This is a genomic window from Paraclostridium dentum (genome assembly GCF_048568265.1).
In the GTDB taxonomy this organism is placed as follows: Bacteria; Bacillota; Clostridia; order Peptostreptococcales; family Peptostreptococcaceae; genus Paraclostridium; species Paraclostridium dentum.
The window spans coordinates 2,768,227-2,825,897 of record NZ_CP183813.1; the positions used below are offsets into that span (position 1 = coordinate 2,768,227).

Here is a 57,671-nt window from a genome sequence, read left to right on the forward strand (position 1 = left end):
AGTTTATTCTTATTAATTTTTTTGTGTTTTTGTAGCAAATTTTTCCCTCCTTTTGATATAATATAAGCTACGATTAAAGTTTTTAATTTTGTTAACTTAAGAAAAATTAATCCATAAATTTTTTTAAATATGAAAGGAGATTTAAAATGACTTTATTAGTTTTCGGTCATAAAAACCCAGATACAGATTCTATCTGTTCATCAATATCATTAACATACTTAAAAAATCAATTAGGAAATACAGCTAAAGCTTACGCTTTAGGTGAAGTAAGAAAAGAAGCTCAGTACGTTTTAGACTACTTCAAAGTTGAGGCTCCAACTGTATTATCTTCTATATCAAATATATGCAAGGATGATGCTAACTTAGTACTAGAAGGTAAGCCTCAAGTTGTACTAGTAGACCATAATGAGTACGGACAAAGTATAGATGGTTTAGAAGATGCTGAATTAGTTGAAGTAGTTGATCATCATAAATTAGGAGGAATGCAAACTTCTACTCCTTTATCAATGAGATTAATGCCTGTTGGATGTACTTGTACAATAATAACTCAAATGTTTAAGGAAAATAATATAGAAATACCTTATGAGATAGCTGGATTATTAATGTCTGCTATACTATCAGATACTTTATTATTCAAATCTCCAACAACTACAGATATGGACAAAAAAGCTGTTGAAGAATTAAATAAAATAGTTAAAGTAGATGTTGAAAAATATGCTATGGATATGTTTAAAGCTGGTTCTTCATTAGATGGATTTACAGTTGAAGAAATAGTAAATATGGATTTCAAACCTTTTGATATGGAAGGTAAAAAAGTTGGAATAGGACAAGTATTTACTTTAGACATAGATGCTGTTCTTAATAAGCAAGATGAATTCTTAAACTATATAAACAGTACTGATTTCGATATGTTAGTATTAGCTATTACAGATATAATAAAAGAAGGATCTTATCTAATATACAAAGCTGAAGATAAAATAATATCTGATGCATTTGGTGTTAATGCTTCTCAAGGAGTGTTTGTTGAAGGAGCTGTTTCTAGAAAGAAACAATTAGTTCCAAATTTAACAGAAGCTGTTAAGAAAAATATATAGTAGTTAATACACTTGCGGGAGTATATAGTTGATTCCTTCAGACAAAGTGCTCAAAGTTCTCACTTTAAGTCTTTCGTCATCAACCATATACTCCCCCTGTTTGTTAACTACTATTTTTGTATAAAGAATAAGATAATAAATAAGAGAGAGATTTAAATCTCTCTCTTATTTATTATCTTATTCTTTCCAATCAGCACACTCTCCCATTTTTATTCCCCTACTATATTTCTTAGTAGCTTCTGTTACGGCTTTTATATTTTCAATTGGCGCTCCTGCAGGTATATCACAGCCAGAAGCTACTATATACCCATTAGGACTATCACTAGCTTTTACTATGCATTCCTTAACACTTGAATATACATCATCTATAGATCCATTTCTTACTATTGATACAGGATCTATATTTCCTATTATACACATTTTATCTCCAATTACATTTTTAAGAAGCTCTATATCTTCACAGTTATCTACACTGAATGCAGATAAATTCATATCTGCAATATCTTCCCATATACCTTTTGTTTTTCCACAAATATGTAATGTTGTTTTCTGTCCAGTAATTTTATAAATTCCATTTATAGTTTTTTCAAGATATGGCTTTGCAAATTCTCTAAACTGTTTCGGACTTATTAAATCCGCTGAAGATATTGGATCTCCAATTCCACAAACTAGTCCATAACGTTCATATACTTCTTTTGCATAAGCCAAATTACACTCTGTCATTAAATCTAATAATTTATGTAAGTTTTCTTTATCCTTAATCATATCTCTAACTAAATTTGTAGTACCTCTAACAGCTGAAGCTGCACTAATCGGACCTGATACCCCACTTCCGATACTTACTTCTTTTCCTAATTCTTTTTTTATTTTTCCTAAAGAATCCAGTATTATTGGCAATCTTCCATCCTTTAATGGATTTACTATATCCATGTGCTGTAACATTTTGTAATCCTTTAATGCTGGTTCGATTAAATGCGATGCCCTATCTGAATTATATCCCATTTTACTTCCAAACGCTTCACCCATACCTCTTAGCGTAACATTTATTCCAGCACTCTCTACTCCAAGTTCCCTTACTATATATTTTTCAGCTTCTAACATTTTGTCAGAATCAAAATAATATTCTTCTACATCTATACCTGCATAAACCGCTGCAGTTTCCTCAAACATTAAACTACACGGTAATCTATCTACCCTTTCCCCTCTAAAGTACGCAGCTTTTCTTTCAATTGCATTCATTTCATCTTTATAATCGCTCATAATCAGTTCCCCTTTATCTGAATTTAATTGAAAACAATGTATTATAAATCATTCTTTTACAATTTATGTCGCTTTAATTCTACTACACTTATTTTTCATTTTCTATAAATATAGAAAATACAAATAATAAGCTATCTAATTATGTTTTTTAACTATAAAATAATCAATAAATTAAAAAAGAGATTCTTAAAATTTAAGAATCTCTCTTCCTTTATATTCTTCACTCTTCTCATCCAAAAAGCGAAGTAGGATTGTATATTGATTGACGAAACACTTACAAACGCAGTTTGTCGTGTGAAGGAAATCAATATACAACCCTACAAGCTATCTACTACATTTTTTCTACGTCTGAATAGTCTTTTCCAAATGTCTCAACAGTAACTTTTTTCATTACTTGTGGAGTTTGAGGCTTGTCCATTCTATCTGTTCTTACAGAAGCTATTTCATCTACAACTTCTATACCTTCAATTATTCTACCAAATGATGCATATTGTCCATCTAAGTGTGGAGAATTAGCATGCATTAAGAAAAATTGTGATCCAGCTGAGTTTGGAGCCATTGTTCTAGCCATTGATATAACTCCTCTATCATGCTTTAAGTTGTTAGTGTGTCCATTTTGAGTGAATTCTCCTCTTATTGAGTATCCTGGTCCACCCATTCCATTTCCATCAGGGCATCCACCTTGTATCATAAATCCAGGTATAACTCTGTGGAATGTAACTCCATCATAGTATCCTGATTCTACTAAAGATACAAAGTTTTTAACAGTATTAGGAGCTATATGTGGATATAACTCAACTTTTATTTGCTTTCCATTTTCCATTTCTATAGTTACTATAGGGTTCTTATTTTCCATTTTATGTACTTCCTTTCTTATGAGTTTTTTTATTCTCATTTTATATTATATACCAATAATAATAAAAAATCACAAAAATAAGCTACTTATTTAAGCAGCCTATTTTTCATCAGTTGAATCTAACAATTCAGTTTCTTCGTATTTAATATCTAATAAATCTAAAATTTGTTTTGCTCTATCTTTAGTAGATCCTGATACTTCTACATAATTTATATTTTCAGACTTTAAGAAACTTAATATAGCTTCATCTATTTGTATAGCAATACTTTCATCTTGCCATCTAACTCCATCTTTAACATATCCAAATTGTCTTGGAACATAAACTATCATATCATAGTTTTGTATATCTTCTATAGCTAGACAATATAAGTCTTTTAAAATTTGAATTTCTTTATTAGTTCTTTTTCTATCACCTAACATAAATCTTCCATATACATATGGTACAAATGTAGCATAATCAGTTAGTGCATATTCAAATCCTGATAAATCATCTTCTATTTTCTTTTGACCTAAGTATATACCATATTGTTCAGATATAGTTTCTATCATGCCTTTGTCTCTTAAATATTCTGTTGAGTACTCTAACGCATAACCTACATCTAAGCCTGCTATTTTCATTTCAACGTATAAATGTTGTATTAATGTTGTCTTTCCACATCTAGGTCCACCTAGTACAGCAATTCTTTTAGTTGCCATAGTTTATATCAACTCCATTTTTATATTTCAAATTCAGAACCTTTTTATTATACTAGCATACGCAGATTTATTCAACATTTTGAGCCTAATTCCCATTTATTAGACTAGAATATTTAAAGATTTAGATATTTCATATCCTTCATTAAAAATTTGTTTACAAAATTCTCCTTCAAAATTTAAAGTAGCATTTTTACTAAATTCTATATTAGGTTTTACTATAATTATATTTTCTTCCTTATACGACTGCTTTACATAATCTGGTACTCCAAAATCTTTTTTCATAGTTATTAATACAATTTTATCAACTTTTTCATCTATCAATGGTTTTAATAACGTATTATTTATCATTCCTCCATCTAATTTATATCCATTATATATTCCATCCATTAAATCTTTTTTAAATTGCTCCGATGGACTTAAATCTTTTGAAGGTCTAAAAGGAAGCAGTGAACTATATTTTATACTGTCTAGGCCTTGGTCATAACTTTCTTTTGATATATCTACTACAACTTCATTCATTCTTGAATTATCAATTTGCACATAATTTACATAAAAGTTTTTCTTAATTTTAGAGTTATCCTCAAGTTTGCTTAATAAATCAATTGCTAAAGAGTTATCCACAGTATTATCAACTATTTTGACACCGTTTTCACCAATTGTCTGAATATTTATCCACATTTCTTTCAACTTGTTAACATTTTTTGTGTATATGTAATAACCATTTATTGCTCCTATTGAAGTTCCTGATATTACATCAAAGTCTAAACCTCTTTCATATAACCCATATATTACACCTGCTTGAAAGGCTCCTTTAGCTCCACCACCAGCTAAACATAATCCTATTTTCATACTAATTCACTCCTAACCTAAGTTTTTATTTATATAATAAATTTAGGGGGTGTATAAAGGTAAAATCCTTTTATACATCCCCCCTTTTTAATTTATCTATTTAAATCTTATAATTCATAAAACTTTTTAAAAGTTTTGTATATATCCATATGATCTTCTACGCATCCTAATTCTCTTATAGAGTGCATAGCTAATATTGGACTTCCAACATCAACAGATGGTATATCTATATGCGTAGATGATATAGGTCCAATTGTACTTCCACCTCTTACATCAGATCTATTAACAAATTCTTGGCAGTTTACTCCTGCTTCTTTACATATAGTTTTATACACAGCTATAGATTGACTATCACTAGTATAAGCTTGGTTTGCATTTATTTTTATAACAGGCCCTTTCCCCATAACAGGTCTATTTGTTGGGTCATGCTTCTCTCCTACATTAGGATGAACTGCATGTGCAAGGTCTGCAGATATTATAAATGAAGAATATAAACTTCTAAAAAATTCTTCTCTATTTTGACCTAAGCATAAAGATATTCTTTCTAATACATTTAATAACATATTAGAATCAGCACCTTGCTTAGTTGAACTTCCAACTTCTTCATTATCAAATACAGCAACTACATTTACTCCATTTAATGATTTAGCATCTATAAGTGCATGTAAGCTAGCATGCGCCATTGAAAGATTATCTAATCTTCCACAAGATATCATCTCTTCATTAGGCCCTATTAACATTCCTTTTTCATATTCGTATAAAAATAAATCAAAATCAATAATTTCTTCTATTTTTCTTCCTAATTCTTTAGCTATAGTTTTTAAAAGGAAGTTATCTTTTTCTAGAGAATCATTTAATAATCCCACTAATGGTAACATGTCTTTTTGCTTATTAAGAGCTACCCCTTCATTAACTTCTCTATTCATGTGTATTGCTAAATTAGGAATTATACATATAGGTTTATTTATATTTACTAAAGTTTCCTCAGGTCTTAATATACTTTTTCCTTTAAGTACAACTCTTCCTGCTATTGCTAACGGTCTATCTAACCATGTATTTAGTATAGGACCTCCATAGCATTCTGTATTTAATTTCAAGTAAGTTTTTTCAGCTTCCATTTCTGGATTTGGCTTAACTCTAAAAGATGGAGAATCTGAATGTGATCCTATTATTCTAAATCCATCTTCTTTTAAATTATTAGTGTTTATTGTAAATGCAACTATTGCTGATGAGTTTTTAGTCGTATAGTATTTTCCATCTTGCTCTAGTTTCCATTCTTCTCTTGAGTCAAGTTTTTTAAACCCATTTAATTTTAATAACTCTTCAGATGTCTCTACTGAGTGAAAAGCTGTAGGGCTTTTCTCTATAAACCCTATTAAGTTTCTTGCAAATTCTTTTGAATTCATTACAAATCCCCCTTAAAACTTTTATTTTATAATAAATCAAGTGTCGTATATTCTTTATTTATCTTCTTTATACCTTGATTATTAAAAGCTATTGTTAAGTCAGATCCAACAGCTGCTACTACAGTTCCTACCCCAAATTTAGGATGATAAACCTTTGAACCTAATTTTATATCATCAGATGTAGGTTCTGGTTTATTTTCTTTTATAGTGGCATTTACCTTATTTGCTACACTAGCCTTGTTCATAGATTTCATATATTTTTGCTTATATTTATCTAATATATTGTAATTAGCTTTAGAATAACTTAATTCATGTTCTTCTTTATTTAATTTTTCTATACACTCCTCTGGAAGTTCTTCCATAAATCTAGATTGTATAGATGGATTAGTTTTTCCATAAAGAGTTCTTTTCTTTGTAAGTGTCATGAAAAGTTCTTTTTTAGCTCTTGTTATTCCAACATAACAAAGTCTTCTTTCTTCCTCTATATCAGATTCACTCATAGATCTTACTGCTCTAGATATAGGGAATAATCCTTCTTCCATACCAACTAAATGGACAACTGGAAACTCAAGTCCCTTAGATGTATGGATTGTCATAAGTGATACTCTGTCATTTTCTTCATCATCACTTTCTGTTGAAGTAAGAGCTACATTAGTTAAAAATGTTTCTAAATCTTTTTCTTCACTACTATTTTCAAATTCAATAGCAATTGATATAAACTCTTTTAAGTTATCTATTCTGTCTTGAGCGTCTTCATTTTTATCTTTTTCAAGTTCATCTAAATATCCAGTAACATCTAAAACTTTTTCTATAAGTTTACTTACTGAGTAAGCATCCTTTATTACTCTAAGAGTTCCTACTAAATCTACAAATCCATTTATGTTTGCTCTAGCCTTTGTAGATATATCAGAGTTAGTATCTACATCTAAAAGAACCGAGAATATACTTTCTTGCTTTAAGCTAGCTCTATCTTCTATTTTTTCTATTGTTCTAAGTCCAATTCCTCTTTTAGGAACATTTATTATTCTCTTTAAAGATATATCATCTTGAACATTTTGAAGAACTCTTAAGTATGCAACCAAATCTTTTATTTCTTTTCTTTCATAGAATTTAGTTCCTCCATATATATTATATGGTATTTGATTTCTATTTAAAGCATCCTCTATAGCACGGGCTTGTGCATTTGCTCTGTATAATACAGCAAAGTCTTTAAAAGGTTTATTTTGTTTTCTATGAATTCTCCATATATTATCAGCAACAAAATCCGCTTCTTCTATCTCGTCTGATGTTACCTGTATTTTAATCTTTTCGCCTTCTTTTTGCTCACTCCAAAGTTTTTTTCTCTTTCTTTCTATATTATTAGAGATAACTGTATTGGCTGCATCTAATATAACTTGAGTTGATCTATAATTTTGTTCTAATTTTACTACATGAACATCATCATAGTCTCTTTCAAATTCAAGTATATTTCTTATATCTGCACCTCTCCATCCATATATACTTTGGTCATCATCTCCAACAACACATATGTTTTGATGCTCTTTGGCTAGTAACTTTATAAATTCATATTGAGCTTTACTTGTATCTTGGTACTCATCTACCATTATATATCTGAATTTATTTATATAGTAGGCTAGTACACTTTCTTCCTTTTTTAATAACTCAACAGTTTTTATTATTAAATCATCAAAATCTAACGCACTATTTCTTTTTAAACGGTCTTGGTATAAAGTATATACATCTGCAATTTTATTCATTCTCGCATCATTTCTATGCATATCTTTATATTCTTTAGGACTTAATAATTTATCTTTTGCTCCAGAAATGTAACTTATAACTACTTTAGGTTCAAAAGATTTATCACTTAAGTTTAATTCCTTTAAACAATCTTTAACCAAAGTAACTTGGTCTGAACTATCATATATAACGAAAGATCTATTATATCCGATTCTATTTATATCTTTTCTAAGAATTCTAACACAGCATGAATGGAAAGTTGTTATCCACATATCTTTAACATCCGAATCTATAGTTTCTTCAACTCTTTCCTTCATTTCATTTGCAGCTTTATTTGTAAATGTTATTGCTAATATATTACTAGGATGCACTCCTTTATTTTTCATAAGATGAGCTATTCTTGTTGTTAAAACTCTCGTTTTTCCTGAACCAGCTCCTGCTAATATAAGCACTGGACCTTCTGTTTTTAATACCGCTTCTTTTTGGGCGGGGTTTAGTGAATCTATATCCATCATTACCTCCTGATTGTATATGTTATATGTATATTTTAATCTATTATCTATATTTATTCAAATTTATTAAAAGCCCATATTAATCATATCCATTTTTTTAATTTTTCCTACAAAGAAAAAATCCTCAGATATATATCCAAGGATTAAATTTAGACTAAAGGTATTTATTTATTATATATATATTAATCTTAACTTAATAAGATTAGGGGCTAATTATTAACAGAATTTATACATATTTTATTAAAATAATCGTATAAATCCTCTTCTTTTCTAAATAAAGGTAAATTCATATTTTTGTGTATTTTTACAAGCCATGGACTATTTAATCCTGCTTCTTTAATTTTTAAATCATCTTTAAAAACTTCATTAGAATTTCCTTCAATTGTTATCTTGCCTTTATTTAAAACATATATGTAGTCACAAAGGTCATATATTAAATCCATATCATGACTCGATATAACTACCTTTATACCCTTTTCACATAATTCTTTTAATATTTTTATAATAGCTTTTGTACTTATTGGGTCTAATCCAGCTGTTGGCTCATCTAATAAAACAACTTTGTTTTCCATGGCTATAACAGATGCTATAGCTACTCTTTTTTTCTGACCATAACTTAAAAAATGTACTGGTTTATCTATTAAATCTATAGCATTAACCAATTCTAATGCTCTATAAACTTTTTTATTTATTTCACTTTCTTCTAACCCTATATTTCTTAAAGAAAATGCAACATCATCATATACTCTTGAATAAAATATCTGCTTATCTGGATCTTGAAATACTATACCTACATCTCTTCTTAAATTATATAGATCTTTCTTTTTATAACTTAACTCTTTACTATTATAAATAATTTTTCCTGCTGAAGGTTTCAATATGCCCATTAAGTTCATAAATAAAGTTGACTTTCCTGACCCATTTGAACCTATTATTCCAATCATATTCCCATTTGAAAAATCTAAACTTATATTGTCTAATGCTTTATTATTTTTTTCATATTTATATGTTAAGTTTTCTACTTTAAACATTTTAGTCTCCTATACGTGAAATTTACCATCATACAACTTTATATCTAAAGATATACTCATATCTTCATATCTTCTCATCATTCTAAAGAATAATGTTTTTATAAGTAATGACATTGAATTATATGATGTTCTTAAATTCGTATACCCAAATTTTAGTTGTTGTGATTTATATATTTCTTCTGCTTCTTCTATAAATATAAATATAAATCTATAAATTAAAATCATCAATTCTATAAGTGTATGTGGAATATGTAGTTTTTTTAATACTATTATTAATTGATTAAATGGAGTCGTAAGTATTAAGAAATAAATTGATATAATACAACTCATAGCTCTAAGTAATATGTTTACTGAGCTTTTTACAGCAAATTCAGTAGTACCTATGTATAATCCTAATATATTTACATTGAATATATAATCTTTATTTTCAAATGATATATTAATCAAATTTAACCCAATACCTATAATTAAAAAAATTATAGGTATTTTTAAACATTTAATGTATAGTTTCATATCTACTCTTGCTATAAATAGTATTAAAGCTGTCATAAATAGCATTATAAGTATATGTATATTTGCATTTTGGGTAATCATAGAAGCTATAACTCCTATAAATGTAATTCCTAATTTTATCAATGGATTTACATTTTTTATATTATTTAAATATGCACAGTTGTCAATTTCTAACATTTATCTTTTTTTCCTTTTTTATATCCTAAAAAATATCCAATTATTCCTGCCCCTATAGCTGCTTGAGTAGAGAAAAGTAAACTTTCAATCTCACCACTAGGTGGTTCATATAAGCTATTAAACCAAGGCTTATAATTAGGATTTATTTCACTAATTAAAGATTCTGCTTCTCCATCAGCACCTCCGTATTCAGCAGTTGAGTTTAATATTAACGGAGTTATTATTAAGATTACTGTTAAAATTAATAATAGTATATTTTTATTTCTAGTTTTGACTTTCGAATTTGTACTCATCTTCTACAACTCCTTCTTCATTTTGTGTTATTAAATTGTATACTAATGTAGTTAATAATCCTTCTGCAATTGCTATAGGTATTTGAGTTATAAAGAATACACCTAAAAATTTTACTAATGATCCTAATATACCTCCTGCTGGATCAGGGAATGCTAATGCTAATTGAGTTGCAGTTACAGTATATGTAGCTAAATCTCCTAATGCTGCAGAAAAAAATACACTTTTCCCTGTACTAATGTTTCTTTTTTTACAGAATTTAAATATTAAAAATGATACTATAGGACCTACTATCGCCATAGAAAAAGCATTTGCTCCTAAAGTTGTAAGTCCTCCATGTGCAAGAAGTATAGCTTGAAATAGCAAAGCTATAGTTCCAACTACTGCCATTACAGATGGCCCAAACAATATTGCTCCTAGACCTACACCAGTAGGATGTGAACAACTACCTGTTAAAGATGGTATTTTTAAAGCTGATAGTACGAATACAAATGCACCTGCTAGAGCTAATAGTACTTTCTTTTTAGGATCAGCTTTTACTATTTTATTTATTGATTTTAACCCGTATATGAAAAATGGTATAAATACGACAGTCCATAATATAGACCATTGCATAGGTAAGAATCCTTCCATGATGTGCATTGCATGTGAAGTCACAGGATTTAAGATTACAAGTAGTAACCCTGCTATAACTGATAATTTTAAATAATTCATTTTAAATCCCTCTCTTTTTTTATTTAGTACATTATTGTTTCATGTGATAAAATGACTAAATCAACTCTAAGTTTTAAAGGGCATACATAAAAAAATCCCAATCTTTGGATTAGGATTTAATAACATGACAAAGCGAACATAGTAGTTTTAAACTATGATACTTTCAATTATTTTCCTTCACCCCGAAGAACTTAATTTTTCAATTATAGGCAGGTCTCCTGGCTTAGCTTCTCTTTACTCCTTTTCCTTCCCGTAAAATTCACAGTGGTTTTAAAAGTTTCATCAGCTTTACAGTAGCGGGGGCTGCAGAGGATTTTAACCTCTTTCCCTATTAATTTTAAAAAACCTATAATCTCTAATATTTAATTATAATTTATCACATACTCTATCTATTATATATAATTCTATAAAAATTTCTATATTCCTCTAAAATTTTTATTTTTATTTTTTATACTTAAGTATATTTAACCAACTATATAGTTATTACTAAAATAAGTTATATACTTTAATAATTCTAACAATAAAAGTAACCTCCTTTAAATATATTTATATCTAAAGAAGGTTATTTTTATTGTCCATTAATTTTTTATTATATACAATCTCTTAATTCATGATCACTATTTTTATCACTTGTATTCATACTTTCCATACTCTTAGAACTTACAATATCAACACCTGTTCCTAATATGTCTTTAACTATAATATCTCCCACATTAACAGGTGCACATACGCATACTTTATCTAAAACTTTCATAATATCAAACATTAACTCTTTAGGCACAGAGTCATTAGTTTTAACTGGAAGTAAGTTTAAATAAGAACCGCTAAGTTTAACTGTAGTAGTTATAACTCTTCTTGGATTTGTAACTTCCTCTACTCCATATTTTGCTCCTCTTTTACATGTGTTTCCTTCAACTTTATACTCTCCATCAACTTTACTTACAACTAATGAACATCCCATTGGACATACTGTACAAGTAACATTTTTCATAATTATGCCTCCTCTACACTTACAATTATATTTCCTTTAATATCTTTAAATAAATCTTTACTAATTTTTATATTCTCCATCTCTGAAGGTATCATATGAGGTCTCTTTTTCTCTAAAATAATTTCATCGTTACTTCTAACAACTAACTTTTTATTTTTACAAATTTCTCTTACTCTCATAAATAAATTTACATCTTCATCGCTACTAACATCTATATTTTGAGGAACTATATATATAATTCCATTATCTGCAACTGTATTTACTTCTTTATTTTTATTTAACTTGTTTAAGCAATATAAAGCTGCGTTCTTTCCAGCTATCTTACTTTCTTTTGTAACAAAATCAACTAAGTCATGAACATGGACAACATTCCCACATGCAAACACACCATCTACATTTGTAGCCATAGAATTATTTACAATAGGTCCACTAGTTTTATTGTCTAATACAACTCCAGCTTCAACACTCAATTCATTCTCAGGTATAAGTCCAACAGATAAAAGAAGAGTATCACAGCTTATATATTCTTCTGTTCCTTTTATAGGTCTTCTGTTTTCATCTAATTTACTAATTGTAACCCCTTTTACTCTTTCTTTTCCATCTATATGTGTTATTCCTGTACTTAACATTAAAGGTATATCAAAGTCATCTAAACATTGAACAATATTTCTAGTTAATCCACTTGAATGTGGGTTTATTTCAACTACTGCCTTTACTTTAGCTCCTTCTAATGTCATACGTCTTGCCATTATAAGCCCTATATCACCAGACCCATATATAACAATTTCTTTTCCTACCATATATCCTTCCATATTAGAAAGTCTTTGAGCAGCTCCAGCATTATAAACTCCTGCTGGTCTATATCCAGGTATATCTATCGCTCCTCTTGTTCTTTCTCTACATCCCATTGCTAAAACTATAGCATCTGCTTTTATATTTATTATTCCATCTTCACCTAAAGCTTCTATAGTCTTATCTTCACTTATATTTAAAACCATTGTATCTAGCATATATTCAATATTTTCTTGTTTAACCATTTCTATGAATTTATGAGCGTACTCTGGTCCTGTTAATTCTTCTTTAAACTCGTGTAATCCAAAACCATTGTGTATACATTGATTAAGTATTCCACCTAATTCTCTGTCTCTTTCTATTATAAGTACATCTTTTGCACCATTTCTTTTAGCTTCAACTGCTGCACCTAAACCTGCAGGTCCTCCTCCAACAACTACAACATTATATTTCAACTAACTCACCCCTTAATTCTTTTGATTTTCCTAATACAGTATTAGAGTTTTCGTAGTCTTTTAAAACATCTTCCACATCTATTTTAAGTTCTCTTGCTAATATTTCTATAACTTTAGGTCCGCAAAATCCTCCTTGGCATCTTCCCATACCTGGTCTTACTCTTCTTTTGACTCCATCTAATGTTCTAGCTCCACATAGTGAATTTATTGCATCTATAATTTCGCCCTCTGTTATACTTTCGCATCTACAAACTATTTTTTTATATCTTGGATCTTTCTTCATAATTTCTTCTTTTTCTTCTTGAGTCATTTTTATGAAAGGTTTATTCTTATGTCTCTTAGACTCAAACTTTTTATTTTCACTTAACATTAATCCTTCTTCTTTAAGAATTTCTACAACATATTTTGCAACTGCTGGTGCTGATGCAAGACCTGGTGATTCTATTCCTCCAACATTTATAAAGTTTTTACATTTCTTTGATGCAAATATCATAAAGTCTCCTGTATTTGGAGTTGCTCTAAGTCCTGCAAAACTAGTGATTGTTTTTCTGAAATCAATATTTTCTATAGTCTTTTTAGAGCTATTTACGATTTCACTAATTCCTTCTTTTGATGTAGATACATCTTCTTTTTCATCTACAGCAGTAGCATTTGGACCTACTAATAAATTTCCATGTACCGTTTGTGTAACCAATACACCTTTTCCTTTTTCAGTTGGACATTGGAATAAAACATGATTAGCAATTTTACCTTCACTTTTATCTAATATTTTATATTCTCCTTTTCTAGGTATTATAAAATATTCATCTCCACCTATCATGTTATTTATCTTATCAGCAAAAACTCCAGCTGCATTTACAACATATTTAGCTTTTATATTGTTTTTGTTTTTTATTTTTATATTGAAACAATCTCCTTCTTTAACTATGTCTGAAACTTCAGATTCTAGTTTTAAATCTACCCCATTAAACATAGCATTTTCCATAAGTGCTATATTTAAGTTAAATGGACAAACAATTCCTGCACTCTCACAAAGTAATGCTCCAACTACATTGTCATTAACATTTGGTTCTAGTTCTAATACTTCTTCTTTATTTAATACTTTTAATCCAGTAGCTTTATTTTCTAATCCTCTTTCGTATAAACCTCTAACGTGTTTCATTTCTTCTTCATCAAATGCTAAAACTAACGATCCTATTTGTTTAAAGTCTACGTTTAAATCTTTACATAAATCTTTATATAATTTATTACCTTCTATATTTAACTTAGCTTTTAAGCTTCCAACCTTTGCATCATATCCACCATGCACTATAGCACTATTTGACTTAGTAGTTCCTTGGCAAACTTCTATTCCTTTTTCTATAACTACTGTTTTTAAATTATACTTTGATAATTCTCTAGCTATGGCACTTCCACTTATCCCTGCTCCTATTATTGCTATATCATACATAATTTTGCCTCCTTGAAAAAAAAATAGAGAGCCCCCCTATACAATGTATAGAAGGCTCTCTTATCTCTTCGCCATAATATTTCATTTTTTAAAATCGTTTTCCTTTTATAATTCTATATTATCATAGATTATTTTAACTGTCACTACCCTAAATTATTTTGGTTATATATTTGCTTCACAAACTATATCCTCTTTATACTTATATGATTTAGGGAATCTATCCGCTATATCTGTAAATATACCTGTAACCCCCCAATTAAATAGTTGATTAGCTCTTGCTAGGTCATTTACAGTCCAAACATTAATTTTATATCCATAACTTCTAAATTTTTCTACCATTTCTTTAGTTAAGCCTTCATTTTGTGGATGTATATAATCAGCTCTGCACATTTCCATAATAGAAGACCAATCATCTTGTAAAGTGTGTGTTTCAAATAAACATCCTACAGAAGTATTTGGACTTAAATCTTTAAATTTAGATAGCATTAATGGGTTAAAACTCGATACAATAACTCCTATATCACCATCTAATTTATTTAAAGCTTCTACAAATCTCTCTATAAGTTCTTGAGTTAATTCTTTACCTCCGCAACATGATTTTAATTCAAAATTGACGTTTAATTTATATTTATTTATCAATTCAATCAACTCATCTAAAGTAGGTATTTTTTCTCCAATATAATCGTCACCAAACCAACTTCCTGCATCTATATGCTTTAAATCTTCTTTACAAATATCATATAAAGACCCTGTTTTGTTAGTGCATCTGTCTAGTGTATCATCATGGTTTATTACTAGAGTTTTGTCTTTTAAAATATCAATGTCACATTCAAACCATTTTATTCCTTTATCCTTGCATAATGAAAATGCTGATAAAGTATTTTCTGGTGCTAATGTAGACATTCCTCTATGAGCAAATAGTATTTTTTCCATTTTATCTCCTTTATTGCTTAATACCAATATCTATAAATCTTTAATTTTTTTACTATTTACTTTAATTATATAACTTTTACTTGTAATCTATCATTAATTTTTTGCACTAGCTAACTCTTTTTCAAATTCTTCGTCTTCTTTTGCCCATAAAAGAGATCTATTTACTGCTCTTTTCCATCCTTTGTATAGTAAGTTTCTTTTTTCTTCACTCATGTTTGGCTCAAATTCTTTTTCTAATGACACAGACTTTTTAATATCCTCTTTATTTTCATAGAATCCTACTGCTAACCCAGCAAGATATGCTGCTCCTAACGCCGTAGTTTCAAGTACTTTAGGTCTGTTTATGCTTACATTTAATATATCTGATTGGAACTGCATTAAGAAATTGTTAGCACTAGCTCCACCATCAACTTTAAGGTTTTTAAGCTCTAAGCCTGAGTCCTCTTGCATAGCATTTAATACATCTTTTACTTGATATGCTATTGATTCAAGTGTAGCACGAACTAAGTGAGCTCTGTTGGCTCCGCGAGTAAGACCCATAACAGATCCTCTTGCATACATATCCCAATACGGTGCTCCAAGTCCTGCAAAAGCTGGAACTACATATACACCATTAGTATCTTTTACACTCTCAGCATAGAATTCACTTTGCTTAGCATCATATAGTATTCTTAATTCATCCCTTAACCATTGTATAGATGCTCCACCTATAAATATACTTCCTTCTAGCGCATATTCTACTTTACCATCAACACCCCAAGCTATAGTTGTAAGTAATCCATTTTTTGACTCAACCATCTTCTCTCCAGTGTTCATAAGCATAAAACAACCTGTTCCATAAGTGTTTTTAGCGCATCCTTCTTCAAAACAAGTCTGACCAAATAATGCTGCTTGTTGATCTCCTGCACATCCAGCTATAGGAATTTCCGCTCCACCTAACATATACTCATCAGTGTGTCCATATACATAACTAGATGGTTTAACATCTGGTAACATACTTTTTGGTATATCTAGTATTTCTAATATTTCATCATCCCATTTTAAATCTTTTATATTATATAACATTGTTCTTGCTGCATTTGAGTAATCTGTAACATGCACCTTACCTCTAGTTAAGTTCCATATTAACCATGTATCTACTGTTCCGAATAATAATTCTCCATTTTCAGCTTTCTCTCTAGCACCCTCAACATTATCAAGTATCCATTTTATCTTAGTTGCTGAAAAATATGCATCAAGAATCAATCCTGTTTTATCTTTTATTTTATCTTTATATCCTTTAGCTTCTAATTCATCACATATCTGAGATGTTCTTCTACATTGCCATACAATTGCGTTATATACCGGCTTACCTGTATTCTTATCCCAAACTATAGTAGTTTCTCTTTGATTTGTTATACCAATACCACAAACTTGTTCTGGTTTAATGCCATTAGTTTCTAACACTTCTCTCATTACACCACTTTGACTTCCCCATATTTCCATAGGATTGTGTTCTACCCATCCTGGCTTTGGATAAAATTGAGTAAATTCTTTTTGTGACGTAGCTACTAAATTTCCTTCTTTATCAAATAATATAGCTCTTGAACTTGTAGTTCCTTGATCTAATGCCATCATATATTTTTTCATATCGCTTTGCCTCCAATAATTATTTATTTTAAATCCTTGATGTATTTTAATTCATGTATTTTTTAACGCCTTTATCGAATACAAATCCTGCAAGGATGGCTCCTATTATAGGTCCCACTATAGGTACCCAAAAATACATGTCAGGTCCTAGTGCTCCGCTTCCCCAACCTGCTAAAACAGCAAACATCTTAGGCCCAAAATCTCTTGCTGGATTCATTGCAAAGCCTGTTAATACTCCAAAACTAGCTCCTATTATAGCTATTGTTATTCCTATAAAAACTGGTGCTAAATTTGACATAGGTTTGTTTGAATTTTTTTCTTCGCCTACTGCTAATATCACTATGACTAACAACATAGTTATGAAAGTTTCTACAAGTAATGCATCAAATGAATTTAATGCAGCATTTGGATAAGTAGAAAATATACCTGCTGTAGTAAGTCCGTTTGAACCAGCTCTTACTATATTATTTGCATTCTCAAATGATAAGAATAGCTTATTAAATAACAAGTAAACTGTTGCTGCTCCTGCAAAACATCCTAGTATTTGAGCTATAATATATGGCAATACTTTTTTCTTTGGAAAATCTCTGTGTACCATTAATGCAATTGTTACAGCTGGATTTATATGAGTACCTGATACTGCTCCAGTTACATATATTGCAATTGTTACAGCTAACCCCCATATTATTCCTATTTCCCATTGAGAAACATCTGCTCCACTTAATACCATAGATGCTACAGCTCCACACCCTATAAAAATCAATATCCATGATCCAATAAATTCAGATATGCACTCTCCTAATAAAGTCTTTTTCAACTCAATACCTCCCTTGATATTTTATGTAATTAGTCAAATAAGGCAAAAAAACAGAGAGCTCCTATCATTTTTATAGGGGGCTCTCTCATCTCCAGCCAGTTATTAATTTAATTAAATGCTATCACGAAAACATTTTCCAGTCAATAAAATACTTTGTTAGATATTTAATAAACTAAACTGCTATATCAATTGAAAAAGCTACTTTTTCTGAATTACCACATATCGATATCCGTAGTAGATATAGCCATAGCTCCAGCTGATAATCCACCAATTATTTCTTCTTTTCTATCTATTAATCCTCCACATATAATAGGTACGTTGGGATAAGTTTTGTTCATTTTTTTTATTACCTTTTGAATTACACCTGGCATAATTTCTATCGCATCTGGTTTTACTCTCTTTAAACTTTCAATTGCATTCTCAAGAGACATAGAATCTATAAAGAAAAATCTTTGAACAACTTTTAAGTCTAATTCTATAGCTCTTTTAACTATATTAGTTTTAGTTGTTATTATCCCATCCAAATTGAATTCTTTTTTCATATAATCTACAGCTATAGGACTAGATGAAAGCCCTGTTATCATATCAATATGAACAAATACCTTCTTATTATGTTCATGTAAAATTTGTATTTTTTCTTTTAAAGTAAGGATATCTTCATTTAGTAAAAAAACAATATCTCCATCTGAATTTGCAGCATCTTCTAAATGTGCATCACCCTTTATCGCACAAATTATTGGGTTTAATTCTAATAATTCTTTCATATATGCCTCCTCGCTTTTGCTCCAATCTATTATTTATTTAAATTTAAAACAATAAATTATGTCTAGCAAAACCTTTGCCTTTTATAAAATTTATTATATCACTTTTTTTAAAATAAGATATTATTGTTTTTTAATTTTAAATTTTATTATAAAACATTTCTTTATAAAATATTTTATAAAGTATGTGTTTTTTGTTAGCATTTTATCATTCAGTGTAAAACTTCCAAAAACTTTTTATAAATAGTACATACTATATATTTATTTTTCATATAAATTTTATTTTGAATCACAAAATAAGCCCTCATATTAGTATTTTAATTTACTAACATGAGGGCTTATTTATATATCTAATTATTATTTTCCAAAATGTCTATTTAATAATCCCAAGAATGCTTTTCCATGTCTAGCTTCATCTTTACACATTTCATGAACTGTATCATGTATAGCATCTAATCCTAATTCTTTAGCTTTTTTAGCTAATTTCAATTTTCCATCAGTTGCTCCGTATTCAGCTTCTACTCTTGCTTTTAAGTTAGCTTGTGTATCTGCTACTACTACTTCTCCTAATAACTCTGCAAATTTAGCTGCATGTTCTGCTTCTTCAAATGCTATTCTTTTATATGCTTCTGCTACTTCTGGGTATCCTTCTCTGTCTGCTTGACGACTCATTGCTAAGTACATTCCTACTTCTGTACATTCACCTGTAAAGTTAGCTCTTAATCCTTCTATTACTTCTGGATCTATTCCTTGAGCTACTCCTATTCTATGCTCGTCTGCCCAAACCATTTCACCTTTCATTTCTTCGAACTTATCAGCTCCAACTTTACATACTGGACAAATCTCTGGTGCTGTTTCTCCTTCATGTATATATCCGCATACTGTACAAACAAATTTTTTCATGTTTAAAATCCTCCCTGTATTTAATGTAATTTTTAATTTTCCACGTTAATTATCATTAATTTGTTAACGTTTTTCCTAGTGCCTAAATATATACCCAAAATATGTTACTTTAAACATATTTTCAGATATATATTTAAGTTATTTATCAAATCTCTATATATTATTTCCCAAAATGTCTATTTAATAATCCTAAGAATGCTTTTCCATGTCTAGCTTCATCTTTACACATTTCATGAACTGTATCATGTATAGCATCTAATCCTAATTCTTTAGCTCTTTTAGCTAATTTTAATTTTCCATCAGTTGCTCCATATTCAGCTTCTACTCTTGCTTTTAAGTTAGCTTGTGTATCTGCTACTACTACTTCTCCTAATAACTCTGCAAATTTAGCTGCATGTTCTGCTTCTTCAAATGCTATTCTCTTATATGCTTCTGCTACTTCTGGGAATCCTTCTCTGTCTGCTTGACGACTCATCGCTAAGTACATTCCTACTTCTGTACATTCACCTGTGAAGTTAGCTCTTAACCCTTCTACTATCTCTGGATCTACTCCTTGAGCTACTCCTATTCTATGCTCGTCTGCCCAAACCATTTCACCTTTCATTTCTTCAAACTTATCTGCTCCAACTTTACATACTGGACAGATTTCTGGTGCTGTTTCTCCTTCATGTATATATCCACATACTGTACAAACAAATTTTTTCATATTAAAATCCTCCCTTTAACCTTATATATATATTAATTTAATTAGTTTCTAAATTTTTATTAACTTGTTATAGTATATATATACCCGCCGTCTTTCTTACTAAACATAAATTTAAAAATAAATCTTATAAAATTTAAAATTATCATAATTATTCTAAAATTTTAACTAAAATAGATAATCCTGTTAAATTTTATTTTTGATTTATATCTTACTATACTTATTTTCCCAAATTTTTCATTTTAATTCAAGTAATAATTACAACTTTTTATAATAATAATTTTTCTATATAAAAAATGGTTCCTATTAAATATAGGAACCATCTGCTTAACACTACTTTAATTTTCAAAACATGTTTTCTCTATATACTGCAATAATCTTACCTAAGATTTTTTAAAGAATCTCTTTTGCTTAAAAATAACATTATAAATATTAAAACCAAAATTACAAAACTACATACCATTCCAGCTTCAGGTCCAAATGGTCCCCCTGTAATAAACTCATTTCCTACTAAATTTAAGTCAACTATACTTCCTACTCCGACATCATTTCCACTAACTTGGAATCCAAATATATTGCCTTGAGCAAAATTCCATGCACTGTGAATTCCACAAGCAACCCATAAGCTACCAGTATTTATAACTATTAATCCAAGTAAAATTCCAACTAATACAATATTTAGCATCGCTACATAATTTATACCAGGATTCTCAGAATGTATCAATCCAAAGAACACAGATGATAGTATTAGCCCAACTGTAATATTGTATCTAGCACCTAATACATTCATTAGCCACCCTCTAGTTACTATTTCTTCTGTTGCACCTTGTATCAACCATCCTATTAAGATTATTGAAATATTTAATAATGCTGCTGTTCCTACTGGCTGCAGTGAGTTTGTTTCAATTGTTATAAATCCAAATATATATAATATAAATACTACGGTACTCATCATAAGAAGTCCTATAAGTAATCCTGATGCATATTTTACAAGCCAACTCTCTTTATAAAATCCTAAAGTTGATATTTCTCTTCCTTCTATGGCTAGTACCCAAATAAATACTATTGATGATATCAACCCAAATGCAAGCAACTGAACAAATTGTATTATTAAATTCTGATTCTGCATAAAGAAATCACTCTTTGATATCGATGTCAATATAGGTCCAAATATTAATTGTCCAGTATTTATACCTCCTTTTATAAATAAGTATGCTAACAACATAGATAGGAAGAAATTAAGAAGTACTCTACTTTTTTTAGCATCTTCTGTCATCCTAGTTTTTTCTATCATTATAATGTTCCTCCTTATAAAAAATAAGATTATTTTCAATTTAACTAGTATATATATCTTTTCTAGATTAAATCTACTTTATACATAGTTTAATTATTTCTTACATTTAAACTATGTTAATTTAATGTTTGTTTAGCTTCTACAATTTTTTAAATCATTATAATTTCCTTATAATTAAAAAAGTTACCTATATATAATATAGGTAACTTTAAAATTTATTTTTCTAACAATTCTTTATACGGCCAACCTTTTTGACCCTTTTCTAATATAAACATTCTATCTGATTTTATTCCTTTAGATTCTAAATAGTTTATTGTGTTCTTAGCTCCACTTCCACCACCTGGGCATACAACTATTATAGGATTATCATTTTCTTCTAACTTAGGTAAAACTGTATCTATCTTAGCCTTTTCTTCATCCTTTTCTGCAGGATAAGCATAAGTAGGAATAGTTCCCTCTATATGATGTTTATCATAGTCTTCTTTAACTTGTATATCAACAAGTGTAATATCTTTTTTACTTTCTATTGCTTCTTTTAATTGGTCTGCTGTATAGTAATTATACTTCTTTTCACCTTCAGCAGATTCTTTATCTTTGCTACCACATCCAACTAGAGATAACGTTATCACTAGAAGCATACTACATAATAATAAAATTTTCTTCATAATTCCCCTCCTGATTTGTTATACTATTAAATTTTAACATTATTAGACAATTCACTTCCAATAGTTTTTATCTATTTTAAACTTAAAATCGATAGTTTTTACCTATATTACCCCTTTATACTTGTTTGTCTTTTATTATCTCTTTATTTCATATCATAGCTACGCGATTCTCTTTTTATTTAATCTCATCTCCTACACTCGTAATCATTCTTTATTTTACACAACAAAAGTGGTTAAGATTTAGTTTGCAACTCAATGGTCATTCAAAGCATCTTCCCTTATTTCTTCATATCATACTTTACAAGCGTGATCTTTTTTATTTTATACATCAAAAAATGGTTAGTATTAAGTTACAATGCAGAAGTCATTTTAAAGCATCTTCTCTTATCCTTTAACGCATACCGTACAAGCGTAATTCTTATTTATTTTACACAACAAAAAGTGGTTAAGGTTTAATTTGCAACGCAGTGGTCATTTTAAAGCATCTTCTCTTATCCTTTAACTCATACCGTACAAGCGTAATTCTTATTTATTTCACACAACAAAAAGTGGTTGATATTTAGTTTGCAGCGCAGTGGTCATTTAAAGCATCTTCTCAGCTTTATGACCCAAGCGCAAACTAAATATCAACCACTACACAAATCCACGTAAAATAAAAAAGATTACGCGGCTACGTCCTACTCTCCCAGGCAGCTTCCCACCAAGTACCATCGGCGCTAAAGAGCTTAACTTCTGTGTTCGGAATGGGAACAGGTGTATCCTCTTTGCTATAATAACCACATAATCTTTATTTGGAGCGGGTGAAGGGGATCGAACCCTCACAGCCGGCTTGGAAGGCCGGAACTCTACCATTGAGCTACACCCGCATATATTTTGAGTTAGTACTCTAAAAACTGAATAACATTTGTAAGATTAAATAATCTTGGTCAAGTCCTCGATCTATTAGTATCGGTAAGCTACATACATTGCTGCATTTACACCTCCGACCTATCAACCAGGTAGTCTTCCTGGGATCTTACCCTTACGGTGGGAAATCTTATCTTGAAGTTGGCTTCGCGCTTAGATGCTTTCAGCGCTTATCCATTCCGTACATAGCTACCCAGCCATGCCCTTGGCAGAACAACTGGTACACCAGAGGTACGTCCATCCCGGTCCTCTCGTACTAAGGACAGGTCTCCTCAAATTTCCTACGCCTGCGACGGATAGGGACCGAACTGTCTCACGACGTTCTGAACCCAGCTCGCGTACCACTTTAATGGGCGAACAGCCCAACCCTTGGGACCTACTACAGCCCCAGGATGTGATGAGCCGACATCGAGGTGCCAAACCTCCCCGTCGATGTGGACTCTTGGGGGAGATAAGCCTGTTATCCCCAGGGTAGCTTTTATCCGTTGAGCGATGGCCCTTCCATGCGGAACCACCGGATCACTAAGTCCGACTTTCGTCCTTGCTCGACCTGTATGTCTTGCAATCAAGCTCTCTTCTGCCTTTACACTCTACGCACGATTTCCGACCGTGCTGAGAGAACCTTTGAGCGCCTCCGTTACTCTTTGGGAGGCGACCGCCCCAGTCAAACTGCCCACCTGACAGTGTCCCAATACCTGATTCAAGGTATCTGGTTAGAATCTCAGTACTACAAGGGTGGTATCCCAAGGATGGCTCCACCAAGACTGGCGTCCTGATTTCATAGCCTCCCACCTATCCTGTACATGTAGCACCAAAATTCAATGTCAAGCTACAGTAAAGCTCCATGGGGTCTTTCCGTCCTGTCGCAGGTACCCGGCATCTTCACCGGGATTACAATTTCACCGAGTCTGTTGTTGAGACAGTGCCCAAATCGTTACGCCTTTCGTGCGGGTCGGAACTTACCCGACAAGGAATTTCGCTACCTTAGGACCGTTATAGTTACGGCCGCCGTTTACTGGGGCTTAAGTTCACTGCTTCGGATAAATCCTAACAGATCCCCTTAACCTTCCAGCACCGGGCAGGCGTCAGCTCCTATACATCGTCTTGCGACTTAGCAGAAACCTGTGTTTTTGGTAAACAGTCGCTTGGGCCTATTCTCTGCGGCCACCTCGGGCGTTAACCCTAACGTGGCACCCCTTCTCCCTAAGTTACGGGGTCATTTTGCCGAGTTCCTTAACAACAGTTCTCTCGCTGGCCTTAGGATACTCTCCTCACCCACCTGTGTCGGTTTGCGGTACGGGCACCTTTAATCTCGATAGAAACTTTTCTCGACAGTGTGAAATCAGCTACTTCGCTACTTAATTTCGCTCCCCATCGTACCCCAGCATTATCATGGCGGATTTGCCTGCCTTGACTGCCTCAGTACTTAGCCACACATAACCAACAGTGTGGTTAGCTTATCCTACTGTGTCATTCCATCTCTCAAACGATTATCGGTGGTACAGGAATCTCAACCTGTTGTCCATCACCTACGCCTTTCGGCCTCGGCTTAGGTCCCGACTAACCCAGGGCGGACGAACCTTCCCCTGGAAACCTTGGGTTTACGGCCCGTGGGATTCTCACCCACGTCTCGCTACTCATGCCAACATTCTCACTCCTATACTGTCCACACGTCCTTACGGTCATGCTTCAGCCTGCATAGGAAGCTCCCCTACCTATCATAAATGATATCGTAGCTTCGGTAGTAAGTTTTAGCCCCGGTAATCTTCGGCGCAGGATCACTCGACCAGTGAGCTATTACGCACTCTTTAAATGAGTGGCTGCTTCTAAGCCAACATCCTGGTTGTCTATGCAATCCCACATCCTTTACCACTTAACTTACATTTAGGGACCTTAGCTGACGATCTGGGCTGTTGCCCTCTCGACTATGAATCTTATTACCCACAGTCTGACTCCCAAGTATAAAATAACGGCATTCGGAGTTTGATAATCTTCGGTAAGCTCAATGCCCCCTAGGATATTCAGTGCTCTACCTCCGTATTTCTCAACCTTGAGGCTAGCCCTAAAGCTATTTCGGGGAGAACCAGCTATCTCCGAGCTCGATTGGAATTTCACCGCTATCCACAAGTCATCCCCGAGCTTTTCAACGCTCGTGGGTTCGGACCTCCACGAAATTTTACTTTCGCTTCATCCTGCTCATGGATAGGTCGCTCGGTTTCGGGTCTACGACAGCAAACTTAACGCCCATTTAAGACTCGCTTTCACTACGGCTCCATACCTTAAGTACTTAACCTAGCTTACTATCGTAACTCGTTGGCCCGTTCTACAAAAAGTACGCGGTCACACATATAAAGTGCTTCCACAGCTTGTAAGCGCAGGGTTTCAGGTTCTATTTCACTCCCCTCCCGGGGTTCTTTTCACCTTTCCCTCACGGTACTATGCGCTATCGGTCACTAAGTAGTATTTAGCCTTGGAGGATGGTCCCTCCTGCTTCCCACAGGGTTTCACGTGTCCCGTGGTACTCTGGATCACATCTAAAGTCTTCTCGTTTCAACTACGTGGCTATTACACTTTATAGCGGAGCTTTCCAACTCTCTTCGTTTACGATACCTCTTCGTTGATGATGTGTCCGCAACCCCAGCGAAGAAAACTTCACTGGTTTGGGCTATTCCGCGTTCGCTCGCCGCTACTTACGGAATCGAATTTCTTTCTTTTCCTCCGGGTACTTAGATGTTTCAGTTCCCCGGGTTCCCCTCACTAAGCTATGTATTCACTTAATGATACTTAGACATTACTCTAAGTGAGTTTCCTCATTCGGAAATCTTCGGATCAAAGTTTACGTGCAACTCCCCGAAGCTTATCGCAGCTTATCGCGTCCTTCATCGGCTCTTAGTGCCAAGGCATCCGCCCTGCGCCCTTAATAACTTGACCAGTTATTAAATGACTTCGCCAATGTCCATTCGTCAATATGACTCATGTCCCATTGCTTAAAAGTGTTATTTTTTAAAGAGTTTTCTTCTCTTATAATTGGTTTATTTAATCATCACTAAATGTTATGCAGTTTTCAAAGTACTAAAGTACAATTAAGTACTAATTTTGAGAACAATAAGCTCTCAAAATTAAACAGTAGGCAATTACTCCTTAGAAAGGAGGTGATCCAGCCGCACCTTCCGATACGGCTACCTTGTTACGACTTCACCCCAGTCATTGGTTTCACCTTCGACGGCCGCTTCCTAAAAGGTTAGCTAACCGGCTTCGGGCGCCCCCAACTTCCATGGTGTGACGGGCGGTGTGTACAAGACCCGGGAACGCATTCACCGCAGCATTCTGATCTGCGATTACTAGTAACTCCAGCTTCATGTAGGCGAGTTTCAGCCTACAATCCGAACTGAGAATGGCTTTAAGGGATTAGCTCCACCTCGCGGCTTGGCAACCCTCTGTACCACCCATTGTAGCACGTGTGTAGCCCTAAGCATAAGGGGCATGATGATTTGACGTCATCCCCACCTTCCTCCGAGTTATCCTCGGCAGTCCCTCTAGAGTGCCCAACTTAATGCTGGCAACTAAAGGCAAGGGTTGCGCTCGTTGCGGGACTTAACCCAACATCTCACGACACGAGCTGACGACAACCATGCACCACCTGTCACCACTGTCCCCGAAGGGAAATCTCCGATTAGGGAGAGGTCAGTGGGATGTCAAGCTTAGGTAAGGTTCTTCGCGTTGCTTCGAATTAAACCACATGCTCCGCTACTTGTGCGGGTCCCCGTCAATTCCTTTGAGTTTCACTCTTGCGAGCGTACTTCCCAGGCGGAGTACTTAATGCGTTAGCTGCGGCACCGAGGGGGGTAACCCCCGACACCTAGTACTCATCGTTTACGGCGTGGACTACCAGGGTATCTAATCCTGTTTGCTCCCCACGCTTTCGTGCCTCAGTGTCAGTTACAGTCCAGAGAGCCGCCTTCGCTACTGGTATTCCTCCTAATATCTACGCATTTCACCGCTACACTAGGAATTCTACTCTCCTCTCCTGCACTCAAGTTCTCTAGTTTCAAAAGCTTACTACGGTTGAGCCGTAGCCTTTCACTTCTGACTTAAAAAACCACCTACGCACCCTTTACGCCCAGTAATTCCGGATAACGCTAGCCCCCTACGTATTACCGCGGCTGCTGGCACGTAGTTAGCCGGGGCTTCCTCCTCAAGTACCGTCATTATCTTCCTTGAGGACAGAGCTTTACGACCCGAAGGCCTTCATCGCTCACGCGGCGTTGCTGCATCAGGCTTTCGCCCATTGTGCAATATTCCCCACTGCTGCCTCCCGTAGGAGTCTGGACCGTGTCTCAGTTCCAGTGTGGCCGATCACCCTCTCAGGTCGGCTACTGATCGTTGCCTTGGTAAGCCATTACCTTACCAACTAGCTAATCAGACGCGGGTCCATCCTGTACCGCCGGAGCTTTGATATAAAAGCCATGCGACTTTCATATGTTATCCCGTATTAGTATACCTTTCGGTATGTTATCCGTGTGTACAGGGCAGGTTACCCACGCGTTACTCACCCGTCCGCCGCTCTCTCCGAAGAGATCGCTCGACTTGCATGTGTTAGGCACGCCGCCAGCGTTCATCCTGAGCCAGGATCAAACTCTCAAATATAATTTAAAAAGTTGTCCATCGCTCAGCTAATCATTATCTGAATATCTGGCTTGGTTGTTTGTGTTTAATTCTTTTAAAAAAGAATTTTTATAATTAACCTACTGTTTAATTTTCAAAGTTCATTTTTGTTTTGCCCTTTTCTTAAGGACAAGTAATACTTTACCATCATTTAAAAATAACGTCAATACTTTTTAAAAACTTTTTTCTATTTTTTTATTTATTTTATGCGGAATTACCTCTTCTTCCCTCAAATTTCAACATTTTTAAACTATATATTTTTTTAGTTCTTCAATGTTTAAATTTATAATTTCATTTAGTAATTGCTTTTTTTTAACTGGATCATCATATTTTTTTAGAATTTTACATCTTAATTCGCCTAGTAATTGTATATATTCTTCATAACTATCATCATAAACTATTTCTAAATCTTTTTTTATCTTAGATGCTAATGATGGACTTTTTCCTGAAGTGGATACTCCTATAATAAGATCTCCTCTTTTAATGGTAGATGGAACTATATAGCTAGATAAGGTTGGATTATCTACTACATTTACAAGTTTATTTTTCTCAGCGCAATACATACCTATAGACTTATTTATATCTCTATTATTAGTAGCTGCAACAACAATAAAGCTATTTTCTATATATTCTTCTTTATATTCATCTCTGATTAATTCAATTTTACTTTCTATATCTTTAAATTTTTCATTAAAGTCTAAAGATATAACCTTAACCTTATATCCAAAATCAATAAAGTTCTTTGCTTTCCTATAAGCTATTTTCCCACCTCCTATAATTGTTATCTCTTTATAATCTAAGTTCACCATAATAGGGTAGTTCATCTTATAATTCCTTTCTATACTTTTAATGTCTATTTTATATTATATACCACCTCCTTCTTTTTCTACCTCTTTTTGAACTCTTCCAAACGATATTTCTTTATCTTCTGCCCCTGTATATACATATGCTTTAGTTAAATCTTCAACTGTACTCTCTAGCTCTTGCATAAATTGAGTGTATGCAAAGTCAAACTTAGGATCACTTTCATCCTTTCCAAAAACACTATAAATTAGCGATTCTATCATTTGATCCATACCCCATAATTTAAGATGTATAAGCTCGTGAATTACCAAAGCTTCTAAATTAGTATGTTTTCTATTGTAATTATTTATCATCAAAACAGCTTGTTTTACATCTCTATCTATCTTTATATCTCCACTTTTTCTCCATTCTTTATCAACTAACTCAATTTTAATATCCCAATCTCTAATTCTAAGAATATCTTGCCACTTATCCAAATATTGCTCTACTAAATCATTCTTTAATTTCATAAATACTTCTCCTTTTTGAATATAAAAATAAATAACTTTAATATGTTTATTTCTATAATCAAAAAGGAGTACCTCTATTTTTATTATAGAAATACTCCTAACTAATAACTATTTATTATATTAATATATTTATATTAAATAAAATCTTTTTCAAACTCATCTATACAATCTTTTAATAAAGTAGCACTATACGCCATAGAAGGTCCTCCTCCAAACCCAACTGCAACCATAGCTGCTTCCATTATTTCCTCTCTTGTAGCTCCAAGCTCTAATGCTGCATATGTATGACAAACTATACAATACTCGCAACGATTATATATACCTATCGCTACACTTATAAGCTCTTTTGTTTTAGTAGTTAAAGCTCCTTCTTTATAACCAGAGTTTAAAAGCCCCATAAATGCTTCTACATTTTCTTGGTTTGTTTCACTTATAGCCCCTAATCCTTCTTTAAATGAATTTAATATTCCTCTTACGTCTTTTTTCATGTTAAATCCCCCTTATGTTATAAGCCCTTAAAAATAGTTAGTATACTAACTTTATTTGTAAATTATACTATTTTAAAATATCCCATGTAAAGGATATACATCTTTACTCCTACTTTTATTAATTATACATATAGAAAAAAACTATAAACTTAGCTATGTGTGTAAACAATATTGCTATTAAGTTGTAAATTTATTTAAATTTAAAAAAGTGTTGAATAGAAAATTTCTATTCAACACTTTTGATTATAAGTTATGAGCAGCCTTTAAAGCTTCATAACTAGCTTTTATAGTTTCATCTATTATCTCATCTGTATGAGCATTAGATAAGAACATTGCCTCAAATTGAGTAGGAGCAAGTAAAATCCCTCTATTTAATAGCTCCTCGAAGTATTTATTAAACATAGGTACATTACACTTAGTAACATCATCATAATTGTTTATTGGTCCTTCTGCAAAGAATAAACAAACTAAAGACCCAGCTCTATTTACAGTGTAATTTAATCCAAGTTTTTCAACATTTGATCTTAGACCTTCTTCTAGTTTTATAGCTTTTCTTTCTAATTCACTATAAACTTCTGGTCTATCTCTTAATATCTCTAAGTTCTTTTTACCCATGTACATAGCTAATGGATTACCTGATAAAGTACCAGCTTGGTATACAGGCCCTACAGGAGAAACCATATCCATAATTTCTTTTTTACCACCATAAGCCCCTACAGGAAGTCCAGCTCCTATTATTTTCCCGAAGCATGCCATATCAGGTTCTATTCCATAATATCCAACTGAACTGTTGTAAGCTAATCTAAATCCAGTTATAACTTCATCAAAAATTAAAACCGTTCCGTATTCTTTAGTTATATCTCTTAAAAATTGTATGAATTCTTTTTTACCTGGAACAACTCCCATATTTCCTGCTACAGTCTCTAGTATAACAGCAGCTATCTCATTACCATGCTCTTCAAACATAGCTTTAGTAGCTTCTATATCATTATATCTAGTTACTAAAGTATCTTTTACAACATCCTCTGGTACTCCAGGGCTTGTTGGTACTCCATATGTTATAGTTCCTGACCCAGATTTAACTAAAAGTGCATCTGAATGCCCATGATAACATCCTTCAAACTTTAATATTTTATTTCTATTAGTGTAAGCTCTTGCTACTCTTAGCGCACTCATAGTAGCTTCTGTTCCAGAGTTTACCATACGAACTTGATCTATTGCAGGATAAGCTTCAACTATAAGCTTAGCCATATCAACTTCTATAGCTGTTGGAACCCCATAACTTGTACCTTTTTTTACAATTTCTTCAATTCCATCTACTATTTCTTTTGGGCTATGACCTAACATAAGTGGTCCCCATGAACATATGTAATCTATATATTCATTTCCATCTACATCATATATTTTACATCCTTCTGCTCTATCTATAAAAACAGGGTCTAATCCTACTGATTTAAATGCTCTAACTGGGCTGTTTACGCCACCTGGGATGTACTTAGTTGCTTCTTCATATATTTTTAGTGACTTTTCATTTTTTCTCATTGGTGTTACCCCCTAATTAATTTAGCTATATCTTTTGCAAAGTAAGTTATTATTATATCTGCTCCAGCTCTCTTTATAGACATAACAGCTTCATATATAGCTGACTCATTTAATAAACCTTCTTTAACTGCAAGTTTTAACATAGAATATTCTCCACTTACATTGTATGCTACTAATGGTAAATCAAAGTTATCTTTAACTCTTCTTATTACATCTAAGTATGATAATGCTGGCTTAACCATTAACATATCTGCTCCTTCTAATACATCAAGTTCAGCTTCTATTAACGCTTCATTTGAATTAGCTGGATCCATTTGATAAGTTTTTCTATCTCCAAATGATGGAGCTGATCCTGCTGCATCTCTAAATGGTCCATAGAAACTAGACGCATACTTAACGCTATATGACATTATAGCTACAGTCTCGAACCCTTGTGCATCTAATCCTTCTCTCATAGCTTGAATTCTTCCATCCATCATATCAGACGGAGCTACCATGTCAGCTCCAGCTTTTGCATGACTTACAGCTATTTTAGTTAAATATTCTAAAGTTTGATCATTGTCTACATATCCTTTTTCAGTTAATATGCCGCAATGACCATGACTAGTGTATTGGCACATACAAACATCTGTAGTTACACACATATCAGGATCTATTTCTTTTATTTTTCTTATAGCCTTTTGAACTATTCCATTATCATTATATGCTTCTTTTCCAAACGCATCTTTTTCATCTGGTATACCGAATAATATAACATGTTGAATTCCTAAGTCTTTTATCTCTTTTATTTCTTCTTCTAGTTTATCTAAAGAAAAATGATATACTTCTGGTAGAGATGGTATTTCTTCTTTTATATTTTCTCCTTCTACTACAAATAAAGGATATATTAAATCATTTACATTTAATACCGTTTCTCTCACTAAATCTCTTATTGCAGCACTATTTCTTAATCTTCTTGGTCTTCTTAACATTGTAAATTCCCCCTAATTATTTGTCTTCTATAATGCAATTTATTAAATCATTTATAGTATAGTTAGTCGGCTCTTTATAAACCTTAAGCCCTAACTCTTTAGCTGTATTGCTAGTTATAGGTCCTATAGATATTACTTTAGTATCTTTTAGTTTATCTATATTGTCTACTCCTATTATATCAATAAAATTAGAAACTGTAGACGAACTTGTAAATGTAATATAATCTACATTATTTTCATTTAACAAAGCTATTATTTCTTCTTTATACTTATCTTCTATTTCTGTTTTATAAGTATGTACTTCTTTTACTGTACATATTTCACTTAATTTATCTACTAAAAAGTCTCTTGAATTCGCACCTCTTGGTATTAAAATACTATCATTACTGTTTAGTTTATTTTTTAATTCCTCGTACATAGCTTCTGCTATGAATTTTTCAGGTACTATATCTGCTATTATCCCTCTATTTTTTAATTCTTTAGCGGTAGCCGGTCCAATAGCACATATTTTTATATTAGCTAACTTTCTTAAATCTAAATTCATTTCAGCCAGTTTATCAAAGAATATATTAACTCCATTTTGACTTGTTAAAATTAAGTAATTATAATTAGAAATATTGTTTATTTCATTTTCTAATTCTTTGTTGTCATCTACTTTTTCTATTCTTATTGTCGGTATTTCAATTGGATTACCTCCTAAATCCATTATCTTAGCAACTAAACTACTACTTTGAGTTCTAGCTCTCGTTACTAAAATATTTTTTCCAAATAGAGGTTTTTTCTCAAAGAAGTTTAGTTTTTCTCTTAAACTTACCACATCACCTACAACAATAAGAGTTGGAGGTTTAACTCCTTCTTTCATAGCTACATCATATATATTTTCTAGGCTTCCAGTAACTACTCTTTGATTGTATCTAGTAGCCCAACTTATAAGCGCTACAGGAGTATCTTTTGACTTTCCCTCTTTGATTAATTTGTTGCTTATTTTTTTTAAATTAGAAATTCCCATTAAAAATACTAATGTTCCTTCATTATTGGCTAATGCATTCCAATTAAGTTCATCATTTTCATCATCTTTTAAATGACCTGTTATAACATGAAAAGAAGATGCATAATCTCTGTGAGTTATAGGTATACCTGCGTAACAAAGACCTCCTATTGCAGATGTTATCCCTGGAACTACTTCAAATTCAATTCCATTATCTAAAAGGAATTCAGCTTCTTCTCCACCTCTACCAAATACATATGGATCTCCACCTTTTAGTCTAGTTACAGTTTTACCTTCTTTAGCTTTATTTGTTATAACTTCATTGATTTTATCTTGCGGTAAAGCATGATTGCTAGATGCTTTTCCTACATATATAAATTCGCAATTTTCATTTGCTTCTTTTAAATATTTTTCATTTGCCAACCTATCATAAACTATTACATCAGCTTTTTTTATACATTCCATTCCTTTTAATGTCATAAGTTTATAATCTCCAGGTCCTGCTCCAACTAAGTATACTTTACCTTTCATAAGACTTAAACTCCTTCGAAATTAATTTGGCTAGCTCAATTCCTACTTCTCTAGCTTGAGAAACTTTACCATTTATAGTTTTCGTTATAATTTTATTACCTTCTTCATCTCCATATAATCCAGTTAATACTATGTCATCACCATCTACTTTACAGTGCGCTCCCACTGGAATATGACAGCTTCCATTTATTCCATCTAAGAATCCTCTTTCTGCTTCAACTTGTATCTCAGAAGTCTTATCTGCTATACAACTTAATATATCTTCTATGCTTGAGTCTCCTTTTCTTATTTCTATTCCTAGTGCTCCTTGAGCTGGCGCTGGTATAACTATATCTTCATCTAAGTAACAAGTAATTTTTTCTTCTAACCCTGCTCTTATAAGCCCTGCTGCTGCAAGTATTACACCGCAAAGATTTTCATCTTCAATCTTTCTCATTCTTGTCTCTATATTTCCTCTTATAGGAACTATTTCTAAGTCTGGTCTATGATTTAAAAGCTGATATTTTCTTCTCTTGCTTCCGCTACCTATTTTAGCTCCTTTAGGCAAATCATCTAAAGATTTGTATCCTTCTTTTAAAATTAGGACATCCCTTATATCTTCTCTCTTAGGTACTCCTGCAAATTTTAATCCTTCTGGTAAGCTTGAAGGCATATCTTTCATACTGTGCACAGCTATATCGATTGACTTATCTAATAACTGTTGTTCTATTTCTTTAACAAATAAGCCCTTATCGCCTATTTTATCTAGAGATACATTTTGAATTAAGTCTCCCTTAGTTTTTATTATCTTAACTTCAAACTCTATATTCGGATGAAATTTTTTCAATTCATTTATAACCCAATTAGTTTGAGTAAGAGCTAAGTTGCTACCTCTGCTTCCTACTATAACTTTCATACCTAATCTCCTTTTGCCCATATTTATTATAAGTCAAACAGCTCTTCTACTATTTTTATATATTCCTCTTGCTTTCCACTATCTTTAATTTGTTTTAAATTTATTATTGGTTCTCTTACAAGTCTTTTAAGTGCAGAAGTTAGCATCTTATCTATTATTTTTTTCTCTCTGCAATTTAAATCAAGTTTTCTATAGATATAATCTAATGTATCCTCTCTAATATCTGAACATTTATCATTTAAAGATTGTATTGTTGGATCTATTTTTATAGTCTCTAACCATTCATTAAATTCTTCTATCTTTTCATCAATAATTAATTCTCCAATACATGCTAATTCTCTTCTTTTTTTGTCATTTGCTTCACTTATTTTTTTTAAATCGTCAATATCATAAACTTCAATATTTTCAAATTCATTTAAGTTTTTATCTATATCTCTTGGTAATGCAATATCCATCATTATTAGCTTGTTTGAAGTTTTTGGCATTTCAGCCTTCTTTAATACTGTATGAGGAGATGCCGTAGCACTGATAACTATATCTACCTTATCCATGACTTCATATCTATCCTCATACTTAATAGGAATTAAATTTTTATATTCATCTTGTATGTTTTTTAATTTTTCATAACTCCTATTAGTCACATATATATTGTTTAATTGCTCTTCTTCTAAGTGTTTCATCGCTAACTTGCTCATTTTGCCAAGTCCAATTACTAAAGCATTTTTATTTTCTAAAGATCCCACCTTTTCTTTCAAACATTTAATTCCAATGTAACTTATAGATAATGGTTGATGAGAAATCTTTGTTGTAGTTTTTATATCTTTTGAAACTGTTATAGCTTCTCTAAATAATTTATTAAATACTTTCTTACTTGAACCTAATTGTCTTGCAAAATCATGTGCATCTTTAACTTGCCCTAAAATTTGATCTTCACCTAAAACTAATGAATCTAACCCTGCTGAAACATTAAATACATGTTTAATTGCTTCTTCTCCAGTTTTATTAAATAAGAATTCTTCTATACTTTCTACATCGAAATAGTCTTGGTAGAAGTTTTTTACAACTTCTACCTTATCTGAAATATTATTTGAGTATATATATACTTCACTTCTATTGCATGTAGATAATATAATAGCTTCTTCTATTCCATTGTCTAGTAAAAAATTTATACCTTCAATTTTTTGTGTATCTGTAAAAGATACAGTTTCTCTTATGTTTATAGGAGTGTTATTGTGATTAACTCCCACTACTGCAAAATCCATAAAATCCTCCAGATTTATCCTACCTTAGTATTCTCCTTGTTTACTAAAATCGTGGAAAAATAAGATATTTTATTTTCTAAATCAATTTCTTTTAAATCATTATACACCACTTCATTTTCTAAAGATGAATTACTAACTAATATAGAATATTCTAATAAATTGTTCTTTTCTAATTTATCAACTATATATTTAAAGTTTTTATACACTTTCATTAAAACTATTGAACTGTAGTTTTCTAAAGCGTAATCTATCTTTTCTTCATCTATAGTGCATGGTACTATTATTAATGGCTCTTTATCCATGACTAACGGGAAATTTTGATTTGATGCAATATTTGAAAATGATGAAATACCAGGTATAGTTTCAACATCAATTTTGTCTATAAGTCTTTCCATTATATATACGTATGTGCTATATATCATAGGATCACCTAAAGTTACAAACCCAACATTTTTACCATTTTTAACATCTTCTACAATTTCATCCGCTACTCTATTCCAAGCCATTATTTTTTCACCATCATTAAAATTCATAGGGAAGTGCCTTTGCTTGATTTTAAGCTGTTTTGGCAAATACTGTTCTACTATGCTTAATGCTAAACTATTTCCTTCTCTCTTTGACTCTGGTGTGTATAATATATCCAGTTTTTTCATTGTATTTACTGCTTTTACTGTAACTAACTCACTATCTCCAGGTCCTGTTCCGATTCCATAAAACTTAGCCATAATTAATTTCCTCCCCCATTTAAAACCTCAGCACAGTCTAGTGCATGTTTTACAAATTTATTTTGAATTGCTTCATTTTCTCCTAAGCCCTTTAAATGTATTTCTGTTTTAAATCCATTTTTTATTAATATTGAATTCCAAGAGTCATCTTCATCTCCGGCCATATCATTTATTGCATGATCTCCTGCAACCAACATAAAAGGCATTAATCTTACTTTTGAAACTTTATCTTTTTTAAGATTAACTATAACTTCATCTATTTCAGGATAACCTTCAACAGTTCCAACATATGCCTTAATATTTTCTTGTTTTAACATATAATCCAATGCTGGATAAGCACTATGAGCTTCGTGCTCAGTTCCATGTCCCATAAGAACAATAGCTTCATCTTCTTCTAATTTCGGTATTTGTAGCTTTAAAGCTTCTACTGTTTCTTTATAGTCATCAATTTGACTTAAAAGAGGTCTTCCTAGTGTTATTTTTTCAAACTTGTCATCGTATTCACTTATTTGATTTTTTAACTTTGTATATTCCTCTCCACAAATTATGTGTAAAGTTTGAACTATTACTTCTTCATATCCCTCATCATATAATCTATCCAATGCTTCTATTGGATTTTCTATATGTATGTTATCTCTATTTTTTAATTTTCTTATTATCATATTTGATGTGAACGCTCTAAAAAAGTCATATCCTTTAAAAGCTTCCTTAATTTTACTTTCACATGCCTCTATAGTTTTTTCTCTTGTCTCTTTGTAACTTGTCCCAAAACTAACAACTAAAATTGCTTTTTTCACTTTTAATCCTCCACTATGAAATTTGTTATATTTTCTATTTCATTTACTACTGTCTTATAATCTATCTTCTCTCTAACTATAACTACTACTGGTATATTTAAATTCTTAGCAGCATTTACTTTTTCTAGAAATCCACCTTCTATACCACTTTCCTTCGTTATAACTAGGTCTACATCGTAATGTTTATACATTTGTTCGTTTATAGATTCACTAAAAGGGCCCTTCATAGCTATTATGTTGTCTGCATTTAGCCCTACCTCTTCACACATCTTAATTACATCACTTGTTGGTAAAACTCTTGCTATTATATTTTTATCTTTAAGGTTTTTTGTGAATTCACCTATAGTCTTACTTCCCGTTCCTAAAAATATATTTCTGCCTAATTCATTTGCTTTTTGATAAGCCTCTTCAACATTTTTTACTTTTATAACTTTTTCATAATCAAACTCATCTAGAAGAGACTTTCTTTCATATCTTAAATATTTTATTCCTAAGAAATCCGAAACTTCTATAGCATTTTTTGATACTTCTATTGCATATGGATGCGTTGAATCTATTACTAAACTTATATTGTTATCTTTCATAAACTTAGTCATATAGTCTCTATCCATTCTTTTAATTACTATATTTTCAGCACATTTACTAGCTAAGTCAGCTCCATAATTAGTAGTTACAGAAACTATATAATCTTTTCTTAGACTATTTAGTAGATTACAAACTTTTATGCTATCAGATGTTCCTCCTAAAACTAAAATCATATATTGTAACCTCTAGGTGTTATCATTAAGTCTCCATGTATAAACGTAGATTTGTTTCCTATAATAACCATAGTAGTCATATCAACTCTTTCAAAGTCCATAGTTTCAAATGTACATACAAATTTTTCTTCTTTTTCTCTTCCTACATCTTTTACAATTCCAACTGGAGTTTTTCCATCTTTAAATTCACTCATTATTTTAAATGCTTTATTCAAATGTTCACTTCTTCCTTTACTTCTTGGATTATATAAACAAATTACAAAATCAGCTTCTGCAGCTAATCTTAACCTTTTTTCTATAACTTCCCAAGGAGTTAATAAGTCACTTAAACTTATATGGCAAAAATCATGCATTATCGGGGCTCCTAATATTGCTGCTGCACCTATACTAGCAGTCACTCCTGGAACAACCTTTACTTTTATATCCTCTTCTTGTGTTGTTAATTCTAATATTAACCCTGCCATACCATATATTCCTGCATCTCCACTACTTATCACAGCAACATTTTTTCCTTGTTTCGCAATTTCTACTGCTTGTTTACATCTATCTATTTCCTGTCTCATTCCATTTTGTACTACTTCTTTATCTTTAATAAATTCAGTAACTAAATTTATATACGTCTTGTATCCAACTACAACATCACTGTTTTTCATAGCTTCTATAGCTTCAACAGTCATCATATCTTTACTTCCAGGTCCTATACCTATTACATAAATCATACGCTCAATCTCCCTATCGAAAAAGTTATTCCCTTATATTTATGTTTTTCAACTATAAGGTTTTTATTGCTTAATATATAGGCTACTGGTTCCGCTACACAGTAAACACCTATGCTCTTTTTTACAAAATCTGATTTTTGAAATTTATGTTCAATCTCTTTAATTTTTTCTAGAGTAATAATTTCAAAAGGTATATTTAATTGTTTAGCTAATTCAATAATTCCTTTTTCATTTTTCTTAACTTCTACACTTCCGATTTTTGCTAAAGATTTTTTATCTAAATTAAATTTATTTAATAAATCTTCTAATGCAGTATTTATATCATCATAAGATGTATCTCTTCTACATCCCATTCCTATTACAATATCTCTAGGAACAACCTTTATAATTCGTTCATCTTCAATTTCCGTTGCACTTTTATTAGTTATATAAATAATTTTATCTAATTTATCATGCCTATGGAATCCATTAATATTTTTAATGGTTATTAATCCTCTAGTATCAACGTTATAATCTCCATCTATAAACACTCCAACACTTCCATCATTTACTAATAACGAATTAACTTCTTTTACATTTTCTCTAAAATTATCTATATGTGCATTTAATTTTTTAGCTATCATATCTAATGAAGTTTTTCCATTTATATCGGTTGCTGTAGTTATAACTGGATTTGCTCCTATAAGGCTACTTATATAATTTGTCATTTCATTTGCTCCACCCATATGTCCACTAAGTAAACTTATTACATTTTTACCTTTCTCATCTATTACTAGTATCGCTGGGTCATCAAATTTACTTTTTATTTCATTTGCTATAGACCTTACTACTATACCTGTAGCCATTATAAATATTAAAACTTCATAATTTCTAAAAAGTTTTGGCATAAAGTCAGATAGTTTACCTTCTATAACATTTAATGATTGTGTATTTTTATCTAAATTATATAAAAGCTTTTCTGTTATATATACATCTCCATCTTCCATAATATTTCTTATATTAACAGCTAAATTCATAGCATTTTTTGTAACACATATAAAAGCAGTTTTACTTTCTATATTCATGTTTAAAATCCTTGTCATATAACTTAGAGTTTTTATATTCTTCACCCAAGAATCTTCCTACTAATATTAATGCTGTTTTACTTATTTCATTTTCTTTAACTTTTTGTGCTATAGTTTCTAAAGTTCCTTTTACAATTTTTTCTTCTGGCCAAGTAGCTTTATAAACTACAGCTATAGGCGTATCCATTGGATATCCTCCTTCATGTAATCTCTCTACTACTTTTTCTATATCATGAACTGATAAAAATATAGCCATCGATGTTTGGTGTTTAGCAAAAGATTCTATACTCTCTTTTTCTGGAACCGGAGTTCTTCCTTCCATTCTTGTAATAACTACACTTTGAGATATTTCTGGAACAGTATACTCTACTCCTAGTGCAGATGCCGCTCCTAAGAAAGAACTAACTCCAGGTGTACAATCATACTCTATTTCTAAGTTTGCTAACTCTTCAACTTGCTCTCTTATAGAACCATATATTGAAAAATCTCCAGTTTGAAGTCTTACTACCTTTTTATTACTTTGTATTCCATCTTTCATAACATTTATTATTTGATTTAAATCCATTGATGCACTATTATGAATTTCACAACCTTCTTTACAATATTCTAGTAAAGCTGGATTTACTAATGATCCTGCATATATAACTACATCAGCTTCACTTAATAACTTGTATCCTTTTAATGTTATTAAATCCTTATCTCCTGGTCCTGCTCCTACAAAATGTACTTTATTCATAATCTTACTCTCCCTTTTTACAAGATATTATATATATTGGATTTAAAGGTTTAAAATACTCACCTTTTCCTAACGGTTCTAATTTTGCTACATTTAGCATAGTAGCTTCTATGTCTTCAAAACCTAATTTTTTTAACATATTTAAAGTTTTATAAAAAGTATCAATTATTATGAAGTTAGCTACTAAAGTTCCTTTTTCATTTAGATTTTCTTTAGCCCAGTTTAAAATTTCATTTAAGTTAGGTCCACTACCTCCAATAAATATTGAATCTACTTTTTTACCTATATCTATAGGTGCATATCCTTTTATAACTTCTACATTATTTAGATTAAATTTCTCTATATTTTGATTTATTAATTCAATCGCTTTATCTTTGCATTCTATGGATATTACATCAATATTTGGGTAGTTATAAGCTACCTCTACACTTACACTCCCTGTTCCTGCCCCAATATCTAAAAATGTATGCTTATTTTTTAAATCAAGCTTGTTTATAGAAATTGCTCTTACTTCTTCCTTTGTTATTGGGACATTTCCTGTTATAAATTCACTATTTTTCATCGAGTATCACCACTACATTCATATCAAATTTTTCTATCTTTAAAATTTCCTCTGGAGGTGCTGTAGTAATTCTTTCATTTTCATATGATAAATTTTCACCTACAACCATAATCTTTTTTAAATTCCTTTGTAGTATTTCTTTAGCGATTTCATTTGGACCTATTTTCTTATCAGTTACCATACATACTTTTTCATGTTGTAATATATAGTCAAAGTTAGGAATTTTTCCATGGCTACTAGTTATATATAAATCATTCATATCAATATGTATCCTTGAAAATATATATTGCATAGAACTTATACCCGCCACAATATTTAAATTTTTATTATCTATATTTTTAGATAAGTACTTTCCTATACCATATATAGATGGATCTCCTGATGCTATAATAGATATATTTTTATCCTTATTTTCTTTTAGATAATCTACGATTTCTTTCAAGTTACTTCCTAGTTCAATCTTAGTGCCTTCAAAATCGTTTACACTATCTAAATTTCTTTTTCCACCTATCAATATCTCTGAGTTATATATTAACTTTTCTCCTAATTTAGTGCAGTATCCTATGTTACCAGGCCCTAGTCCTATAATATTAATCATAAAATACCTCCTTTAAATCGCCAGCTTTTTTCGACTCTCCTAACAGTTTTTTCTCCATAGAAAAAATCATTACCTCAATATCTATTTCATCATCATTCATATATATATCAATTCTTTTTTTACATTTTTCAGAAAGTATGTTATAAATTTCTTTATATTCTTTATACTTATCATCTTCTAATATCTCTATAAATTCTTCTGTTGTTAAACATTCATTTACCTTATTTATCAATTCAAAAGGCGCATTCATTAAAGCTAAATTTGCTATTAAAATTTCATTTCTAGCATCTGCAACTTTGCTATGTGTATTAAATATTCCACCAGCTATCTTTACATATTTGCCCAAATGCCCAGCCATTAGAATTTTTCTAAATCCAATGCGTTTAGCTTCTTTCAACATATATCCAATAAAATTACTGGTCCTAACTATATACTTTGAATCAATACCTAAGCTTTCTTTTATAAACATTTCTCCATGGTTACCGGGTACCAAAATAACTTTATCCATTCCCTGAGCTTTTTTCATCTCTAGTTCTATTGATAAAGATTTCTTCCATCCTTCATCACTCATTGGCTCAACTATACCCGTTGTTCCTATTATAGATATACCTCCTACAATTCCAAGTCTTGGATTAAAAGTTTTTTTCGCAATAGTTTCTCCCTCTGGTGCAAATATAGTTATTTTAACTCCCTTTGTATCTCCTATTACTTTTCTAACTTCACTTTGTATCATGGATATAGGCGTTTTATTTATTGCAGCTTTTCCAATTTCTATGCCTAAACCTTTTTTTGTTACCCTTCCAATCCCAATTCCACCATCTATTATTATTTCATTACAATCAATAAGTTCAGCTTTAGCATATATATGCATTTTATGAGTTGCATCTATATCGTCGCCTCCATCTTTTTGAATCGAACATTGTGCAAAAGCATTGTTTATATCTACATTCTCTACTTTTAAATTTAATGGAATTCCCTTGGGGGTATCTATATTTACAGTTTCTAATGTTTGCTTAGTTAAAATCATATATGTTGCAGCTTTAGCTGCACCTGCTGCACATGATCCAGTAGTATATCCTCGTTTGTATTTTTTGCCATCTATATAAACATATTCTTCCATAATATCGTCCTTACATAGAGTATAGTATTGCATTTATTATTGCTGCTGCTAAGTTGCTTCCACCTTTTCTACCTTTTGATATTATGTAAGGAATATCTGTTTTTTCTAACTCATCTTTAGATTCAGCTGCTCCTACAAATCCTACAGGTACTCCGACTACAGCTTCAACATTCAATTCTTTTGAATTATGCATTTCTATAACTTTATATAAAGCAGTTGGTGCATTTCCAAGTACAAATATTTTCTTACCTTCTTCTTTTGCTGCAACTTCCACTGCTGCCATAGATCTTGTTATACCTTTTTGTTTTGCAAAATCCGCTACTTTTTCATCACTTACAAAACATTTGTACTTACAACCTAATGCATCTAATTTTCTTTTGTTTATTCCACTTAAAGCCATGTTAGTATCAGTGTATATAGTTGCATTTTCATTTAGAGCAGTTATAATATTTTCTACTACACATTCAGATATTTTTAATATATCTAAATACTCAAAGTCAGCAGTTGTATGTATAGCTCTTTTTATTATTTTTTCTTCTAACTCATTTTTGAATTTGTATTCAGGTCTTATCTCATCAATTATGCCTTGAATTATTTCAAAACTCTTAGTTTCTATCATCATAGGATTTTTAATGTATTCCATAGTTATTCACTCCTAAGTCCCCCAGCTATTATATTTGCTGTGTATATTTTTTTGTATTTTTTATCTATTTTCTTTTCTACTATTTTTTCTACTATTTTACTTTCATCCATATCACATTCAAGCAATATACCTATAACTGTTCCACTGTGAGCTATATTAACTCCACAAGCCCCATACTCTTTTGAAATATCCATTATTTCACTTAAGTATTTTTTCTTATGAATATTTTCATTTGCAACACTACTTATATTGCACGCTTGTCCTATTAAATTTAAATCATTATTCTTTATTCCTTGTTCCAATAATTTAAATGCATATTCAATTATGTACTTATTTTGCCTTTTAAGTTTTGTGTAATTTTCCTTTTTTCTTATATGCTTAGTACTTAATTTATCATTAGGCTCTAATATCAATACTTTTCCAGTATTAAAGCATCCTAATTTTTTTATAACACTTGCATCTAACGGATTAAATATAGTGTTTTCTTTTAGATATATAGAATCTGTAGGTTCAATTTTGGTTGCAAGCTTTGATATATCATACTCGCTTAAATCTCTTCCTATAAGGTTTAGCGTTGCTCTTATAGTAGCTCCTATATCTGCAGTAGAACTTGCCATCCCTTTGCTTATAGGTATCTCACTTTTTATATCTATAGATATATTTTTCAAGTCATTCTTAGGCAAATTAAAATATCTAAATACCTCTTCCATAGCTTTTCTTGCTTTTAATGGTCCTCTATTTACATCACTAATTTTTTCTTCTAATGTTACTTTAGAAAATCGATTAATTGCATAAGATGATAAGTATTCTTTTTCTTTTATCATACCTTGCACAAACTCTCCACAAGATGCTGGGCATATTCCATATGATTTCATCCTATTCTCCTAGAATTTTATTTAATTGGTTTAATATTTTTTTATTTTCTGAATGACTTTTTATCGCTATCCTAATATAACTTTCATCTAAATTTCTAAAATTAGATGCATCTCTAATAAGTATGTTTCCTTCTAAAAATAGTTTTTCTTTTAATTTACTTGCTGTTGTATTGAGCAATTTTACTAAAATAAAATTTGTATTTGTATCATAAACCTTAATTGCTTTTATATCTCGTAATTCTTTTAAAACATATGCTCTTTCTTTTATAAAAAATTCTTTGCTATTTTTGATATATTCTTCATCTTTAAATATATAATTTGAAATAATATCTGCAAAAGAGTTTATGGTCCATGGTTCCTTAATTTCATACATCTTATCTAAAATGTTTTGATTACTACATACTCCATACCCTAGCCTTATCCCTGGAATTCCAAAAAACTTAGTTATAGCCTTTATTATAAAAATATTTTCATTTTCTTTAATATGTTTTATGAGACTATAATTTTCTTCATGTTCTGCAAATTCCATAAAAGTTTCATCTACTATAAGCAATTTATTGTGCTTTTTTAAAAGTTCTACTAGTGAACTTAAATCATATGTTTTTCCAATAGGATTTGATGGATTACATATAAATAAACTATCAAATTTATCTATGTTTTCCCTTATATAATTTAAATCAAGTTCAAAATTGTTATCTTTATTTAGATATAAATTTAAAACTTCTAGTCCACTTAAATTTGCGCTTCTTTCATATTCTGAGAAAGTTGGGTTCAAAATAGCTATCCTTTTACCTATACTTTTCATTAAAAGATATATTATTTCAGTAGCCCCATTTCCTGGTATTATATTACAGCTATCTACATTTAAATATCTAGCTATATTTTCTCTTAGTCTTTTATAGCTTATATCAGGATATTTATTGCATACTCTTAGCCCTTCTAATATATATTCATCTAAATTTGGTATTAAATATGGATTTATATTAGAACTAAAATCTATAATATCTTTTGGATTTTTTTTATAAGCTCTACACATATCTTCTACATTTGCTCCATGTCCAAGGTCTTTCATGATTTCCACCCTCTATCTTAAAGTACTATATAAGTAATTATTGAAAATATAACTAAAGCTATAAATGACGTTAAATACATTATTTTATTTGTTCTTAATATATCTTCAGCTTCTAACTCTCTATCTTTATCCCCTATAGTAGGTTTATAAACCTTTTCTCCAAAGTACATGTTTGTTCCTCCTAGTTGTACTTCTAGAGCACCTGCTACTGAACCTTCTGCATATGCGCAATTTGGACTTTTGTGGTTTTTTCTATCTCTCATAGCTATTTTGATACTTTTTTTAGAATTAAATCCTAACATAAAACTTGCTATCATCATGAAAAATGGTGTTATTCTAGCGGGTATAAAGTTTGCTATATCATCAATCTTTGCAGATGCAAATCCTATGTCTCCATACTTTTCATTTTTATATCCCACCATTGAGTCTAACGTATTTATAGCTTTATAAGCCATTGCAAGAACAGGTCCTCCGATAAAGCCATACATCATAGGTGAGATTATTCCATCTACTGTATTTTCTGCTACAGTTTCTACAGTAGCTCTTATTATTTCATTTTCATTTAAACTAGTTGTATCTCTCCCAACTATATAAGATAGTTGTTTTCTAGATTTTTCAATATCTCCAGTTTTTAAAACTTTATATATTTTTTTTGCTTCATCAGCTAAACATTTTGTTGATAATGTTGTATATAATATTATCGATGCTATAATTACATAAAAAATATTATTTATGCAAAGTAAATTCAGAATTAAATTTGTTACTAATGCTGTAAATCCTACTGTTGTAGCCCAAAGTAGGAATCCCCCTATTTTCAATTGTTTTTTTGATTTGAAAATTATTCTTATTTTTCCTTCTGTAAATCTTATAAGATTTCCAATAAATCTAACCGGATGTGGAAAAGAATATGGATCTCCTATAACCAAATCCAGTAAATACGCTATAACCATTACTAAAATTATTAATTTACTCATTTCTATCACCTATAAATTTTATTATTGAATCTAAATTATTATAAAAATGAGTATGTAAATATGTAGCTAATGTATTCCCTTTTGAATATCCTCCATCCCATTCATCTACAATTTTATTGCCTCTTTTTTTAATCATTTTATAAGCACAGTTTTCATCACTTTTAAATTCTGAGTGATGGAACTCATGACCTTTTATAATCTCTCCTTCATTCGAAAGAATTGTTTCTTCCTTAGCTATCCCATCACAGTATCCGAATCTTTTAAGTGAACTTGTCATTTCACTAGTTCCTTTAAATATTCCTACCATATTATAAATATTTTCATCTGAATCTTTCAGCTTTTCCCCTAAATACATAAGGCCACCACATTCAGCATATATAGGTATATTTTTTTCATGTGCATTTTTTATAGATAATCTCATACTTTCATTTAAATACAACTCTTTTGCAAATATTTCAGGAAATCCGCCTCCAATGTATATACAGTCTGCTTCAGGAACCTTCTTATCATTAAGAGGACTAAATTTAACAATTTCAACCCCCATATGTTCTAATAGTTCTATATTTTCTCTATAGTAAAAATTAAATGCTTTATCATAAGCTATAGCTACTTTTTTGTTTTCAAACCTTGGTAAATCTTTTAAATCAAATTTACTTTTTACTGATTCACTTTCTGAAATTTCAATTAGTCTATCTATATCTATGTATTTTTCTATCTCATCTCCTAAATCACTAAATTTTTCTTTTAAAGATTCCATTTCAACACTTGGAATTAAACCTAAGTGCCTAGACTCTAAAGAAAATTTTTCATTAGGTGGGAAATAACCTAATACTTCAGTATTACAATATTTTTCTATAGCTCCTTTTATAAGTTCATAATGACCTTTCGTTTTTACATTGTTTACTACTACACCTTTTATATTTACATTTTTATCTAATTCTTTATATCCAAGAACCATAGCTGCTGCTGAAGAAGACATAGCCTTTCCATTTATAACTAATATAACTGGAGCCTTTAATAATTTAGAAGTATATGAACTTGTACATGCATCTAAGTCTATACCAAATCCATCATATAATCCCATAACCCCCTCTATTACCGATATATCAGCTTCCTTTGATGCTTCATTTACTATATATTTAATTTTTTCATCTTCCAACATATATGAATCTAAATTTCTTGAGTCTCTCCCAGTTATGAATGTGTGATACGATGGATCTATATAATCTGGCCCTACTTTATACGGTTGAACTTTTAAGCCTCTTTTAGTTAGCGCTTGCATTATTCCCAGTGAAATAGTAGTTTTTCCAACTCCACTATTTGTTCCTGCTATCAATATTTTTTTCATATTATCACCTAACCATTTATAATCTCATATATTTTTTCCATATCTAAACATTCTCTTAGTATTTTTGCTAACTTGTCATACTCTTTATTTTTAAATTCTTCAAACGAAGTTATAGAACTTTGATTTTCTTCTAATCCTTTGCTCTTCCTTATTGAATTTAATATTTCTCTTGTAAAACTAGCATCATCAAAAATACCGTGAATGTACGTTCCAACTACATTTCCTTCTTCATTTATACATCCCTCTTGATATGAAACATTATCTTCTAACTTTTTAGTTATTGTCAGTAGTGATTTTCCTTTTATCTCGGTTTCACCCATATGTATTTCATATCCCTTTACACTAATATCGCTTAATGAATTTAAGTATCCATTTAAATCTTTATTTATAATAGCTTCAACTTGAGTTGTAACTTTTTCTTTTTCAAATTTAGTTTCTATATCTAAAAGTCCGATTCCATCAATCTCTTTTATAGATCCCTCTATACCTTCCGGGTCATATAATTTATTACCTAAAAGCTGATATCCTCCACAAATCCCGAATATTAATTTACCTTGTTTCTGTAAATCTTTTATTTGCTTCTCTAATCCACTTTCTCTTATATAAATTAAATCTTCTATTGTATTTTTACTCCCCGGTATTATCACCATATCTGGGTCTGATAAAGACTCCCCTTTTTCTATGTATCTAATACTTACATCTTCTTGTATCTCTAACATATGCATATCTGTAAAATTTGACATGTACGGTGTTCTTATTATCTCTATATTCACATCATTCTTTTTAAATTGTTTTTTAAATCTATCTGTTACACTGTCTTCATCTTCTATATTTAAATCACTATATGGAACTACTCCTAAGACAGGAACTTTTATAATATCTTCTAGCATATCGATTCCCGATTGTAAAAGTTCTACAGTCCCTCTAAATTTATTAATGATAACACCTTTAACTCTTTCTCGTTCTTTTTCTTCTAATAAAATCATTGTTCCAGCTATAGATGCAAACACTCCCCCTCTATCTATATCAGCAACTAATACTACAGGTGCATCTGCAATTTCTGCCATTCCCATATTAGCAATATCTCTATCTTTTAAATTGATTTCTGCACAACTTCCTGCTCCTTCTAGAACAATTACATCGTACTCATCGCTCAAGTCTTTATAAGTTTGTTTTAGCATTAAGGCCAGGTCTTCTTTATAATCGTGATATATACTAGAACTTACGTTATCAAGAACCTTTCCATTTACTATTACCTGACATCTATTTTTACCTGATGGTTTTAATAAAATTGGATTCATTCTAACATCAGGTTCAATTCCAGCTGCCTCAGCCTGAGTAACTTGTGCTCTCCCCATTTCTAATCCATCTTTTGTTATGTATGAATTTAATGCCATGTTTTGAGATTTAAAAGGTGCTACACTATATCCATCTTGTTTTAGTATTCTACATAACCCAGCGGCCAAAGTACTTTTACCCACATTAGAAGCTGTTCCTAAAAACATTAATGATTTACTCATAATAAAAGTTTCCTTTCCAATTTGTATTGTTTTTCAAAACCTATAATTTCCTTAATTGCAAAAAAAGATCTATCCAGAATGGATAGATCTTAAAAAAGTATATACTTAACCAATTTTAAAATCCTTCACCCCGAAGACTTTATTTCCATAAACTAGGCAGGTCTCCTGACTCAGCTTCATCCTAGTCCTATTCCTTCCCGTAAAATCACAGTGGTGTCTAATAGTTTCGTCAGCATTACAGTAGCGGGGGCTGCAAAGGATTCTAACCTTTTTCCCTATTAATCTTTAATGAAGAACCTAATTTATGTCTATTTTTATGATATTTTTATATATGTTTGTGTACGTATTTATGTTAAATATAAAGTATTATTTAGTGTATGAATTACAGAAAATCCATCTACTATGTCTATAATACTAACTGATGCATTATCTATTTTAAAATTCCAGTGATACTCATGTGTATTTCCAATTAAATAAGAAATGATATTTCTTATTGTTCCTGCATGAGCGCATATCAAAATGGTTTTATCTTTATTACAATCCAATATATAACTTATTTCTTTGCAAACTCTGTTATAAGAATCTACTAAACTTTCCCCATTTGGATATTTGTATTCAAATCCATTTTTAATTATTTTTTCAAATTCTTCTCGGAAATTATTTTTTATATATTGAAAGTTCATTCCTTCAAAATCTCCAAAACTAATTTCTCTAAGATTCTCACTCTCAACAATGTCTAATTTTTTAGATTTAGCTATATCCTTTATCGTATTCTTAGTTCTAGTAGATGTAGTTGTATATATACAATCAATATTTTCTTTTTCTAAAAATTTATTTAGCTTAAGTATTTGTTGTTTACCTAAATTACTTAATTCACTATCTATATGTCCAGATAAGTTTCCATCTATGTTATCCTTTGTTGTAGCATGTCTTACTAGTATAAGCTTTGACATAATCTCACCTCTTATTTTAATCCAAATGTCAAATATATAAATATTAAATATACAACCTCGACAAGTTCGGATGTACATCCAAGTATATCTCCTGTTATTCCATCTATTTTTGAATATATATACTTAACAAAACATCTAGTAAATATAATCATAACTGGCATAAATGCTATTACTTTTATTATACTTACTGCATCTAAATTAAATAATACTGAACCTATAAATGCTACTAATATTGCTGTATATGCTATACCAATTAAAATCATATTTAAAGTTGGCTTTCCTATAAAAACATTCCCCATACCATTTTTTCTTGGTGTTACACTTTTATAAGAAGCTATTACAATAGCCATTCTTGCAAATACAGGCATAAATATTAAGTTATATAAATTTCCTGATTCTACAATAGAATACACCAACCCAAGTTTCATAAGAATCAAAAACAATACTGATAACATTGCATTAGTTCCCAATCTTGAATCTTTCATTATTTCTAATATTTTTTCTTTATCTCTGTAGCTATATATGCCATCAAATGTATCCCCTACTCCATCTAAATGCAATCCTCCTGTTAATACAACAGTTGCTATTAATATATTTACAGATGTTATATAACTATCAAATACTAAACTTGATACTAGTCCAACTATAAAGTATAAAATTCCAAGCACAAATCCTACTAAAGGAAAGTAGTACATAGTTTTATGAAATTCATCATCAAATCCTATATCGACTCTAATTGGAATTCTAGTTAAAAACTGTAATATTCCTATAAATCTTTTCATATTACTGCTCCTTAATTTTCATAGGTATACCACTTACAACAAAGTAAACTTCATCAGCACATTTAGCTATATACTGATTTATCCTACCTACTATATCAGAATATACTCTACAAAGTTTATTATCAGGCACTAAACTCATACCTAACTCATTAGTTACTATTACAAAATATAAATCTGTCTTTTTAATTTCATTTATTAGCATTTCAATTTGCTGTTTTATATACTTCTCCATCTCATTAGTCTCTTCTGGCGTGCATTTATCAAAATCTATTCCATAGTCAAATATTAAATTATTAACTAATAGTGTTACACAATCCAAAATAACAGTTTGATGTTTATTTTCTAAATTATTTATTATCGAATATATATCTTTAAAAATTTCATAAGTTTCCCAATTACTCGGTCTACTCTCTTTATGTTTTTTAACTCTATCTTTCATCTCCTCATCAAAAGGAGTAGAAGTTGCTATATATGCTGTTGAATTTTCTCTACTTATACATAAACTTTCTGCAAAACTACTTTTTCCAGATCTAGATCCACCAGTAACTAAAATTAACTTACTCATAAATTTCACCTTCTTATTTTCCTATGTCTACTTCATCAGTTGTTGCCATATTTTTATATGCATAATTTGCAGCTTCTATAATATTGAAGGCTAATGCTGAACCACTTCCTTCACCTAATCTCATATCCATATTAAGCATAGGATTTAACTTTAATATTTCTAAAGCCTTAGCTGCTCCTGCTTCTGCTGATGTATGTGATGCTATCATATACTCTTTAACCATAGGATTTATAGTGTATGCTATTAAAGCTGCTGCATATGATATAAACCCATCAATAACTATTGGAGTTCTATTAGCCGCACAAGCTAAAATCACGCCTGCCATTCCCCCTATTTCAAAACCTCCAACTTTAGATAATATATCAACTCCATCTAATTTATCTGGTTTATTTAATTCAATTGCTTTTCTTATCGTATTAGCTTTATGGGCTACTCTATCTTTTTTAAGTCCTGCTCCTATTCCCGTAACATCTATAGGATCACAATCAGCTATAACAGAAACTATAGCGCTACTTGGAGTAGTATTACAAATTCCCATTTCTCCTATTCCTATAAGGTTATATCCTTTTTCTATGCTCTCATTTGCTACTTTTATACCTATTTCTAAACATCTAATGGCTTCTTCCCTAGTCATAGCTGACCCTTTTGCCATATTAGAAGTTCCTTTTCTAATCTTATAATCTATAACTCCATCTAATTTTTCATCTGTATTTATTCCTAAGTCAATTGCAATAACATCAGAATTTACAAATTTAGATATAGCTCCTACTCCACATACCCCTTTAGTAAAGTTCGGAAATTGAAGTCTCGTTATTTTCTGAGGGTCTGGTGCTACACCTTCTTCATATACTCCATGATCTCCTGCAAAAGCAATCACTATTTTTTTATCTGTATCAAAATATTTTTTTTCAGTTATTCCTGCTATTTGTATACATATATCTTCTAATTTTCCTAAGCTTCCCACAGGTTTAATTAATTTATCTAATCTATCTTTCGCTACATTCATATGTAATTCACTTAATGGCTTTATGTTGTTTATCGTCTGTTCTAAAGTTTTCATGACTACCTCCTTAAATTACAATAAAAAAAGACTTAACTCAAGAGTTAAGTCTTTAAATATGTCATAAAAATATTTTAAGATTTAAATTCTTCACCCCGAGAACCTAGTTATATAATATACTAGGCAGGTCTCCTGACTTAGCTTCTTCCTTGCTCTAACCTTCCCGTAATTTTAACAGTGGTAAATAGAGTTCGTCTGCATCACAGTAGCGGGGACTGTAGAGGGATTACACCTCTTTCCCTATTAATCTTAAATGTAAGAACCTATATATATTTAAGTTATTTAATTTTATTTTATTGATATTATGTATAAAAAATTTCCCCACATACAACTAATTCTACATTAGTGTACATAAATCCTTTATTTTTTAATTTTAAATATAAAAAAAGATTACGTGGCTACGTCCTACTCTCCCAGGCAGCTTCCCACCAAGTACCATCGGCGCTAAAGAGCTTAACTTCTGTGTTCGGAATGGGAACAGGTGTATCCTCTTTGCTATAATAACCACATAATCTTTATGGAGCTAGTGATAGGAATCGAACCTACAACCTGCTGATTACAAGTCAGCTGCTCTACCGTTGAGCCACACTAGCAACTAAGTTTTAATGCTTTGAAAACTGAATAACATTTGTAAGATTAAATAATCTTGGTCAAGTCCTCGATCTATTAGTATCGGTAAGCTACATACATTGCTGCACTTACACCTCCGACCTATCAACCAGGTAGTCTTCCTGGGATCTTACCCTTACGGTGGGAAATCTTATCTTGAAGTTGGCTTCGCGCTTAGATGCTTTCAGCGCTTATCCATTCCGTACATAGCTACCCAGCCATGCCCTTGGCAGAACAACTGGTACACCAGAGGTACGTCCATCCCGGTCCTCTCGTACTAAGGACAGGTCTCCTCAAATTTCCTACGCCTGCGACGGATAGGGACCGAACTGTCTCACGACGTTCTGAACCCAGCTCGCGTACCACTTTAATGGGCGAACAGCCCAACCCTTGGGACCTACTACAGCCCCAGGATGTGATGAGCCGACATCGAGGTGCCAAACCTCCCCGTCGATGTGGACTCTTGGGGGAGATAAGCCTGTTATCCCCAGGGTAGCTTTTATCCGTTGAGCGATGGCCCTTCCATGCGGAACCACCGGATCACTAAGTCCGACTTTCGTCCTTGCTCGACCTGTATGTCTTGCAATCAAGCTCTCTTCTGCCTTTACACTCTACGCACGATTTCCGACCGTGCTGAGAGAACCTTTGAGCGCCTCCGTTACTCTTTGGGAGGCGACCGCCCCAGTCAAACTGCCCACCTGACAGTGTCCCAATACCTGATTCAAGGTATCTGGTTAGAATCTCAGTACTACAAGGGTGGTATCCCAAGGATAGCTCCACCGAGACTGGCGTCCCGATTTCATAGCCTCCCACCTATCCTGTACATGTAGCACCAAAATTCAATGTCAAGCTACAGTAAAGCTCCATGGGGTCTTTCCGTCCTGTCGCAGGTACCCGGCATCTTCACCGGGATTACAATTTCACCGAGTCTGTTGTTGAGACAGTGCCCAAATCGTTACGCCTTTCGTGCGGGTCGGAACTTACCCGACAAGGAATTTCGCTACCTTAGGACCGTTATAGTTACGGCCGCCGTTTACTGGGGCTTAAGTTCACTGCTTCGGATAAATCCTAACAGATCCCCTTAACCTTCCAGCACCGGGCAGGCGTCAGCTCCTATACATCGTCTTGCGACTTAGCAGAAACCTGTGTTTTTGGTAAACAGTCGCTTGGGCCTATTCTCTGCGGCCACCTCGGGCGTTAACCCTAACGTGGCACCCCTTCTCCCTAAGTTACGGGGTCATTTTGCCGAGTTCCTTAACAACAGTTCTCTCGCTGGCCTTAGGATACTCTCCTCACCCACCTGTGTCGGTTTGCGGTACGGGCACCTTTAATCTCGATAGAAACTTTTCTCGACAGTGTGAAATCAGCTACTTCGCTACTTAATTTCGCTCCCCATCGTACCCCAGCATTATCATGGCGGATTTGCCTGCCTTGACTGCCTCAGTACTTAGCCACACATAACCAACAGTGTGGTTAGCTTATCCTACTGTGTCATTCCATCTCTCAAACGATTATTGGTGGTACAGGAATCTCAACCTGTTGTCCATCACCTACGCCTTTCGGCCTCGGCTTAGGTCCCGACTAACCCAGGGCGGACGAACCTTCCCCTGGAAACCTTGGGTTTACGGCCCGTGGGATTCTCACCCACGTCTCGCTACTCATGCCAACATTCTCACTCCTATACTGTCCACACGTCCTTACGGTCATGCTTCAGCCTGCATAGGAAGCTCCCCTACCTATCATAAATGATATCGTAGCTTCGGTAGTAAGTTTTAGCCCCGGTAATCTTCGGCGCAGGATCACTCGACCAGTGAGCTATTACGCACTCTTTAAATGAGTGGCTGCTTCTAAGCCAACATCCTGGTTGTCTATGCAATCCCACATCCTTTACCACTTAACTTACATTTAGGGACCTTAGCTGACGATCTGGGCTGTTGCCCTCTCGACTATGAATCTTATTACCCACAGTCTGACTCCCAAGTATAAAATAACGGCATTCGGAGTTTGATAATCTTCGGTAAGCGCAATGCCCCCTAGGATATTCAGTGCTCTACCTCCGTATTTCTCAACCTTGAGGCTAGCCCTAAAGCTATTTCGGGGAGAACCAGCTATCTCCGAGCTCGATTGGAATTTCACCGCTATCCACAAGTCATCCCCGAGCTTTTCAACGCTCGTGGGTTCGGACCTCCACGAAATTTTACTTTCGCTTCATCCTGCTCATGGATAGGTCGCTCGGTTTCGGGTCTACGACAGCAAACTTAACGCCCATTTAAGACTCGCTTTCACTACGGCTCCATACCTTAAGTACTTAACCTAGCTTACTATCGTAACTCGTTGGCCCGTTCTACAAAAAGTACGCGGTCACACATATAAAGTGCTTCCACAGCTTGTAAGCGCAGGGTTTCAGGTTCTATTTCACTCCCCTCCCGGGGTTCTTTTCACCTTTCCCTCACGGTACTATGCGCTATCGGTCACTAAGTAGTATTTAGCCTTGGAGGATGGTCCCTCCTGCTTCCCACAGGGTTTCACGTGTCCCGTGGTACTCTGGATCACATCTAAAGTCTTCTCGTTTCAACTACGTGGCTATTACACTTTATAGCGGAGCTTTCCAACTCTCTTCGTTTACGATACCTCTTTGTTGATGATGTGTCCGCAACCCCAGCGAAGAAAACTTCACTGGTTTGGGCTATTCCGCGTTCGCTCGCCGCTACTTACGGAATCGAATTTCTTTCTTTTCCTCCGGGTACTTAGATGTTTCAGTTCCCCGGGTTCCCCTCACTAAGCTATGTATTCACTTAATGATACTTAGACATTACTCTAAGTGAGTTTCCTCATTCGGAAATCTTCGGATCAAAGTTTACGTGCAACTCCCCGAAGCTTATCGCAGCTTATCGCGTCCTTCATCGGCTCTTAGTGCCAAGGCATCCGCCCTGCGCCCTTAATAACTTGACCAGTTATTAAAAGTGTTATTTTTTAAAGAGTTTTCTTCTCTTATAATTGGTTTATTTAATCATCACTAAATGTTATGCAGTTTTCAAAGTACTAATTTTGAGAACAATAAGCTCTCAAAATTAAACAGTAGGTAATTACTCCTTAGAAAGGAGGTGATCCAGCCGCACCTTCCGATACGGCTACCTTGTTACGACTTCACCCCAGTCATTGGTTTCACCTTCGACGGCCGCTTCCTAAAAGGTTAGCTAACCGGCTTCGGGCGCCCCCAACTTCCATGGTGTGACGGGCGGTGTGTACAAGACCCGGGAACGCATTCACCGCAGCATTCTGATCTGCGATTACTAGTAACTCCAGCTTCATGTAGGCGAGTTTCAGCCTACAATCCGAACTGAGAATGGCTTTAAGGGATTAGCTCCACCTCGCGGCTTGGCAACCCTCTGTACCACCCATTGTAGCACGTGTGTAGCCCTAAGCATAAGGGGCATGATGATTTGACGTCATCCCCACCTTCCTCCGAGTTATCCTCGGCAGTCCCTCTAGAGTGCCCAACTTAATGCTGGCAACTAAAGGCAAGGGTTGCGCTCGTTGCGGGACTTAACCCAACATCTCACGACACGAGCTGACGACAACCATGCACCACCTGTCACCACTGTCCCCGAAGGGAAATCTCCGATTAGGGAGAGGTCAGTGGGATGTCAAGCTTAGGTAAGGTTCTTCGCGTTGCTTCGAATTAAACCACATGCTCCGCTACTTGTGCGGGTCCCCGTCAATTCCTTTGAGTTTCACTCTTGCGAGCGTACTTCCCAGGCGGAGTACTTAATGCGTTAGCTGCGGCACCGAGGGGGGTAACCCCCGACACCTAGTACTCATCGTTTACGGCGTGGACTACCAGGGTATCTAATCCTGTTTGCTCCCCACGCTTTCGTGCCTCAGTGTCAGTTACAGTCCAGAGAGCCGCCTTCGCTACTGGTATTCCTCCTAATATCTACGCATTTCACCGCTACACTAGGAATTCTACTCTCCTCTCCTGCACTCAAGTTCTCTAGTTTCAAAAGCTTACTACGGTTGAGCCGTAGCCTTTCACTTCTGACTTAAAAAACCACCTACGCACCCTTTACGCCCAGTAATTCCGGATAACGCTAGCCCCCT

General features: G+C 32.3%; 50 protein-coding genes, 2 tRNA genes, 6 rRNA genes and 3 riboswitches (2 of these 61 only partly in view). Of the genes, 1 reads left to right on the top strand and 57 read right to left on the bottom strand.

Translation table 11 applies throughout. From position 1 onward, the window contains the following. Nucleotides 1–38 carry the start of a DUF4230 domain-containing protein gene (locus tag ACN6I1_RS12870; RefSeq protein ID WP_021428438.1) on the bottom strand. The gene continues 565 nt to the left of window position 1, outside the view, so the window shows 38 of its 603 coding nt (coding positions 1–38); its start codon is at nucleotides 36–38; the stop codon falls past the left edge of the window. A 108-nt stretch (nucleotides 39–146) separates the two neighbouring features. Between ACN6I1_RS12870 and ACN6I1_RS12875 the strand changes: the two genes are divergently transcribed. Further along, complete coding sequence (locus tag ACN6I1_RS12875) at nucleotides 147–1,094, top strand: manganese-dependent inorganic pyrophosphatase (protein WP_021428479.1); 948 nt, start codon at nucleotides 147–149, stop codon at nucleotides 1,092–1,094. Between the two features lie 177 nt (nucleotides 1,095–1,271). On the opposite strand, the gene ACN6I1_RS12880 is transcribed toward ACN6I1_RS12875, so the two are convergent. From ACN6I1_RS12880 to ACN6I1_RS13155, 56 genes are all read right to left on the bottom strand, one after another. Further along, entirely contained in the window at nucleotides 1,272–2,354 is a 1,083-nt protein-coding gene (locus ACN6I1_RS12880; protein ID WP_021428372.1) for a uroporphyrinogen decarboxylase family protein, read from the bottom strand. Between the two features lie 331 nt (nucleotides 2,355–2,685). Then, nucleotides 2,686–3,210: a peptidylprolyl isomerase gene (locus ACN6I1_RS12885; protein WP_021428410.1), complete on the bottom strand. Its 525-nt coding sequence runs from the start codon at nucleotides 3,208–3,210 to the stop codon at nucleotides 2,686–2,688. Nucleotides 3,211–3,309: 99 nt separating this feature from the next. Next, nucleotides 3,310–3,906, bottom strand: coding sequence for an ATP-binding protein (locus ACN6I1_RS12890; protein WP_021428476.1), 597 nt, complete (start codon nucleotides 3,904–3,906; stop codon nucleotides 3,310–3,312). A gap of 99 nt (nucleotides 3,907–4,005) precedes the next feature. Beyond that, nucleotides 4,006–4,755 (bottom strand): patatin-like phospholipase family protein, encoded by a 750-nt coding sequence (locus tag ACN6I1_RS12895; protein ID WP_419742148.1) that lies wholly within the window; start codon nucleotides 4,753–4,755, stop codon nucleotides 4,006–4,008. A 107-nt stretch (nucleotides 4,756–4,862) separates the two neighbouring features. Next, nucleotides 4,863–6,161 (bottom strand): M18 family aminopeptidase, encoded by a 1,299-nt coding sequence (locus tag ACN6I1_RS12900; protein ID WP_419742149.1) that lies wholly within the window; start codon nucleotides 6,159–6,161, stop codon nucleotides 4,863–4,865. Between the two features lie 26 nt (nucleotides 6,162–6,187). Further along, nucleotides 6,188–8,410 carry a DUF3553 domain-containing protein gene (locus ACN6I1_RS12905; RefSeq protein WP_419742150.1) on the bottom strand — a complete coding sequence of 741 codons (2,223 nt, stop codon included), beginning with the start codon at nucleotides 8,408–8,410 and terminating at the stop codon, nucleotides 6,188–6,190. A gap of 209 nt (nucleotides 8,411–8,619) precedes the next feature. Then, complete coding sequence (locus tag ACN6I1_RS12910) at nucleotides 8,620–9,441, bottom strand: energy-coupling factor ABC transporter ATP-binding protein (RefSeq protein WP_419742151.1); 822 nt, start codon at nucleotides 9,439–9,441, stop codon at nucleotides 8,620–8,622. A 9-nt stretch (nucleotides 9,442–9,450) separates the two neighbouring features. Beyond that, entirely contained in the window at nucleotides 9,451–10,131 is a 681-nt protein-coding gene (gene cbiQ / locus ACN6I1_RS12915; RefSeq protein ID WP_419742152.1) for a cobalt ECF transporter T component CbiQ, read from the bottom strand. Then, nucleotides 10,125–10,424, bottom strand: coding sequence for an energy-coupling factor ABC transporter substrate-binding protein (locus tag ACN6I1_RS12920; protein ID WP_021428421.1), 300 nt, complete (start codon nucleotides 10,422–10,424; stop codon nucleotides 10,125–10,127). The genes cbiQ and ACN6I1_RS12920 overlap by 7 nt, the downstream gene beginning before the upstream one ends. Then, complete coding sequence (locus tag ACN6I1_RS12925; RefSeq protein ID WP_021428387.1) at nucleotides 10,396–11,136, bottom strand: energy-coupling factor ABC transporter permease; 741 nt, start codon at nucleotides 11,134–11,136, stop codon at nucleotides 10,396–10,398. The genes ACN6I1_RS12920 and ACN6I1_RS12925 overlap by 29 nt, the downstream gene beginning before the upstream one ends. A gap of 190 nt (nucleotides 11,137–11,326) precedes the next feature. Further along, a riboswitch (cobalamin riboswitch) is annotated at nucleotides 11,327–11,501 on the bottom strand. 224 nt (nucleotides 11,502–11,725) lie between these two features. Next, nucleotides 11,726–12,127 (bottom strand): DUF1667 domain-containing protein, encoded by a 402-nt coding sequence (locus ACN6I1_RS12930; protein ID WP_021428369.1) that lies wholly within the window; start codon nucleotides 12,125–12,127, stop codon nucleotides 11,726–11,728. Between the two features lie 2 nt (nucleotides 12,128–12,129). After that, nucleotides 12,130–13,374, bottom strand: a complete 1,245-nt coding sequence (locus ACN6I1_RS12935; RefSeq protein WP_195948309.1) for an NAD(P)/FAD-dependent oxidoreductase — start codon at nucleotides 13,372–13,374, stop codon at nucleotides 12,130–12,132. Then, nucleotides 13,364–14,824, bottom strand: a complete 1,461-nt coding sequence (locus tag ACN6I1_RS12940; protein ID WP_419742153.1) for an NAD(P)/FAD-dependent oxidoreductase — start codon at nucleotides 14,822–14,824, stop codon at nucleotides 13,364–13,366. The genes ACN6I1_RS12935 and ACN6I1_RS12940 overlap by 11 nt, the downstream gene beginning before the upstream one ends. Before the next feature lie 162 nt (nucleotides 14,825–14,986). After that, nucleotides 14,987–15,757, bottom strand: a complete 771-nt coding sequence (locus ACN6I1_RS12945; protein ID WP_419742154.1) for a glycerophosphodiester phosphodiesterase family protein — start codon at nucleotides 15,755–15,757, stop codon at nucleotides 14,987–14,989. A 93-nt stretch (nucleotides 15,758–15,850) separates the two neighbouring features. Then, nucleotides 15,851–17,386, bottom strand: a complete 1,536-nt coding sequence (glpK, locus tag ACN6I1_RS12950) for a glycerol kinase GlpK (protein ID WP_419742155.1) — start codon at nucleotides 17,384–17,386, stop codon at nucleotides 15,851–15,853. Nucleotides 17,387–17,432: 46 nt separating this feature from the next. Further along, nucleotides 17,433–18,203, bottom strand: coding sequence for an MIP/aquaporin family protein (locus ACN6I1_RS12955; RefSeq protein WP_021428400.1), 771 nt, complete (start codon nucleotides 18,201–18,203; stop codon nucleotides 17,433–17,435). Nucleotides 18,204–18,415: 212 nt separating this feature from the next. After that, nucleotides 18,416–18,967, bottom strand: a complete 552-nt coding sequence (locus ACN6I1_RS12960) for a glycerol-3-phosphate responsive antiterminator (protein WP_021428407.1) — start codon at nucleotides 18,965–18,967, stop codon at nucleotides 18,416–18,418. A gap of 354 nt (nucleotides 18,968–19,321) precedes the next feature. Then, nucleotides 19,322–19,867 (bottom strand): NADH peroxidase, encoded by a 546-nt coding sequence (locus ACN6I1_RS12965; RefSeq protein ID WP_024619944.1) that lies wholly within the window; start codon nucleotides 19,865–19,867, stop codon nucleotides 19,322–19,324. Between the two features lie 160 nt (nucleotides 19,868–20,027). Further along, nucleotides 20,028–20,573: an NADH peroxidase gene (locus ACN6I1_RS12970; protein ID WP_419742156.1), complete on the bottom strand. Its 546-nt coding sequence runs from the start codon at nucleotides 20,571–20,573 to the stop codon at nucleotides 20,028–20,030. Nucleotides 20,574–20,949: 376 nt separating this feature from the next. After that, nucleotides 20,950–21,864: a CPBP family intramembrane glutamic endopeptidase gene (locus ACN6I1_RS12975; RefSeq protein ID WP_419742157.1), complete on the bottom strand. Its 915-nt coding sequence runs from the start codon at nucleotides 21,862–21,864 to the stop codon at nucleotides 20,950–20,952. 215 nt (nucleotides 21,865–22,079) lie between these two features. Next, complete coding sequence (locus tag ACN6I1_RS12980) at nucleotides 22,080–22,529, bottom strand: rhodanese-like domain-containing protein (RefSeq protein WP_021428527.1); 450 nt, start codon at nucleotides 22,527–22,529, stop codon at nucleotides 22,080–22,082. Nucleotides 22,530–23,193: 664 nt separating this feature from the next. Beyond that, nucleotides 23,194–23,310: ribosomal RNA gene (gene rrf, locus ACN6I1_RS12985) — 5S ribosomal RNA — on the bottom strand. A gap of 11 nt (nucleotides 23,311–23,321) precedes the next feature. Further along, nucleotides 23,322–23,395: transfer RNA gene (locus ACN6I1_RS12990), tRNA-Gly, on the bottom strand. Between the two features lie 56 nt (nucleotides 23,396–23,451). Beyond that, a 23S ribosomal RNA gene (locus ACN6I1_RS12995) occupies nucleotides 23,452–26,366 on the bottom strand. A gap of 214 nt (nucleotides 26,367–26,580) precedes the next feature. After that, nucleotides 26,581–28,082: ribosomal RNA gene (locus ACN6I1_RS13000) — 16S ribosomal RNA — on the bottom strand. The 16S, 23S and 5S rRNA genes sit together here with 1 tRNA gene alongside, the layout of an rRNA operon. Nucleotides 28,083–28,345: 263 nt before the next feature. Further along, a complete protein-coding gene (locus tag ACN6I1_RS13005) occupies nucleotides 28,346–28,924 on the bottom strand; it encodes a precorrin-2 dehydrogenase/sirohydrochlorin ferrochelatase family protein (RefSeq protein ID WP_053833217.1) in 579 nt (192 codons plus the stop codon). Between the two features lie 39 nt (nucleotides 28,925–28,963). After that, complete coding sequence (locus ACN6I1_RS13010; protein ID WP_419742158.1) at nucleotides 28,964–29,413, bottom strand: hypothetical protein; 450 nt, start codon at nucleotides 29,411–29,413, stop codon at nucleotides 28,964–28,966. A gap of 134 nt (nucleotides 29,414–29,547) precedes the next feature. Next, on the bottom strand, nucleotides 29,548–29,901 hold the full coding sequence (locus ACN6I1_RS13015; protein ID WP_021428159.1) for a carboxymuconolactone decarboxylase family protein: 354 nt from the start codon (nucleotides 29,899–29,901) through the stop codon (nucleotides 29,548–29,550). 243 nt (nucleotides 29,902–30,144) lie between these two features. Further along, on the bottom strand, nucleotides 30,145–31,443 hold the full coding sequence (gene hemL / locus ACN6I1_RS13020) for a glutamate-1-semialdehyde 2,1-aminomutase (RefSeq protein ID WP_021428147.1): 1,299 nt from the start codon (nucleotides 31,441–31,443) through the stop codon (nucleotides 30,145–30,147). Between the two features lie 5 nt (nucleotides 31,444–31,448). Further along, the gene (gene hemB / locus ACN6I1_RS13025) at nucleotides 31,449–32,414 is read right to left on the bottom strand and encodes a porphobilinogen synthase (RefSeq protein ID WP_419742159.1); all 966 of its coding nucleotides are present in this window, start codon (nucleotides 32,412–32,414) and stop codon (nucleotides 31,449–31,451) included. A gap of 16 nt (nucleotides 32,415–32,430) precedes the next feature. Next, a complete protein-coding gene (cobA, locus tag ACN6I1_RS13030) occupies nucleotides 32,431–33,933 on the bottom strand; it encodes a uroporphyrinogen-III C-methyltransferase (protein WP_419742160.1) in 1,503 nt (500 codons plus the stop codon). Beyond that, complete coding sequence (hemC, locus tag ACN6I1_RS13035; protein ID WP_025162099.1) at nucleotides 33,923–34,828, bottom strand: hydroxymethylbilane synthase; 906 nt, start codon at nucleotides 34,826–34,828, stop codon at nucleotides 33,923–33,925. The genes cobA and hemC overlap by 11 nt, the downstream gene beginning before the upstream one ends. Before the next feature lie 26 nt (nucleotides 34,829–34,854). Next, the gene (hemA, locus tag ACN6I1_RS13040) at nucleotides 34,855–36,090 is read right to left on the bottom strand and encodes a glutamyl-tRNA reductase (RefSeq protein WP_419742161.1); all 1,236 of its coding nucleotides are present in this window, start codon (nucleotides 36,088–36,090) and stop codon (nucleotides 34,855–34,857) included. A gap of 14 nt (nucleotides 36,091–36,104) precedes the next feature. Further along, nucleotides 36,105–36,815 carry a cobalt-factor II C(20)-methyltransferase gene (locus tag ACN6I1_RS13045; RefSeq protein WP_419742162.1) on the bottom strand — a complete coding sequence of 237 codons (711 nt, stop codon included), beginning with the start codon at nucleotides 36,813–36,815 and terminating at the stop codon, nucleotides 36,105–36,107. A 2-nt stretch (nucleotides 36,816–36,817) separates the two neighbouring features. Continuing rightward, a complete protein-coding gene (locus tag ACN6I1_RS13050) occupies nucleotides 36,818–37,612 on the bottom strand; it encodes a sirohydrochlorin cobaltochelatase (protein WP_419742163.1) in 795 nt (264 codons plus the stop codon). A 2-nt stretch (nucleotides 37,613–37,614) separates the two neighbouring features. Further along, a complete protein-coding gene (locus ACN6I1_RS13055; RefSeq protein ID WP_419742164.1) occupies nucleotides 37,615–38,370 on the bottom strand; it encodes a cobalt-precorrin-6A reductase in 756 nt (251 codons plus the stop codon). Beyond that, nucleotides 38,367–39,089: a precorrin-3B C(17)-methyltransferase gene (gene cobJ, locus ACN6I1_RS13060; protein ID WP_021428151.1), complete on the bottom strand. Its 723-nt coding sequence runs from the start codon at nucleotides 39,087–39,089 to the stop codon at nucleotides 38,367–38,369. Before cobJ ends, ACN6I1_RS13055 begins: the two co-directional genes overlap by 4 nt. Then, nucleotides 39,086–40,198 (bottom strand): cobalt-precorrin 5A hydrolase, encoded by a 1,113-nt coding sequence (gene cbiG / locus ACN6I1_RS13065; protein WP_419742165.1) that lies wholly within the window; start codon nucleotides 40,196–40,198, stop codon nucleotides 39,086–39,088. The genes cobJ and cbiG overlap by 4 nt, the downstream gene beginning before the upstream one ends. Then, a complete protein-coding gene (locus tag ACN6I1_RS13070; RefSeq protein WP_195418968.1) occupies nucleotides 40,137–40,889 on the bottom strand; it encodes a cobalt-precorrin-4 methyltransferase in 753 nt (250 codons plus the stop codon). The genes cbiG and ACN6I1_RS13070 overlap by 62 nt, the downstream gene beginning before the upstream one ends. Before the next feature lie 4 nt (nucleotides 40,890–40,893). Then, the gene (locus tag ACN6I1_RS13075) at nucleotides 40,894–41,451 is read right to left on the bottom strand and encodes a decarboxylating cobalt-precorrin-6B (C(15))-methyltransferase (RefSeq protein WP_419742166.1); all 558 of its coding nucleotides are present in this window, start codon (nucleotides 41,449–41,451) and stop codon (nucleotides 40,894–40,896) included. Beyond that, entirely contained in the window at nucleotides 41,441–42,049 is a 609-nt protein-coding gene (locus tag ACN6I1_RS13080) for a cobalt-precorrin-7 (C(5))-methyltransferase (protein WP_419742167.1), read from the bottom strand. Before ACN6I1_RS13080 ends, ACN6I1_RS13075 begins: the two co-directional genes overlap by 11 nt. Next, nucleotides 42,042–43,169 (bottom strand): cobalt-precorrin-5B (C(1))-methyltransferase CbiD, encoded by a 1,128-nt coding sequence (gene cbiD, locus ACN6I1_RS13085; protein WP_053833235.1) that lies wholly within the window; start codon nucleotides 43,167–43,169, stop codon nucleotides 42,042–42,044. The genes ACN6I1_RS13080 and cbiD overlap by 8 nt, the downstream gene beginning before the upstream one ends. Nucleotides 43,170–43,179: 10 nt before the next feature. Then, on the bottom strand, nucleotides 43,180–43,812 hold the full coding sequence (locus ACN6I1_RS13090) for a cobalt-precorrin-8 methylmutase (RefSeq protein ID WP_220796536.1): 633 nt from the start codon (nucleotides 43,810–43,812) through the stop codon (nucleotides 43,180–43,182). 2 nt (nucleotides 43,813–43,814) lie between these two features. After that, nucleotides 43,815–44,687 carry a cobalamin biosynthesis protein gene (locus ACN6I1_RS13095; RefSeq protein WP_419742168.1) on the bottom strand — a complete coding sequence of 291 codons (873 nt, stop codon included), beginning with the start codon at nucleotides 44,685–44,687 and terminating at the stop codon, nucleotides 43,815–43,817. A 1-nt stretch (nucleotide 44,688) separates the two neighbouring features. Beyond that, on the bottom strand, nucleotides 44,689–45,759 hold the full coding sequence (locus ACN6I1_RS13100) for a pyridoxal phosphate-dependent aminotransferase (RefSeq protein ID WP_150886857.1): 1,071 nt from the start codon (nucleotides 45,757–45,759) through the stop codon (nucleotides 44,689–44,691). Nucleotides 45,760–45,776: 17 nt separating this feature from the next. After that, entirely contained in the window at nucleotides 45,777–46,733 is a 957-nt protein-coding gene (cbiB, locus tag ACN6I1_RS13105; RefSeq protein WP_419742169.1) for an adenosylcobinamide-phosphate synthase CbiB, read from the bottom strand. Beyond that, nucleotides 46,726–48,081, bottom strand: coding sequence for a cobyrinate a,c-diamide synthase (locus ACN6I1_RS13110; protein WP_419742170.1), 1,356 nt, complete (start codon nucleotides 48,079–48,081; stop codon nucleotides 46,726–46,728). Before ACN6I1_RS13110 ends, cbiB begins: the two co-directional genes overlap by 8 nt. 8 nt (nucleotides 48,082–48,089) lie before the next feature. Beyond that, the gene (locus tag ACN6I1_RS13115; protein ID WP_419742171.1) at nucleotides 48,090–49,601 is read right to left on the bottom strand and encodes a cobyric acid synthase; all 1,512 of its coding nucleotides are present in this window, start codon (nucleotides 49,599–49,601) and stop codon (nucleotides 48,090–48,092) included. A gap of 137 nt (nucleotides 49,602–49,738) precedes the next feature. After that, a riboswitch (cobalamin riboswitch) is annotated at nucleotides 49,739–49,917 on the bottom strand. A gap of 31 nt (nucleotides 49,918–49,948) precedes the next feature. Then, entirely contained in the window at nucleotides 49,949–50,554 is a 606-nt protein-coding gene (locus tag ACN6I1_RS13120) for a histidine phosphatase family protein (protein WP_419742172.1), read from the bottom strand. Nucleotides 50,555–50,565: 11 nt separating this feature from the next. Next, a complete protein-coding gene (gene cobS / locus ACN6I1_RS13125; protein WP_419742173.1) occupies nucleotides 50,566–51,336 on the bottom strand; it encodes an adenosylcobinamide-GDP ribazoletransferase in 771 nt (256 codons plus the stop codon). Between the two features lies 1 nt (nucleotide 51,337). Then, nucleotides 51,338–51,901 carry a bifunctional adenosylcobinamide kinase/adenosylcobinamide-phosphate guanylyltransferase gene (gene cobU, locus ACN6I1_RS13130; protein WP_419742174.1) on the bottom strand — a complete coding sequence of 188 codons (564 nt, stop codon included), beginning with the start codon at nucleotides 51,899–51,901 and terminating at the stop codon, nucleotides 51,338–51,340. Nucleotides 51,902–51,914: 13 nt separating this feature from the next. Then, the gene (gene cobT / locus ACN6I1_RS13135; protein ID WP_419742175.1) at nucleotides 51,915–52,961 is read right to left on the bottom strand and encodes a nicotinate-nucleotide--dimethylbenzimidazole phosphoribosyltransferase; all 1,047 of its coding nucleotides are present in this window, start codon (nucleotides 52,959–52,961) and stop codon (nucleotides 51,915–51,917) included. Nucleotides 52,962–53,065: 104 nt separating this feature from the next. Continuing rightward, nucleotides 53,066–53,243: riboswitch (cobalamin riboswitch) on the bottom strand. Between the two features lie 110 nt (nucleotides 53,244–53,353). Further along, a 5S ribosomal RNA gene (rrf, locus tag ACN6I1_RS13140) occupies nucleotides 53,354–53,470 on the bottom strand. A gap of 9 nt (nucleotides 53,471–53,479) precedes the next feature. After that, nucleotides 53,480–53,554 (bottom strand) — tRNA-Thr (locus ACN6I1_RS13145). 53 nt (nucleotides 53,555–53,607) lie between these two features. Then, nucleotides 53,608–56,522, bottom strand: a 23S ribosomal RNA gene (locus tag ACN6I1_RS13150). A gap of 145 nt (nucleotides 56,523–56,667) precedes the next feature. After that, nucleotides 56,668–57,671, bottom strand: a 16S ribosomal RNA gene (locus ACN6I1_RS13155); it runs 498 nt beyond the window's last position.

Bases quoted from the DNA above. Each gene is read 5' to 3' on its own strand.
- ACN6I1_RS12875 (WP_021428479.1), top strand. From the start codon at position 147: ATGACTTTATTAGTTTTCGGTCATAAAAACCCAGATACAGATTCTATC.
- ACN6I1_RS12880 (WP_021428372.1), bottom strand. From the start codon at position 2,354: ATGAGCGATTATAAAGATGAAATGAATGCAATTGAAAGAAAAGCTGCG.
- ACN6I1_RS12885 (WP_021428410.1), bottom strand. From the start codon at position 3,210: ATGGAAAATAAGAACCCTATAGTAACTATAGAAATGGAAAATGGAAAG.
- ACN6I1_RS12890 (WP_021428476.1), bottom strand. From the start codon at position 3,906: ATGGCAACTAAAAGAATTGCTGTACTAGGTGGACCTAGATGTGGAAAG.
- ACN6I1_RS12895 (WP_419742148.1), bottom strand. From the start codon at position 4,755: ATGAAAATAGGATTATGTTTAGCTGGTGGTGGAGCTAAAGGAGCCTTT.
- ACN6I1_RS12900 (WP_419742149.1), bottom strand. From the start codon at position 6,161: ATGAATTCAAAAGAATTTGCAAGAAACTTAATAGGGTTTATAGAGAAA.
- ACN6I1_RS12905 (WP_419742150.1), bottom strand. From the start codon at position 8,410: ATGGATATAGATTCACTAAACCCCGCCCAAAAAGAAGCGGTATTAAAA.
- ACN6I1_RS12910 (WP_419742151.1), bottom strand. From the start codon at position 9,441: ATGTTTAAAGTAGAAAACTTAACATATAAATATGAAAAAAATAATAAA.
- cbiQ (WP_419742152.1), bottom strand. From the start codon at position 10,131: ATGTTAGAAATTGACAACTGTGCATATTTAAATAATATAAAAAATGTA.
- ACN6I1_RS12920 (WP_021428421.1), bottom strand. From the start codon at position 10,424: ATGAGTACAAATTCGAAAGTCAAAACTAGAAATAAAAATATACTATTA.
- ACN6I1_RS12925 (WP_021428387.1), bottom strand. From the start codon at position 11,136: ATGAATTATTTAAAATTATCAGTTATAGCAGGGTTACTACTTGTAATC.
- ACN6I1_RS12930 (WP_021428369.1), bottom strand. From the start codon at position 12,127: ATGAAAAATGTTACTTGTACAGTATGTCCAATGGGATGTTCATTAGTT.
- ACN6I1_RS12940 (WP_419742153.1), bottom strand. From the start codon at position 14,824: ATGTATGATATAGCAATAATAGGAGCAGGGATAAGTGGAAGTGCCATA.
- ACN6I1_RS12945 (WP_419742154.1), bottom strand. From the start codon at position 15,757: ATGGAAAAAATACTATTTGCTCATAGAGGAATGTCTACATTAGCACCA.
- glpK (WP_419742155.1), bottom strand. From the start codon at position 17,386: ATGAAAAAATATATGATGGCATTAGATCAAGGAACTACAAGTTCAAGA.
- ACN6I1_RS12960 (WP_021428407.1), bottom strand. From the start codon at position 18,967: ATGAAAGAATTATTAGAATTAAACCCAATAATTTGTGCGATAAAGGGT.
- ACN6I1_RS12965 (WP_024619944.1), bottom strand. From the start codon at position 19,867: ATGAAAAAATTTGTTTGTACAGTATGCGGATATATACATGAAGGAGAA.
- ACN6I1_RS12970 (WP_419742156.1), bottom strand. From the start codon at position 20,573: ATGAAAAAATTTGTTTGTACAGTATGTGGATATATACATGAAGGAGAA.
- ACN6I1_RS12975 (WP_419742157.1), bottom strand. From the start codon at position 21,864: ATGATAGAAAAAACTAGGATGACAGAAGATGCTAAAAAAAGTAGAGTA.
- ACN6I1_RS12980 (WP_021428527.1), bottom strand. From the start codon at position 22,529: ATGAAGAAAATTTTATTATTATGTAGTATGCTTCTAGTGATAACGTTA.
- ACN6I1_RS13005 (WP_053833217.1), bottom strand. From the start codon at position 28,924: ATGAACTACCCTATTATGGTGAACTTAGATTATAAAGAGATAACAATT.
- ACN6I1_RS13010 (WP_419742158.1), bottom strand. From the start codon at position 29,413: ATGAAATTAAAGAATGATTTAGTAGAGCAATATTTGGATAAGTGGCAA.
- ACN6I1_RS13015 (WP_021428159.1), bottom strand. From the start codon at position 29,901: ATGAAAAAAGACGTAAGAGGAATATTAAATTCATTTAAAGAAGGATTA.
- hemL (WP_021428147.1), bottom strand. From the start codon at position 31,443: ATGAGAAAAAATGAAAAGTCACTAAAAATATATGAAGAAGCAACTAAG.
- hemB (WP_419742159.1), bottom strand. From the start codon at position 32,414: ATGTTAAGAAGACCAAGAAGATTAAGAAATAGTGCTGCAATAAGAGAT.
- cobA (WP_419742160.1), bottom strand. From the start codon at position 33,933: ATGAAAGGTAAAGTATACTTAGTTGGAGCAGGACCTGGAGATTATAAA.
- hemC (WP_025162099.1), bottom strand. From the start codon at position 34,828: ATGAAAGTTATAGTAGGAAGCAGAGGTAGCAACTTAGCTCTTACTCAA.
- hemA (WP_419742161.1), bottom strand. From the start codon at position 36,090: ATGGATTTTGCAGTAGTGGGAGTTAATCACAATAACACTCCTATAAAC.
- ACN6I1_RS13045 (WP_419742162.1), bottom strand. From the start codon at position 36,815: ATGGCTAAGTTTTATGGAATCGGAACAGGACCTGGAGATAGTGAGTTA.
- ACN6I1_RS13055 (WP_419742164.1), bottom strand. From the start codon at position 38,370: ATGATTTTAGTTTTAGGAGGAACATCTGATAGCATAAAAGTTTGTAAT.
- cobJ (WP_021428151.1), bottom strand. From the start codon at position 39,089: ATGATTTATGTAATAGGTATAGGACCTGGAAGTAAAGATATGATGACT.
- ACN6I1_RS13070 (WP_195418968.1), bottom strand. From the start codon at position 40,889: ATGAATAAAGTACATTTTGTAGGAGCAGGACCAGGAGATAAGGATTTA.
- ACN6I1_RS13075 (WP_419742166.1), bottom strand. From the start codon at position 41,451: ATGAAAAATAGTGAATTTATAACAGGAAATGTCCCAATAACAAAGGAA.
- ACN6I1_RS13080 (WP_419742167.1), bottom strand. From the start codon at position 42,049: ATGATTAATATTATAGGACTAGGGCCTGGTAACATAGGATACTGCACT.
- cbiD (WP_053833235.1), bottom strand. From the start codon at position 43,169: ATGGAAGAATATGTTTATATAGATGGCAAAAAATACAAACGAGGATAT.
- ACN6I1_RS13090 (WP_220796536.1), bottom strand. From the start codon at position 43,812: ATGGAATACATTAAAAATCCTATGATGATAGAAACTAAGAGTTTTGAA.
- ACN6I1_RS13095 (WP_419742168.1), bottom strand. From the start codon at position 44,687: ATGAAATCATATGGAATATGCCCAGCATCTTGTGGAGAGTTTGTGCAA.
- ACN6I1_RS13100 (WP_150886857.1), bottom strand. From the start codon at position 45,759: ATGAAAGACCTTGGACATGGAGCAAATGTAGAAGATATGTGTAGAGCT.
- cbiB (WP_419742169.1), bottom strand. From the start codon at position 46,733: ATGAGTAAATTAATAATTTTAGTAATGGTTATAGCGTATTTACTGGAT.
- ACN6I1_RS13110 (WP_419742170.1), bottom strand. From the start codon at position 48,081: ATGAAAAAAATATTGATAGCAGGAACAAATAGTGGAGTTGGAAAAACT.
- ACN6I1_RS13115 (WP_419742171.1), bottom strand. From the start codon at position 49,601: ATGAGTAAATCATTAATGTTTTTAGGAACAGCTTCTAATGTGGGTAAA.
- ACN6I1_RS13120 (WP_419742172.1), bottom strand. From the start codon at position 50,554: ATGTCAAAGCTTATACTAGTAAGACATGCTACAACAAAGGATAACATA.
- cobS (WP_419742173.1), bottom strand. From the start codon at position 51,336: ATGAAAAGATTTATAGGAATATTACAGTTTTTAACTAGAATTCCAATT.
- cobU (WP_419742174.1), bottom strand. From the start codon at position 51,901: ATGAGTAAGTTAATTTTAGTTACTGGTGGATCTAGATCTGGAAAAAGT.
- cobT (WP_419742175.1), bottom strand. From the start codon at position 52,961: ATGAAAACTTTAGAACAGACGATAAACAACATAAAGCCATTAAGTGAA.